The sequence below is a fragment of the Thiohalocapsa sp. ML1 genome (genome assembly GCF_001469165.1).
Taxonomy (GTDB): Bacteria; Pseudomonadota; Gammaproteobacteria; order Chromatiales; family Chromatiaceae; genus Thiohalocapsa.
The window spans coordinates 1-57,671 of sequence record NZ_JABX01000015.1 but is presented as its reverse complement, the minus strand read 5'-3'; the positions used below and the strand labels follow the sequence as shown (position 1 = coordinate 57,671).

At 68.4% G+C, this 57,671-nt stretch carries 45 protein-coding genes (1 of these 45 running past the window's edge); 30 read left to right on the top strand and 15 right to left on the bottom strand.

What is annotated here, in order from left to right:
* Positions 1-2,549, top strand: partial view of an XrtA/PEP-CTERM system TPR-repeat protein PrsT gene (prsT, locus tag ML01_RS11495; RefSeq protein WP_058555540.1) — the 3' portion only. Its footprint begins 322 nt before the window's first position; only the last 2,549 of its 2,871 coding nucleotides appear in the window; its start codon lies off the left edge, out of view; it ends in the stop codon at positions 2,547-2,549.
* A gap of 172 nt (positions 2,550-2,721) precedes the next feature.
* On the opposite strand, the gene ML01_RS11490 is transcribed toward prsT, so the two are convergent.
* Together ML01_RS11490 and ML01_RS11485 are read right to left on the bottom strand one after the other, a co-directional pair.
* A complete protein-coding gene (locus ML01_RS11490) occupies positions 2,722-3,225 on the bottom strand; it encodes a hypothetical protein (protein WP_058555539.1) in 504 nt (167 codons plus the stop codon).
* A gap of 64 nt (positions 3,226-3,289) precedes the next feature.
* Positions 3,290-3,946 (bottom strand): protocatechuate 3,4-dioxygenase, encoded by a 657-nt coding sequence (locus tag ML01_RS11485; RefSeq protein WP_216819161.1) that lies wholly within the window; start codon positions 3,944-3,946, stop codon positions 3,290-3,292.
* 237 nt (positions 3,947-4,183) lie between these two features.
* Here ML01_RS11485 and ML01_RS11480 point away from each other — a divergent pair, with 237 nt between their 5' ends.
* Positions 4,184-4,669: an aminoacyl-tRNA deacylase gene (locus ML01_RS11480; RefSeq protein ID WP_058555538.1), complete on the top strand. Its 486-nt coding sequence runs from the start codon at positions 4,184-4,186 to the stop codon at positions 4,667-4,669.
* 228 nt (positions 4,670-4,897) lie between these two features.
* A complete protein-coding gene (locus ML01_RS28670) occupies positions 4,898-5,062 on the top strand; it encodes a hypothetical protein (RefSeq protein ID WP_156427675.1) in 165 nt (54 codons plus the stop codon).
* 848 nt (positions 5,063-5,910) lie between these two features.
* Here ML01_RS28670 and ML01_RS11475 read toward each other — a convergent pair.
* The 5 genes from ML01_RS11475 to grxC all read right to left on the bottom strand — a co-directional run bounded on the left by ML01_RS11475 (position 5,911) and on the right by grxC (position 13,752).
* A complete protein-coding gene (locus ML01_RS11475; protein ID WP_058555537.1) occupies positions 5,911-7,221 on the bottom strand; it encodes an NAD(P)/FAD-dependent oxidoreductase in 1,311 nt (436 codons plus the stop codon).
* 19 nt (positions 7,222-7,240) lie between these two features.
* Complete coding sequence (locus tag ML01_RS11470; protein ID WP_058555536.1) at positions 7,241-8,575, bottom strand: DUF1552 domain-containing protein; 1,335 nt, start codon at positions 8,573-8,575, stop codon at positions 7,241-7,243.
* Between the two features lie 22 nt (positions 8,576-8,597).
* Positions 8,598-12,710 (bottom strand): cellulose binding domain-containing protein, encoded by a 4,113-nt coding sequence (locus tag ML01_RS27205; protein WP_082674184.1) that lies wholly within the window; start codon positions 12,708-12,710, stop codon positions 8,598-8,600.
* Positions 12,711-13,096: 386 nt separating this feature from the next.
* On the bottom strand, positions 13,097-13,513 hold the full coding sequence (locus tag ML01_RS11460; protein WP_058555535.1) for an RNA-binding S4 domain-containing protein: 417 nt from the start codon (positions 13,511-13,513) through the stop codon (positions 13,097-13,099).
* Positions 13,510-13,752, bottom strand: a complete 243-nt coding sequence (gene grxC / locus ML01_RS11455; RefSeq protein WP_058555593.1) for a glutaredoxin 3 — start codon at positions 13,750-13,752, stop codon at positions 13,510-13,512. Before grxC ends, ML01_RS11460 begins: the two co-directional genes overlap by 4 nt.
* 306 nt (positions 13,753-14,058) lie before the next feature.
* Between grxC and pepN the strand changes: the two genes are divergently transcribed.
* Both pepN and ML01_RS11445 read left to right on the top strand, forming a co-directional pair.
* A complete protein-coding gene (gene pepN, locus ML01_RS11450; RefSeq protein ID WP_058555534.1) occupies positions 14,059-16,725 on the top strand; it encodes an aminopeptidase N in 2,667 nt (888 codons plus the stop codon).
* 389 nt (positions 16,726-17,114) lie between these two features.
* Positions 17,115-18,281, top strand: a complete 1,167-nt coding sequence (locus ML01_RS11445; protein WP_058555533.1) for a Fic family protein — start codon at positions 17,115-17,117, stop codon at positions 18,279-18,281.
* A gap of 35 nt (positions 18,282-18,316) precedes the next feature.
* Here the strand turns inward: ML01_RS11445 and ML01_RS11440 are convergent, their stop codons facing one another.
* Positions 18,317-19,096 carry an IclR family transcriptional regulator gene (locus tag ML01_RS11440; protein WP_058555532.1) on the bottom strand — a complete coding sequence of 260 codons (780 nt, stop codon included), beginning with the start codon at positions 19,094-19,096 and terminating at the stop codon, positions 18,317-18,319.
* Between the two features lie 12 nt (positions 19,097-19,108).
* A complete protein-coding gene (murF, locus tag ML01_RS11435; RefSeq protein WP_058555531.1) occupies positions 19,109-20,449 on the bottom strand; it encodes a UDP-N-acetylmuramoyl-tripeptide--D-alanyl-D-alanine ligase in 1,341 nt (446 codons plus the stop codon).
* 625 nt (positions 20,450-21,074) lie between these two features.
* Between murF and ML01_RS11430 the strand changes: the two genes are divergently transcribed.
* Complete coding sequence (locus ML01_RS11430) at positions 21,075-21,707, top strand: hypothetical protein (RefSeq protein ID WP_058555530.1); 633 nt, start codon at positions 21,075-21,077, stop codon at positions 21,705-21,707.
* Here the strand turns inward: ML01_RS11430 and ML01_RS11425 are convergent.
* Positions 21,700-23,670 (bottom strand): N-6 DNA methylase, encoded by a 1,971-nt coding sequence (locus tag ML01_RS11425; RefSeq protein ID WP_058555529.1) that lies wholly within the window; start codon positions 23,668-23,670, stop codon positions 21,700-21,702. The genes ML01_RS11430 and ML01_RS11425 overlap by 8 nt on opposite strands.
* Positions 23,671-24,238: 568 nt before the next feature.
* Here ML01_RS11425 and ML01_RS11420 point away from each other — a divergent pair.
* The 18 genes from ML01_RS11420 (at position 24,239) to ML01_RS11335 (ending at position 45,232) form a co-directional block, all read left to right on the top strand.
* Positions 24,239-26,482 carry a hypothetical protein gene (locus ML01_RS11420; protein ID WP_058555528.1) on the top strand — a complete coding sequence of 748 codons (2,244 nt, stop codon included), beginning with the start codon at positions 24,239-24,241 and terminating at the stop codon, positions 26,480-26,482.
* Between the two features lie 117 nt (positions 26,483-26,599).
* The gene (locus tag ML01_RS11415; protein WP_058555527.1) at positions 26,600-27,949 is read left to right on the top strand and encodes a four-carbon acid sugar kinase family protein; all 1,350 of its coding nucleotides are present in this window, start codon (positions 26,600-26,602) and stop codon (positions 27,947-27,949) included.
* Positions 27,950-28,465: 516 nt separating this feature from the next.
* A complete protein-coding gene (locus ML01_RS11410; RefSeq protein ID WP_058555526.1) occupies positions 28,466-28,828 on the top strand; it encodes a hypothetical protein in 363 nt (120 codons plus the stop codon).
* Positions 28,825-31,698, top strand: a complete 2,874-nt coding sequence (locus tag ML01_RS11405; protein ID WP_058555525.1) for an NACHT domain-containing NTPase — start codon at positions 28,825-28,827, stop codon at positions 31,696-31,698. The genes ML01_RS11410 and ML01_RS11405 overlap by 4 nt, the downstream gene beginning before the upstream one ends.
* A gap of 352 nt (positions 31,699-32,050) precedes the next feature.
* On the top strand, positions 32,051-32,587 hold the full coding sequence (locus tag ML01_RS11400; RefSeq protein ID WP_058555524.1) for a hypothetical protein: 537 nt from the start codon (positions 32,051-32,053) through the stop codon (positions 32,585-32,587).
* A gap of 218 nt (positions 32,588-32,805) precedes the next feature.
* Complete coding sequence (locus ML01_RS11395; protein WP_058555523.1) at positions 32,806-35,511, top strand: NACHT domain-containing NTPase; 2,706 nt, start codon at positions 32,806-32,808, stop codon at positions 35,509-35,511.
* 455 nt (positions 35,512-35,966) lie between these two features.
* A complete protein-coding gene (locus ML01_RS11390) occupies positions 35,967-36,206 on the top strand; it encodes a hypothetical protein (protein WP_058555522.1) in 240 nt (79 codons plus the stop codon).
* Positions 36,207-36,564: 358 nt separating this feature from the next.
* Complete coding sequence (locus ML01_RS11385; protein WP_058555521.1) at positions 36,565-36,966, top strand: hypothetical protein; 402 nt, start codon at positions 36,565-36,567, stop codon at positions 36,964-36,966.
* Positions 36,966-37,253 carry a helix-turn-helix domain-containing protein gene (locus ML01_RS11380; protein WP_254045223.1) on the top strand — a complete coding sequence of 96 codons (288 nt, stop codon included), beginning with the start codon at positions 36,966-36,968 and terminating at the stop codon, positions 37,251-37,253. Before ML01_RS11385 ends, ML01_RS11380 begins: the two co-directional genes overlap by 1 nt.
* Positions 37,254-37,379: 126 nt before the next feature.
* Positions 37,380-37,586, top strand: coding sequence for a hypothetical protein (locus ML01_RS11375; protein WP_058555520.1), 207 nt, complete (start codon positions 37,380-37,382; stop codon positions 37,584-37,586).
* A gap of 138 nt (positions 37,587-37,724) precedes the next feature.
* Positions 37,725-38,672 (top strand): Rpn family recombination-promoting nuclease/putative transposase, encoded by a 948-nt coding sequence (locus tag ML01_RS11370; protein ID WP_058555519.1) that lies wholly within the window; start codon positions 37,725-37,727, stop codon positions 38,670-38,672.
* A 139-nt stretch (positions 38,673-38,811) separates the two neighbouring features.
* On the top strand, positions 38,812-40,296 hold the full coding sequence (locus ML01_RS11365; RefSeq protein WP_058555518.1) for an FAD-linked oxidase C-terminal domain-containing protein: 1,485 nt from the start codon (positions 38,812-38,814) through the stop codon (positions 40,294-40,296).
* A 119-nt stretch (positions 40,297-40,415) separates the two neighbouring features.
* Positions 40,416-41,042 carry a PIN domain-containing protein gene (locus ML01_RS11360; RefSeq protein WP_058555517.1) on the top strand — a complete coding sequence of 209 codons (627 nt, stop codon included), beginning with the start codon at positions 40,416-40,418 and terminating at the stop codon, positions 41,040-41,042.
* A gap of 80 nt (positions 41,043-41,122) precedes the next feature.
* Positions 41,123-41,359 carry a hypothetical protein gene (locus ML01_RS11355; RefSeq protein WP_058555516.1) on the top strand — a complete coding sequence of 79 codons (237 nt, stop codon included), beginning with the start codon at positions 41,123-41,125 and terminating at the stop codon, positions 41,357-41,359.
* Positions 41,359-41,757, top strand: a complete 399-nt coding sequence (locus ML01_RS11350) for a type II toxin-antitoxin system VapC family toxin (protein ID WP_058555515.1) — start codon at positions 41,359-41,361, stop codon at positions 41,755-41,757. Before ML01_RS11355 ends, ML01_RS11350 begins: the two co-directional genes overlap by 1 nt.
* Positions 41,758-41,828: 71 nt before the next feature.
* On the top strand, positions 41,829-42,950 hold the full coding sequence (gene glcE / locus ML01_RS11345) for a glycolate oxidase subunit GlcE (RefSeq protein WP_058555592.1): 1,122 nt from the start codon (positions 41,829-41,831) through the stop codon (positions 42,948-42,950).
* A 418-nt stretch (positions 42,951-43,368) separates the two neighbouring features.
* Positions 43,369-44,646, top strand: coding sequence for a glycolate oxidase subunit GlcF (gene glcF, locus ML01_RS11340; RefSeq protein ID WP_058555514.1), 1,278 nt, complete (start codon positions 43,369-43,371; stop codon positions 44,644-44,646).
* A gap of 97 nt (positions 44,647-44,743) precedes the next feature.
* Positions 44,744-45,232: a MaoC/PaaZ C-terminal domain-containing protein gene (locus ML01_RS11335; protein ID WP_058555591.1), complete on the top strand. Its 489-nt coding sequence runs from the start codon at positions 44,744-44,746 to the stop codon at positions 45,230-45,232.
* A 556-nt stretch (positions 45,233-45,788) separates the two neighbouring features.
* Here the strand turns inward: ML01_RS11335 and ML01_RS11330 are convergent.
* The 5 genes from ML01_RS11330 to ML01_RS11315 all read right to left on the bottom strand — a co-directional run bounded on the left by ML01_RS11330 (position 45,789) and on the right by ML01_RS11315 (position 49,877).
* Entirely contained in the window at positions 45,789-46,325 is a 537-nt protein-coding gene (locus ML01_RS11330) for a DNA-deoxyinosine glycosylase (RefSeq protein ID WP_371258208.1), read from the bottom strand.
* A 48-nt stretch (positions 46,326-46,373) separates the two neighbouring features.
* Positions 46,374-47,291: an EamA family transporter gene (locus ML01_RS11325; RefSeq protein ID WP_058555512.1), complete on the bottom strand. Its 918-nt coding sequence runs from the start codon at positions 47,289-47,291 to the stop codon at positions 46,374-46,376.
* A 106-nt stretch (positions 47,292-47,397) separates the two neighbouring features.
* Complete coding sequence (locus tag ML01_RS11320; RefSeq protein WP_058555511.1) at positions 47,398-48,066, bottom strand: sulfotransferase family 2 domain-containing protein; 669 nt, start codon at positions 48,064-48,066, stop codon at positions 47,398-47,400.
* 39 nt (positions 48,067-48,105) lie between these two features.
* The gene (locus ML01_RS31335; protein ID WP_082674181.1) at positions 48,106-48,300 is read right to left on the bottom strand and encodes a DUF4573 domain-containing protein; all 195 of its coding nucleotides are present in this window, start codon (positions 48,298-48,300) and stop codon (positions 48,106-48,108) included.
* Between the two features lie 98 nt (positions 48,301-48,398).
* The gene (locus ML01_RS11315) at positions 48,399-49,877 is read right to left on the bottom strand and encodes a sigma-54 dependent transcriptional regulator (protein ID WP_058555510.1); all 1,479 of its coding nucleotides are present in this window, start codon (positions 49,875-49,877) and stop codon (positions 48,399-48,401) included.
* Between the two features lie 814 nt (positions 49,878-50,691).
* On the opposite strand from ML01_RS11315, the gene ML01_RS28665 reads away from it, so the two are divergent.
* The 6 genes from ML01_RS28665 to ML01_RS30185 all read left to right on the top strand — a co-directional run bounded on the left by ML01_RS28665 (position 50,692) and on the right by ML01_RS30185 (position 55,890).
* Positions 50,692-51,702: a type I restriction endonuclease gene (locus ML01_RS28665; RefSeq protein ID WP_162268003.1), complete on the top strand. Its 1,011-nt coding sequence runs from the start codon at positions 50,692-50,694 to the stop codon at positions 51,700-51,702.
* 455 nt (positions 51,703-52,157) lie between these two features.
* Complete coding sequence (locus tag ML01_RS28660; protein ID WP_156427672.1) at positions 52,158-53,039, top strand: hypothetical protein; 882 nt, start codon at positions 52,158-52,160, stop codon at positions 53,037-53,039.
* A 160-nt stretch (positions 53,040-53,199) separates the two neighbouring features.
* Complete coding sequence (locus ML01_RS27195) at positions 53,200-53,592, top strand: SMI1/KNR4 family protein (protein ID WP_162268002.1); 393 nt, start codon at positions 53,200-53,202, stop codon at positions 53,590-53,592.
* A 103-nt stretch (positions 53,593-53,695) separates the two neighbouring features.
* Positions 53,696-54,340, top strand: a complete 645-nt coding sequence (locus ML01_RS11310) for an ISAs1 family transposase (RefSeq protein ID WP_162268001.1) — start codon at positions 53,696-53,698, stop codon at positions 54,338-54,340.
* Between the two features lie 115 nt (positions 54,341-54,455).
* The gene (locus ML01_RS28655; protein WP_156427670.1) at positions 54,456-55,013 is read left to right on the top strand and encodes a hypothetical protein; all 558 of its coding nucleotides are present in this window, start codon (positions 54,456-54,458) and stop codon (positions 55,011-55,013) included.
* A gap of 691 nt (positions 55,014-55,704) precedes the next feature.
* Positions 55,705-55,890 (top strand): DUF4258 domain-containing protein, encoded by a 186-nt coding sequence (locus tag ML01_RS30185; RefSeq protein WP_216819160.1) that lies wholly within the window; start codon positions 55,705-55,707, stop codon positions 55,888-55,890.
* Positions 55,891-57,671: the final 1,781 nt, after the last annotated feature.

The window sequence follows — 57,671 nt, the reverse complement described above, 5'->3', positions numbered from 1 at the left end:
GCTCCCTGATCCAGAACTCCCTGGCCCGGTCCTATCTGATGCAGGGCCGCCCGGAGCAGCTCATCGATGAGCTGTTCCCCGTCGGTACCGCACCTGAGGAAGATGCCGAGCTGCTCGCGCTGCGCGGCGAGGCCCACCTCGCGCTGGAGCAGTACTTCGACGCCCAGCGCTCCTTCACCCAGGCGTGGGAGCTCAATCCGCGCTCGTCCGCCGCCGTCATCGGCCGCGTGCACGTGATGCTGTTGCAGGGGGAGCTGGAGAAGGCCGCTGCGCTTGCGCGCGAGGCCGTGGAGGTGGCGCCGAAATCCGCCCGCGCCTGGTATCTGAAGGGCGTGCTGGCGGAGAGCCTGGGTGACTACAGCGGGGCGCTGTCCGACATGGGCAAGGCGGCGGAGCTCTTGCCGTCGTACCTGCCGACGCAGATCGGGCGCGTGAACCTGATGCTGCGCTTGGGCCGCCTCGACGAGGCCGATGCGGTCGCGAGCAAGGTGCTGGAGATCTACCCTAACGACCCGCGCAGCCACTATCTCAAAGCCGTGGTCAAGACCAAGCTCGGCGACGACCCAGCCGCCGAGGCGGCGCTGCAGGACGGTGCCAATCTCATCGCCCGCTTCCCGCGGGAGCTCATTGAGGGCCACCGCACCACGCTCCTGCTTGCCGGCATCATCGCCTACAGCCTCAAGCAATGGGAACAAGCCGAGGCCTACCTCAGCATCTATCTCGCCGAGGACGGCGCCGCCACTGGACCGCGGGTGCTGCTTGCGCGGATCGCGCTGGAGCAGCGGGGCGAGGCGGAGCAGGCGATCCGGCTACTCGAGCCCGCCGTGCAGCGCACGCCGGAGAATGTCCCGGCGTTGTCGCTCCTTGCCGAGGCCTACATGAAGACGGGCCAGCACCTGCAGGCCGCGCAGCTTCTGCGCAGCGCCACCGAGCAGCGCCGGGACGACATCGTGCTGCGCACCCAGCGCGCCGTGAATGAGTTCGGGCTCGGCCGCCGCGACGATGCCATCGAAGAGCTGTCGCAGGTGTTCAGCGCGCGGCCCGAGCTCAGCAACGCCGGCGCCACCCTCATCGTGATGCTGTTGCAGGAGCGCGACTATGACGCCGCCTTGGAGGGGGCGCGGACGCTGCTGGCGCGGATCCCGGACAACCTCTCGTACGTGAACCTGCTCGGCGCCGCGGCCTTCGCCAACCGCGACATGCAGACCGCGCGCTGGGCCTTTGAGCTCGCGCTGGCCATTGACCCGTCCTTCTATCCGGCGCGCACAAACCTGGCCGAGCTGCTGCTGGACCAGGGGGACTCGGCGCTTGCGCGGGGCCATCTGGAGCGCGTGCTCGACGAGCAGCGCGATGAGGTCGGTGCGCTGATGCTGCTGGCCCGCTCCCACGAGGAAAACGGGGAGCTGGACCAGGCGCTCAGGCTCGCCGAGCGTGCGCTCTCGGCGGACCCCGGTGCCGTCCATGTGGCCATCTACCAAACCGAGCTGCTGCTGCGCATGCGCGAGCCCGACAAGGCGGTGCGCGTCGCCGAGAGCGTCGAGGTGCGGACCAACAATCCGGACGATGCCGACCTCCTCGCCGCGCTGAGCCGGGCCTACATCGCCAGCGGGCGCCGGGCGACGGCGCAGGTGGTGCTGCGGCGCGGCTCCAGCGTCGCCGGCTACGATGCCCGCAGACTGCTCAAGGTCGCTATGCTGCAGCGCGACGCCGGTGACATCGAAGGCGCGCTCTGGTCGCTGCAGAAGGCCACCGAGGGCGATGCGGACTATCTGCCGGCGCGGCTGCGCTTCGGCGAGCTGCTCATTGAGCACGGCCGCCTCGACGATGCGCTGGTGCTGGCGCAGCAGCTCGGGGCCGATTATCCGGAGCAGCCGTACGCCGACCACCTCGCCGGGCTCATCCTCCGCGCCCAGGGACAGCACGCTGCCGCCTTCGCGGCCTTCGAGCGGGCCTTGGCCGACAGCGAGTCGCCGCTGCTCGCGATGCGCGCCTTCGAGTCGAAGCGCGATGCCGAGGGCATGGGCGCGGGCGTCGAGTTCCTGCAGCAGTGGCTCGACGCCCACCCGGGCGACGGCATCGTGTTACAGACCCTGGCCGAGGGCTACTACGCCTTAGGTGACCACGAGCGGGCGCTTGCGCTGTTCGAGCAGGCGCTGGCACGGGCGCCGGACAACCCCATGCTGCTGAACAACCTGGCCGTCATCTACAACGAGATGGACGACCCGCGGGCGCTCGAATACGCTCGCCGCGCGCACGAGCTGTTGCCGAGCGCCGCGGAGACCGCCGACACCCTGGGCTGGGTGCTCGTGCGCCGCGGGGAGCTCGCCGAAGGGCTCAAACATCTGCGCGACGCGCAGACGCGCGCTGCCGGGGACCCCGCCATCGGCTATCACATCGCCGTTGCGCTCAAGGGCCTCGGACGCACCGAAGAGGCCATGACCCAGCTCACGGAGCTGTTGCAGACCGCGGCCCCCGATTTCGCGCAGCGCGAGCAGGCCGCCCGGCTCCTGGAAGAGCTGCGCAACATTCGCTCCGCCCAGAGCGGCTGACCCGCCTGGTATCCCGGGTATCGCGTTTAAGGATCGCCCACGTCGCTTGGTTGGGGCTCCTTGCCGTCTCCATCGAAACCGAAATCGGTATCGGGATCAGGATCGGCTGCTAATCGAGTTCGACTTCGATACCGACAGCGATTTCGACGCCGACATCGTTGCGGCAAGGGCCTCAGGTCGGCAGGTCGTCGTCGCTCCGCGCCTTGCGCGCCCGCCGCCGCTCACGGAAGGACGGACGGCCCCGATAGGCCGCGACCTGCAAGATGATCTGCCCGAAGGGCAGCGCGGCCAAGCCACCAAAGCGCGCCACCGCCGCGCGCAGCAGGCCGTCTACGTCTTCCACCGGGGCGTTTGCGTCTGCGACCTCCGGCTCCTCAAGCGCCGCGCGCACGCCCCGCAGGCCGCCGACTTGGATGCGCATCGCCTTGGCATGGGGCAGCGCGGCGCCGCCGTCGGTGGTGCGGAGCGCGAAGCGCGCCTGCTGGCGCAGCAGATCCAGGAACTCGAGACACCTCGCCTGGCCCGCATTGGTCGCACAGCGCACGCCCTCGCGCTCGGCGATGCAGAAACGCTTCGCGAGGGCGCAGCCGCAGTTGTTGGTCAGGATGGCCTTCTCATACGGGCAACGGCGCTCGTTGACGGCGGCGTAGGTGTCGCGGAAGGCGTCTTGGTCCAAGGCGGGTGCTCCTGAAATGCGGCTGCCGGGGCGGCGTTGGACAGTTTGCGGGTGTTCTGCGGTCTCAGCCCAGCACGATGTCGAAGCGCGCCGCGAGCCGGCCGCTGCCGTCGCCGGCCGGGCCGAACGCCGCCGTCACCGCCGCCTGCTCCGCTGCCGACAGGCGCCGACGCAGAAAGTCGCGGTCGTTCTCCGGCGCGCCCTCGACATAGAGCTGCGTCACGAGCTGGCGGCCTCCGGGGGCGGTCACGGCAACGTGGATATGCGGCGCCCGGCCGGGATAGGGCACGGGCCTGATGGTCCGGAACCGATAGCCGCCGTCCGCGCCGCTCAAGGTCTTGCCGTAGCCCTGGAAGCCCGGATCGCGCGGCGGGCCGCCGCGGTCCGCGCTGTGGATGTAGCGGCCGTTGGCGTCGCACTGCCAGATCTCCACCAGCGCAGCGGGCACCGGCGCGCCGTCGACATCGAGCACGCGGCCGGTGAGGTCGGTGATGTCGCCGGCCGCGGCAGCGTCGCTGTCGTCCGCCGGCATCAGCCGCGTCAGGTCGTTGTCCTGATCGAGCGGCATGCGGTCGGGGTAAAAGGGGCCGCGGCCCTGGCTCGGTGTCGCCATGGCCGCGCGGGCGCTCGCGTGCCCGATGCCGGGCAGCAGCAGCGCGGCGAGGCCGGGCACGGCCAGCAGCAGGCGCCGTCGGGCGGCGAGTCGGGTCTGGATTTGCACGGCGGCCTCCGAACGGGCTCCGGTCTGACACGCCGGGAGATGCGGCGGGACATGTGTGAAGAAATGGGCATGGACGCCCGCGTTTCCAGCCGCGGCGCGCGCATACACGTTTGCGGCGAGCGTCCATCAGGGAACCGCTTGCCCGCGCGTCAGTGTTTCCGAGCTTTGCTTCCGCCGCAGCCTGTACGAACCTTGTAGGAGGAAGAGAAGGCTCACCAAGGCTCGGGAGGCAATACGATGAGCATGTCCGCGCGAATCGAATCCCATCTGCTCGACCGAGAGGTCGTCTACGAGCTGATCCAGCACAAGCCGACGGGCTCCACCCACGAGAGCGCCTCCGCGGCGCATGTGCGGGATCATCAGGTCGCCAAGGCCGTCATGGTGCACGACGGCGCGGCGCAGGCCATGGCGGTGATCCCCGGCGACGCCCGGCTCGATCTCGACACGCTGAGCGTGCACGGCGGCCGCCGGTTCCGCCTCGACGACGAGACCGATCTCGCCCGGCTGTTTCCGGACTGCGCGCCGGGTGCGGTGCCGCCGCTCGGCCCCCTGTACGGCATCGAGACCTACCTGGACGAGGCGCTGACGACGCCGGAGCCGGTTTACTTCGAGGCCGGCGACCACATGTTCCTGGTCCGTGTCAGCGGCGAGGACTTCCAGCGCCTGCTGCCCGATGCCCGACGCGGGCACTACGGGCACCGGGAGTCCGCGCCGCTCTGGTAGGCCCCGGCTGCGCCGACCTCGGTCGGCGCTCCCGCGAGGGGCATGCTGCCGGCGACCGGGAACGGGAGCGTCCCGGCCCCGAGCGAAAGGGCGAGCGACGGGCGGCCCCGCCGCGCGCAAGCTCGATGCCGGCAAGGCCATCTCACCGCAGGTTCCGCGGATGCTGCGGGCGCTGCCGATGCCGATGATGGCCGCCGCCGGGAGCTCCGGCCCAACCCAGAGGTCCGCATGCGTCTCTCCGACCGACTGCTGCTCGCCCTGCTCATCGTCGTCGTCGACACCGCGGCCTTCGCGCTGCCGCTCGCGTCGTTATGGCTCGCGTACGTGCTGCTCGCCCGACCCGCGTGGTTCCGGGACTGGGTGGAACGGCTGTATCGCGAGGTGCCGCGGTAGTTGCCTGGGCGCCCAAGGCGCGGCGGGGATCGGCATCCGGAGGACAGCGGGCGAGCGGGCGCCGCTTGCGTCAGGTGGTGCTGGCGCGCCGGCCTGCGGCGCGCGCATGGGCGTCAGCCGCGCGGCTGCGACGGCCGCGACGTAGGAGCGCCGCTCGCCGGGAAAGGAGAGTGCGACCGCGAAGCGCTTGTTCGCGCCCATGCCTGGCGCCCCTGCTGTGTTGTTCTTGGTGGCGGGGAGTGTACCAAGGGCGGGGCTGGGCGCTGAGATCGGCTGGGTGGGCGCGGCGCGACGATGCAGATGTTTCGATGCCGTCTCCGATCGTTGTCGTTGTCGTTGTCGTTGTCGTAATCGTATTCGTCTGCTGTGGATGCTCGACTGCGACGTGCCGCGGCAGAGCCTCGGCACCGGTCGATCCGGGCCCGACGGCTCGGCCGCCGGTCCCGTGGCTCAGCGCCTCGGGGCGCAGAGCGCCCGCAGACGCGCGACACCGCTGGAGCGGTGTCGCGAGAGGAAATCTTGCCCGGTCTCTGGAGCGGTGTCGCGAGAGGAGGGTGGAGCCGATGCCGCGGCGGGCGACTGAAGTCGCCCGCCACAGGGGCCGGATGAATCCGGCGTAGCCAGGGGAGCCGGATGAATCCGGCGTACCGGGGGGCCGGATGAATCCGGCGTAGCCAGGGGGGCCGGATGAATCCGGCGTAGCCAGGGGGCCGGATGAATCCGGCGTAGCCAGGGGGGCCGGATGAATCCGGCGTAGCCAGGGGGGCCGGATGAATCCGGCGTACCCAGGGAGCCGGATGAATCCGGCGTACCCGGGGAGCCGGATGAATCCGGCGTACCCGGGGGCGTCAGCCGAACACGTCCCGCGTGAAGTTGCGGTACCAGGAGTGGGCGTAGTCCACATCGATGCGGCGGTGGCGCTCGCCGGCATCGGCCGGGGACAGGCCGCCGGCGCCGGGGATGGCCGTGATGCTCTGCCCGTCGTCGGACAGGCGATAGACGGCGAGCACGGAAATGGCCCAGTCGCTGCCGACGACGCTGTAGCAGGCGTTGACGAAGGACGGGCTCGGCACCTCCAAGCCGGCTTGCAGCGCGGCGATGGCGGCGGCGCAGGCCTTGGCCTCGGCGTTGGCGGCGACGCCGGACTTGGGCAGCGCCGGCGCCGTGCAGGCATCGCCGATGACGTGGATGTACGGATGGCGCGTGGACTCGAACGTGAGCGGGTCCACCGGGCACCAGCCGCTCGCGTCCGTGAGGTCCGCGGCAAAGGCGATGGGCCCCGCCTGTTGCGCCGGGATCAGGTTCAAGACATCCGCCTGCACCAGGTCGCCGAATGCGGTGCGCACGGTGCGGCTCGCCGCGTCCACCTCCACGACGCCGGACAGGTCCGCGCCGGAGCGCCATTCGATCATCTGCCCCTCGCCGTAGCCGTACAGCGCGGCCCAGGCCTGCTCGAACAGCGCCTGCTTCGCGAAGCTCGTCTTCGGGTCCAGCATCAGCACCCGCGAGGCCGGCTTGTGGCGCTTGAGGTACTGCGCGATCAGGCTCGCCCGCTCGTAGGGCGCGGGCGGGCAGCGGTAGGGGTTCGGCGGGGCGGCGATGACGACGGTGCCGCCGTCCGGCATGGCCTCCAACTGCGCGCGCAGCGTCAGGGTCTGCGCGCCGGCCTTCCAGGCGTGCGGGATGGTCTCGGCGACGGCGGCGCTGTAGCCGGCGATGCTGTCCCAGCGCAAATCGATGCCGGGGGCGACGATGCAGCGGTCGTAGCCGAGTCGCCGGCCGCCTTGGGTCGCGACCTCGCGCGCCGCCGGGTCGATGCCGGTGACCGTGTCGATGATCACGGTCACGCCCGCGGCGCGCAGCCCGTCGTAGCCCTGGCGCAGTGAGTCGAGCCCGCGCTCGCCGCCGAGCACCTCGTTGCTCATGTAGCAGGTGAGGTGGCTCGGCTCGCGCTCGATGAGCGTCACGCTGAGCCCCGGGTCCGCCCGGCGCAGGTAGCGCGCCGCGGTGGCGCCGCCGGTGCCGCCGCCGACGATGACGATGTGGCCGCTCGCGGCGGCGGCGAGGCGCGGCAGCCCGAGGGCCGCGGCGCCGCCGAGAGCGATGGCGTGCTTCAGGGCGTGCTTGAGAAAGCGCCTGCGGGAGGATGTGGTGCGCATGCTCTGGTGCCTCCGTCGATCAGGCGCCCGCGACGAGCCCGCCGAGCTCGCCGGGGTTGCTGTCGGTGTTGCCGAACTCGCTGATGGGCACGCCGGCGAAGCGGGCCATGCTCACCAGGATCTTGTTGTGCGCGGCGTTGCCGTAGTCCAGCACCCGGTTGCCGGCGATGCCCGCGGCGCCGCCGCCGGCGAGCACGAAGGGCATGTTGCGGTGGTTATGGCCGCTGGAGTCGCCGAGCTCCGAGAACATCCAGATCAGTGTGTTGTCGAGCAGGGAGCCGGCGCCGTCCGGGTAGGCCGCGAGCGCGCCGACGAGGTCCGCGAAGCGCGCCGCGAACCAGGCCTTGATGAGGTCGAAGTTGCCGTCCTGCATGTGCGAGGCCTGATGGCAGGGCATGCTGCTGCCGCTCGACGGGATGATGACCGGCGTCACCGGATAGGCCCACTTCAGCGTCACGACGCGGGTGAGATCGCAGGCAAGCGACAGCACCGCGAGATCGGTCTGCAGCCGGCCGACGGTCGCGAAGTTGGCGTGGCTGAGATGCTCGTTGCGCGTGACGGTAAAGCCCTGCGTGTTGAAGCCGGCGGTGTCGCAACTGCCGGCGACCACATCGCCGAGCGTGCGCTCGACGGCGCGGATGGACTCCAGATGCAGCTCCAGCTTCTGCTGCTCCACGCCGCCCAAGCGGGTCTTGAGCGCATTCACCTCCGCGAGGCTGCGGTCGATGAGGCTGCGCCGCCGGGCGATGAGCGCGTCCTGCGTCGCGTCGGTGCCGAACAGCCGCTCGAACACCGCGAGCGGGTTGTCGTCGGTGTTCATGGCCTTGCCGGCGGCATCGAAGGTGATGGGCTTGGACCACTCGTTGCCGATGACGCCAAGGTTCAGAAAGGGCCGCGGCACGGCGGTCTTGAAGCGCTCGCCCAAATACCAGTCCAGCGTCGGCCCCGGGTCGTGCATGTGCCCGGAGCGCCCGGAGAGCATCTTCACCTGCCCGCCCTCGTGGGTGCCAGCGCTGCCGTACATGTCCACGCCGCGCAGAAACACGCAGTGCTGGCGCACGGGCTGAAGCGGCGCCGTCATCACCGGCAACGTGAAGTCGCTGCCCGCGCCCACCGGATGCCAGGAGCGGTAGGTGACGCCGTTCGGCACGTAGACGAAGATCACGCGCCGCGGCGCGCTCACCTGCGCCACGGCCGGGCGCGCCAGGCCCCAGGTCAGCGGCGACAGCGCGGCGCCCAGGCTCGCGGCGCCGAGCGTGCGCAGAAAGCCCCTGCGCGCGGGCGAGTACGCGGGCGCGCCGCCGGCATCGCCGCGCCGTGCCGCGCGCCGGTGCGGGTTGACTTGCTTGCTCATGTGGTCCGTCTCCGGGGCTGGCTCAGGGCGCGTCGGCCGGCCGCCGATGCGTGAAGGCGCGGGAATTGACGATGCCGAGCAGCAGCGTCTGGATGTCGTAGCCGTTGTCGGCGTAGTGCTGCTGCAAGGCGTCCAGCGCGCAACTGTCGGCCGCGGTCTCCTCATGGCCGGTGGCGAAGCGGTAATACTGCACCGCGAGGCACTGCGCCGCGCGCTCGCTGCCGGCGACCATGGCGTTCATCTGCGCGAGGTCCGCGAAGACGTATTCCTCGGTGGGCTGGAAGGTCTCGAGCCCGCGCAGCACGCCGCTCGCGTCCACGGGCTGGCCGTTGTCGGTGCTGCGCCAGCGCCCGGCGCCGTCGTAGTGCTCGAACGCGAAGCCCGGCCCGTCGAGGTACTGATGGCAGTCGTAGCAGACCTGGTTGGAGCTGCTGTGGATGTCGAAGCGCTCGCGGGTGGTGAGCGTCGGGTCCGGCGGCGGCACCTGCACGCCCATGTTGCCCACCGGCGGCAGCTCCTGGCAGAGCATGCGGTTCAAGAAAAACGCCCCGCGCTTGAACGGGTGCGACGCATCGGCGCTCGCGTAGTTGGCCATGACGGCGCCCAAGGTCATCACGCCGAGCCTGGAGCCGTCCGTTACCGGCACCGGCGCGAAGTCGTCGCCGGGCGGCGCCGGCAGGCCGTAGTAGGCCGCGAGCACCGGGTTCACCAGCGCGTAGTCGGCCGTCAGCAGCTCCTCGAAGCCGCCGCTGGAGTCGAACACGACGTGGTTGAAGAAGTGCATCAGCTCCTCTGCCATGGCCGCGGCCACCTCGGCGGTATAGGCGGGATAGGCCGCCGGGTCCTTGCTCGGGGACTCGTAGGGGTCGCGAGCGAGCAGCCACTGCCCGGCGAATTCCCCGGTGCGCGCGCGCGCCCGCGGGCTGGCCAGCAGCCGCGCGGCCTGGGTGATGAGGCCGGTGGCGGTGTCGAGCTCGCCGCGCCCGGCGGCGGCGAGCAGGGCGTCGTCCGGCAGCGTGCCGTGGAACAGATACGACAGCGCTGCGGCCAGCTCGTAGCCGGTGAGCTTGTAGCTGCCGTCCGGCTCAAGCTCGCCGAGCTCGGAGCGGTACAGGAAGCTCGGCGAGGCCAGCATGGACGTGATGCCAAGCCGCAGCGCATCGTCGAAGCCACGGCCGGTGAAGAGCGCCAGGTACCAGCCGCGCTCGTCGTCCGTCAGCGGGCGGCGGAAGGCGCGGCGGCCGAAGCCGTCCACGAAGGCCGCCGCGCAGGCGGCGTCGGTGCCGGTGCAGGGCACGAGGCCGGCGCGGTTCGCGGCGACGGCGGTGGCGGCGAGCTCCTCGGCGAGGCCCAGATAGGTCTCGAAGTGCACCGGGGTGACGCGGTTGTGCTCGACGTTGTTGTCGAAGCCCAAGATGCGGTTCTCCACCGGCAGCCGGTTGATCAGGTCCAGCTCCAGCCCGAGCAGGTCGTTGACGGTGTTCTGGTACTCGCGCCGGGTCAGCAGCCGCAGGCTCTGCACGCCGGCGGGCTCGGTGCCCGCGCAGGCCACGGCACCGCCACCGCCACTGCCCCCGCCGCCGCCGGTATCCGCGCTCAGCACCTCGATCATGTAGGCCGCGAGCGACTCGGCGCAGAGGCCGTTGCAGCTATCCGGGTCGGATGGCGGCATGGTGGCCTCGGTGATGGCCGCGAGGCTCGCGAAGGCGCCGGCGTCGAACAGGTTCAGCGGCCGGTTCACGAAGCCGCCGGCGCCGTCGTCGCCGTGGCAGGCGCCGCAGTTGAAGTCGGCGTACTGGATGGCGCCGAACTGGGCCAGCGTCGGCAGCTCGATGGCCGCCGCGACGGCGTCGCTGCTGCCGGCCAGGTTCACGGCGCTGACGCGATAGTCGTAGCGGGTGCCGAGCAGCACGCCCGGGTCCTGGTGCACCTGCACGCCGGCGCCGACGTTGAGCAACTGCGTCCAGGGTCCGCCGGCGTCGGCGCGCTCGATGCGGAAGCCCAGCTCGTTGTTGCTCTGATCCGTCCAGCCGAGCTCCACGGCGCCGCTCGCGAGCAGGCGCGCGGTGAGCGACGCGGGTGCCGCGGGGGGCAGGTCCGGGTTGCCGCCGCCGCTAGTGCCGCCACCGCCGCCGGTGCCGCCGTCGCCCGACTCGCCGCCGCCGCCGCCGCCGTCGCCGCCGCCGGGATAGCCGCCGGCGTAGAAGTGCGCGAGCGCGGTCATGGCCTCGGCGCCGTGCAGGCCGTGCAGGTAGGCGACCTCATCGGCCATCTCGGCGGGCTGGGACGGGCTCAGGCCTTCGGCGAAGTCGAGCAGCGTGGTTTCCAGGTAGGTGCGCCATTGGCCCGCCAGGCGCACGCCGGTGAGGCTCGCGTCTTCGCCGTCGACGCCATGGCAGATCCAGCAGACCTGATCGTGCAGCTCGGCGCCGAAGGCCGCGAGCAGCGGGTCCGTGGTCTGCTCCGTGTCTGTAAATGGCAGCGCCGCGAAGTGCTCCGCCAGCGCCAGGGTCTGCGCGTCGGTGTAGCCGGGGGCGATGCGGTCCATGACGGTCGCGAAGCGCGTGCCGTCGCGGTAGGCCTGCATGACGCCGACGAAGTAGTCGACGCCGAGCCCGGCGATACTCGGCACGGCGGCGCCGCCGCTCGCGCCGTCGGTGCCGTGGCAGACGGCGCAGGTGTCGGCCAGCGCCGTCACCGGGATCACGGAGCGGTCGCGCAGCTTGGCGCGGGCGACGTTGCCATAGGCCGAGCTACCGGCGGCGTTCACGGTGCGCAGCCGATAGTCGTACGCCACCTCCAGCGCCATGGCGGTGTCGGTGGTCTCGACGGCGTCGCCGGGCAGGGTCGCGAAGGCCGTCCAAGTGCCGCCGTCCGCGCGGCGCTGCAGCTCCAGCCGCTCCGGGTCGCCGGGGACGGCGGTCCAGGTGAGCACGGCATGGGCGTTGTCCACGACGCTGGCCGCGAGCCCCTGCGGCACCAGCGGCGGGAAGACGATGTCCTCCGGCTGGCCCGCGCAGCGCACGCCGTCGATGGTGAGATCGATGGGCGGCGGGTTGAAGCCGCCGTGGGCCACGTTGAAGCCGAAGTCGAGCTGCCCGGCCGGGGCGATGGTCCCGTTCCAGCCGGCGGGGCGCACGCTGACCGCGCTGCCGTCCTGCTGGTGGACGCCGTTCCAGAGCCCGGTAATGGTCTGGCCCGCCGGCATGGTCCAGGCGATGGTCCAATCGCTAAGCTGCCGGCCGGTGTTGTGGAGCGTCACGTCGATGGTGGCGCCGTGGCCCCAGTCCTCGCGCACGCGGTAGTCGAGCACGCAGGCGATGGGCTCGGGCTCCGGCGGATCGGTCACATCGGGCGGCGGCACCTGGCCGGCGCAGGGCACGCCGTTCAGCGCCACGTCGCCGGGGATGCGGTTGCTGCCGCCGTGGCTCAGGTTGAAGCCGATGCCGATGTCGGCGCCCGCCGCGACGCTCTGGTTCCAGCCGGCCGGCGTCACCTGCACGGCGGCGCCGCTTTGGGTAAAGCTGCCGTTCCAGCCGCCCGTGATCTGCTGGCCGTCCGGCATGGTCCAGGCGAGGGTCCAGCCGGTGAGCGGGTCGCCGTCGTTGCGGACGTCGATGTCGATGGTGGCACCGCTGCCCCAGTCCTCGCGGACCCGATAGTCCACCGTGCAGGCCGTGACCGGCTCCGACGGTGGCGGCGGTGCCGCCTGTCCGGCGCAGGTCTCGCCGTTCACGGCGATGTCCCACGGAATGCCGTTGGCGCCCGTGTGGCTGGCGTTGAAGCCGAAGCTCACGTCGGCACCGGCGGCGACGCCCGCGTTCCAGCCCGCATTGCTGACGCTCAAGGCCGCGCCGTTCTGGCTGTGGCTGCCGTTCCAGAGGCCGGTGACCTGCTGGCCGTCCGGCATGGTCCAGGACGCGCTCCAGCCGGACCAGGCGACCGGGTCTTGGTTGGTGAGGCGCACCTCGGCCGTGAAGCCGTTGCCCCACTGATTGGTGACGCGGTAGTCCACCAGGCAGGCGGCCTGCGCGCCCGGGCCGAGCAGCGTCAGCAGCACGGACAGCAACAGCAGGATCGATGGGCGCCGACGGGCGCGCGGCCGGCGGAGCGGACGGGGTGCGGCAGCCTGCATGATCGGCCTGGCTCCTGGTTCAGGGGGGCTGGGACGCTCGCGGCACGGGTTCTGACGCGCGAGGGTGAGGGCGGAGCCTAGCAGGGCTTCGGGAAGCAACAGCGTGACTGCGCCGCAATTTTGGAATCACTGCCGCAGCGGGTGCGATGTTGCCGACGAGCGGGGCTTTTATGAGCGTGGACGGTTGCGGCTGGGGCCGGTCGGTTGCGTTTTGTCGTTGCGGGCGCGAGTGATGTCGCCGGTTGCCGGGGGGCCGGATAAATCCGGCGTACCCGGGCGCGGCGGCGCCTCCCGGGTACGCCGACTTCAGTCGGCCAACCAGATACGCCGACTTCAGTCGGCAGGAGCGCCGGCATGAGACGCGCGCGCCGCGGCGCCGCCGCACGCTACCGCTCGCGCCCGATGAACTCGCCGATGCGCCGCCGATCGCGCTTCGTCGGCCGGCCGTGCTCGGGCGATGGGGTGGAACCCGCCTCGCGGCGCTCGCGCACCATGTCCTGGCGCCTCAGGCGGCTCGCCTCGTCTTCGGTGTAGAGCAGCATGGCCTCGGCGGCGGGGCGGCGCTGCTTGGCGATGCCCAGCACCTCGATCCGCCATTCCAGCTCGCCCTTGTGGATCGTGAGCCGGGTGCCGGGGCGGATGGCGCGGCCGGGCTTCACGCGCTGGCCGTCCACCTGCACCTTGCCGCCGTTGATGGCCTCCACGGCCAGCGGGCGGGTCTTGAAGAAGCGCGCCGCCCAGAGCCACTTGTCGAGGCGCTGGCTGCCGGCGTCCGCCGCCGCGTCGTCTCTGCCGGCGCTCATGCGTGCGCGAGCAGCGGGTCGAGCTTGCCGGCGCGCTCCAGCGCGGCCATGTCGTCATAGCCGCCGACATGGACCTCGCCGATGAAGATCTGCGGGACCGTGACGCGGTTCGAGCGCCGGGTCATTTCCTGGAAGCGCTCGCGGTCGTTGTCTATGGATATCTCCTCCCAGGTGACGCCCTTCTGCTCCAGCAGGTGCCGGGCGCGCACGCAGTAGGGGCAGAAGGCGGTGGCGTACATGCGGATGTGCGGCTGGGGCGCGTCGGCTTCGCGCTCGTCGTCGGTATCCTGGTTGGCGATGCCTTGGCTGGATGGCATGCTGCTGGGCTGCATCTGGCTCCTCGGAGTAAGGTCGGTTGGCGGTGTCGCGTGCGTCGTCGCCGCCGCGGTGACTTGAAAACCTCACGCGCCGGCCGGACAAGCCGAAAGACTGACACAAGCGCCCCGTTGCCGCCAAGCCAGGCGCGCGGTGCCGGACATCCGCGCTCGATGCACCAGCAACCCAGCCGCGCATCCAAGACCGACCCAGCCGAGACCCAACGCCCCATGTATCGCCCAACGCCCCCGGTCATTCAACTGAAAGACTATCGCCCGCCGGAGTTCCTGATCGATCAGGTGGCGCTCCGTATCGACCTGGGCTTCGATGAGACCGCGGTGCACGCGGAGCTGGATCTGCGCCGCAACCCGGCCTCGACCCGCGGCGACGGCGATCTGCACCTGGACGGCGAGCACCTGGAGCTGCTGGAGATCGCCCTCGACGAGCGCCCGCTGCCGCCGGTGGAGTACGAGCTGCGCGAGAACGCGCTCATCGTGCGCCGGGTGCCGGACCGCTTTCGGCTGCGCACCCGCGTGCTGATCCGCCCGCGCAAGAACACCGCGCTGGAGGGCCTCTACGTCTCCGGCGACATGCTCTGCACCCAGTGCGAGGCGGAGGGCTTTCGGCGCATCACTTTCTTCTTGGACCGCCCGGACGTCATGGCGCGCTTTCGCGTCGCGCTGGCGGCGGACCCGACGCTGTTCCCGGTGCTGCTCTCCAACGGCAACCCGGCGGGCGCGGAGACGCTGCCCGACGGCCGCAAGCTCGCGCGCTGGGATGACCCCTTCCCGAAGCCGAGCTATCTCTTCGCCGTCGTCGCCGGGGACTTGGCCGCCGTGTCGGACAGCTTCACGACCGCCTCCGGCCGCGCCGTGCCGCTGAACATCTATGTCGAGCCCGAGAACATCGACAAGTGCGACCACGCCATGCGCTCGCTCAAGGCCGCCATGCGCTGGGACGAGGAGCGCTACGGGCGCGAATATGACCTGGATGTGTTCAACATCGTCGCCGTCAGCCACTTCAACATGGGCGCGATGGAGAACAAGGGCCTCAACGTCTTCAACGCCAAGTACATCCTGGCCCGCCCGGACACGGCGACCGACGCGGACTTCGCCGGCATCGAGGGCGTCGTCGCCCACGAGTACTTCCACAACTGGACCGGCAACCGCATCACCTGCCGCGACTGGTTCCAGCTCAGCCTGAAGGAGGGCTTCACCGTCTACCGCGACCAGGAGTTCAGCGCCGACATGAGCTCCCGCGGCGTCAAGCGCATCGGCGACGTGCGCATGCTGCGCGCGCGCCAGTTCCCGGAGGACGCGGGCCCCATGGCGCACCCGGTGCGCCCGGACTCCTACATCGAGATCAACAACTTCTACACCGCCACGGTGTACGAGAAAGGCGCCGAGGTGGTCCGCATGCAGGCCAACCTGCTCGGCCCGGAGCGCTTTCGCCGCGGCACGGATCTGTATTTCGAGCGCTTCGACGGCCAGGCCGTGACGACGGAGGATTTTGTCGCCTGCATGGAAGAGGCCGGCGGCATGGACTTAGGCCAGTTCCGCCGTTGGTACGCCCAGGCCGGCACGCCGGTGCTCGAATGCGCCGACGGCTTCGACGCGCGCACCGGCACCTATCGGCTGGAGGTGCGCCAGCACACGCCGGCCACGCCGGGTCAGAGCACCAAGCTGCCGCTGCATATCCCCTTCGCGCTCGGCCTGCTGGACGCGGACGGCAATGACCTGCCGGTACAGCTCGCGGGCGAGACCGAGCCGCCCCCGGCCGGCACCCGCATGCTCGCGCTGCGCGAGCCGGTGACGCGCTTCGAGGTCATCGGCCTTGCGGCGGAGCCGGTGCCGTCGCTGCTGCGCGGCTTCTCGGCGCCGGCCAGCGTGCAGTATCCGTACACCGATGATCAGCTCACCTTCCTGATGGCCCACGACAGCGACGGCTTCAACCGCTGGGATGCGGCGCAGACGCTGGCCGTGAGGCTGTTGCTGGCGCTGGTCGACGAGGCCGACGCCGAGGTGCCGGACGCCTTCATCGATGCCTTTCGCCGCGCGCTCGCCGATGCCGACGGCGATCAGGCCCTGCTCGCCGAGGTGCTGACGCTGCCGTCGGAGAGCTATCTCGGCGACCAGATGAGCGTCGTGGATGTCGATGGCATCCACCAGGCGCGCGAGCGGCTCGCGAGCGTCATCGGCGAGCGGCTGCGGGAGCCGTTGCTGGCGCTGTTCGATGCGAGCCGAGAGCCCGCCGACTACGAGCTGACCCCGGCCGCGACGGGCCGCCGGGCGCTGCGCAACTGCGTGCTCGGCTATGTCATGCGCGCGCCGACGCCGGACATCGTCGCCCGCTGCCAAGCGCAGTTCGACGCCGGCCACAACATGACCGACGTCAGCGCGGCGCTGCGCTGCCTGGTGGAGGCGGACCCGGCCGTCGTCGGCGACGCCGGCGACAACGCGCTGGCCGCGTTCTATCAGCGCTGGTCCGGGGACGCGCTGGTGCTGGACAAGTGGTTCTCCTTGCAGGCGCAGGCGAGCCGGGCGGACACGCTGGCGCGGGTCGAGGGCCTGCTCGCGCACCCGAAGTTCTCCCTCACCAACCCCAACCGCGTGCGCGCGCTCATCGGCGCCTTCGCCGTCGGCAATCCGCTGCGCTTCCATGCCGCGGACGGCGCCGGCTACCGCTTCCTCGCCGACCGCATCCTGGAGCTGGACCCGCTGAACCCGCAGATCGCCTCGCGCCTGCTGTACCCCATGACCCGCTGGCGGCGCTACGACGAGACGCGCCAAGCGCTGATCCGCGCCCAGCTCGAGCGGGTGCTCGAAGTCGAGGGCCTGTCCAGCGATGTCTACGAGGTGGTATCGAAGACGCTGGGTGCGGAGCAGCCGGCGGGGTGAGCCGGGCCGGCGGGCTCCCGGCGTCGGCGCGAGCCCGCTCGCGGCAGACGCGGGATACGCGGGCCGGCTAAAGTGCTCAGCCGTTGGACCATCACCACCGAAGCGCCTAGCCCACCATGGGCTTCGAAATCGTAGGGTTCGATTTCGATCCCGATCCCGACGCGCCGCGCCAGTCCGAAGTCCCGTCGAAACTTGACTCATCTGCACACATTCGGCTTCCTCAAGCAAGCTAGCGTTCCGGGCGACCATCGCCCGCGCGTGCCGCAGCGCACCCCTGCCGCGCCGGCAAGCTCCCGAGGGCGCGGCCGTGCCGCGCGCGGTTCTTGTTAAAGATCCGCCCGTAGAATTTAATAAGCCCAAGGCTTATTAAAGCGGGCGCTATCCACCTCATGCAGCGCGGACCGACCGGAGATTACACAGTCACGGCCCTGGGCGGCGAGCAGGTGCGGGCCTTCGTGCCATGGCCGTTGCCGCCGCAACCGCCGCTGGTGCTGGACGATGCGCTCCAGGCGCAGTTGGAGCGGGCGACGCTGGCCGTCGGGCGCCTGGACAGCATCGGCATGCTGGTGCCGGACCCGGGCCTGTTGTTGTACGCCTATGTGCGTCGCGAGGCCGTGGTGTCTTCGCAGATCGAGGGCACGCAATCGTCGCTGTCGCAGTTGCTGATGTTCGAGGCGGACGAGGCCCCGGGCGTGCCGCTGGACGATGTGCTGGAAGTATCCAACTACGTGGTCGCGCTGGAGCACGGACTGTCGCGCCTGGCAGGCGGCTTTCCGCTGTGCAATCGGCTGCTGCGCGAGGTGCATGAGCGACTCCTGGCGAGCGGGCGCGGAGCGGACAAGGAGCCGGGGGTGTTCCGCCGCTCGCAGAACTGGATCGGTGGCACCCGGCCCGGCAATGCCCGCTGCGTGCCCCCGCCGCCGCAGCAGGTGGAGCCCTGTCTGGCGGCGCTGGAGCGCTACCTCAACGCCGATGTGCGCACGCAGCCGGCGCTGATTCAGGCGGCGCTGGCGCACGTGCAGTTCGAGACCATCCACCCCTTCCTCGACGGCAACGGCCGCGTCGGGCGTTTGCTGATCGTGCTGCTGCTGCACGCCCGCGGGCTGCTGGCGCAACCGCTGCTCTACTTGAGCCTGTTCTTCAAGCAGCACCGGGCGCTGTATTACGAGCGTCTCGGCGCGATCCGCGAGCATGGCGATTGGGAGTCCTGGCTCGCCTTCTTTCTGGAAGGCGTGGAGCTGACCGCGCACGGCGCGGTCGACACCACGCGACGCCTGCTGCGCCTGTTCGAGCAAGACACCGCCCTGATCCGTGCCGGCGGCGCGCGGCGCACGGCGACCCTGCTGGCCGTCTACGACGTGCTGCGGCATCGCCCGGTGATCGCCCTGGGGCCGCTGGCGGAGTCGGCCGGCGTCAGCTTTCCGACGGCAGCCAAGGCCATTGAGCAGCTCATGGCCCTAGGGCTGGTGGAGGAGTTGACAGGCGGGCGCCGGAACCGCCTGTTCGCCTACCGCCGCTATCTGGACATCCTGAACGAGGATATGGAGCCGCTATGAGCCATCCTGAACGAGGTTTGCGCCGCCAGTGTCGGTCACCGCTGCCCCAGTGGTCGCGCACCGAGCTGCGCGGATAGGTCTCGGCCTGCGGCCGTGAGCGGCTCGATCCAGTCCATCTGCCGGCGCTCGATGGGCGCGGATACCGACAGGCCCCCGGCGACGCGCCCGCTGCCCGCCAGCAGCAGCACGCCGATGCAGCCGACGTCGAGCTCCGCCTCCTGGTTGTCCAGCGCATAGCCCTGCGTCAGCGCCGCGTTGCACTCGGCGATGAGCCGCTCGACGTCGGTGATGCTGTTGCGCGTATAGGCGGGCAGGTTGGTGCGCTCGGCGTAGGCGCGGATGGCGGCCTCGCCGCCGGCGGCGAGCATCAGCTTGCCGACGGCGGTGACGTGCAGCGGTGCGCGGGCGCCGATGAGCTGGTGCACGTGGATGCTGCGGCTCGGCGTCGCCTTGTCGATGTAGACGACTTGGTCGCCCTCGCGGATAGTGAGATTGATGGTCTCGCCGAGCCGCTCGCAGAGCGCCGCCATCACCGGCCGCGCCAGCGCGCGCACGTCCACGTCGCCGTGCAGGCGCACGCCGAGCTGCAACAGCCGAAGCCCGAGCCGGTAATGCCCGGCGGCGTCGCGCTCGACGAAGCCGTTGTCCGCCAGCGAGGCGAGGATGCGATGCGCCGTGGACGGATGCAGCCCCGTCTCGGCACCGAGCACCTTGAGGCTCACGGGCTCCGGGTAGCGTGCGATGGCGTCGAGCAGCGCCGCCGCACGGTCGATGACCTGGATGCCGCCAGCCGCGCGCCCGGCGTCAGTGGCCATCACCGCGGCGCGTCAGGCCTTGCCGTAGCGCTTTTCTAGCGCCGGCAGCAGCCGTTCCAGCGCCATGCCGCGGGAGCCCTTCAGCAGCAGTGTTGCGTCTGGTGTCAACTCCGCCGCGATCTCGGCCGCGAGCGCCTCCGACCACGCCGGGTGCGCGCTCACCGCCAGCTCGTCCAACGCGAGCTGCGCGGCGGCGGCGGCGAAGTGCGGGCCGATCAGCACGCAGCACTCGGCCGTGTCCGCGGCCAGCGCGGCGATGTCCCGATGGGCGGACTCGCTGAACTGGCCCAGCTCCAGCATGTCGCCGAGCACCGCCATCCGCGGTGCTGGATATTCGGCGAGCACCGCAAGCGCCGCGCGCATGGAGGTCGGGTTGGCGTTGTAGGCGTCGTTGATGATGGTGGGGCGGTGCGGGTCGTCGGCGCCGCTCACCTCGCCGCGCATCGGCGCATGGCCGGCGGCGGGCCAGGCGGACGCGATGATGTCCTCGGCGACGCCGAAGCAGCGCGCCACGGCGCTGGCCGCGGAGGCGTTGAGCCGGTTGTGCTCGCCTGGCAGCGGCAGGCCGGCGGTAATCGGGTCCACGTCGAAGGCCTGGATCGCGAACGCCGGCTCCGCCGGCAAGGTCAGCGGTACCGGCAGCCGCGCCTCCGCGAGCAGGATGGCCGTGCCGCCGGGCGCGACGTGCTCCAGCACCGTGGATTCTTCCCGAGCGACGCCGTTCAGGTCGCGGAAGAACTCCAGGTGCTCCTCGCCGATGCTGGTGATGATGGCGATGTCCGGGCGCACGATGGCGGCCAGCGCGGCGATCTCGCCGGGGTGATTGGTGCCGACCTCGGCCACCAGAAAATCCTGCTCGGCCCGCGCGCCGAGCAGCGTCAACGGCACGCCGAGGTGATTGTTGAAGCTCTTCGGGCTCTGCGTGCCGGTGAGCCCGGCGTGGCTGAGCACGTGGTGGATCAGATGCCGCGTGGTGGTCTTGCCGTTGCTGCCGCAGACGCTAACGACGCGGCAGCCGCTCGCGCCGAGCAGATCCCGCCAGCGCGCGGCCAGCGCCTGCAGGGCCGCAACGGTGGACTCGACCCGCAGCACGGCGAGCCCGCCGCCGGGCGGCGCCACGTCCTGCTCGACGATGGCGAGGTGCGCACCCGCTGCCTGCGCCTGGTCCAGAAAGCCGTGTCCGTCGAAGCGCTCCCCGGCGATGGCGACGAAGGCCTCGCCCGGCTGCAGGGTGCGGCTATCGATACCGACGCCGGCGAGCGGTGCGCGAGCGTCCGCCGGTGGTGCGAGCCAGCGGCCGGCGGTGATCTCGGCGAAGGCCGCGGGGGTCCAGAAGCGGTTGGGGTCGGTCATGGGCGGGCGCTCGGGTCGCGAGGGGTTGACGTGCGGGCGATGTGGGCATCGGCGCGAGCATAGCAGCAGCTCGCGCGGCGCGGGCAGCATGCGCGAGGGCGGTGACGCCACGCCCGCGGCCGCTAGTCAGGTGCCGAGCAGCGCCGTCAGCCAGCGGCGCATGCGCCGGTGGTGGCTCCCCTCCCAGTGTCGAAGCCGAGCAGCCGCAGCCTGCGCCCGAGCTTGCCATGAGGTGGCTGTCGCACAGGAACCGTAGGCGGGCGGGTGCCGGAGCCCCGGACCTGCCGCCGGGTATGGCCGAGTTCTCGGTCATTGGATCGGGCTCCCGGGTGAATCCGCGGCGCGCGCAAGCGCTCGGTGCCTGCCGGGGGCGAGTCGGGTGGTCAGCTTCCGCAAGCTGAGTCAGGCCCGCCCGGTATCGCGTCAGTGCACCGGCCGGCGTCACTTTGCTGTTAACGACGGCCGCTCCTTGTCGGCCGGCCCCTATGCTGCGGTCCGATCCGAGGCATAATCGCTGCGTCGCCACGGCGCGCGAGCACATTGACGCGCATCGCGCCGTTCCCACGGCGCGTCGCTGCGAGCAATAACAACACTGGCGCGGAAGCCGATTCGAATTTGGCCGCACATGATTCGGGATCCATCGGAAACCTTTCTTCAAACCGCGACGCCACAAGACCTCGCGACGATCGATCAACACCGCCGCGAGGTTAAGAAGGCGCTCCGGGACGCGGGCGCGCCAAATAACCTCTTGTCGGCGATCGAAACGCGGGCGTTGCGGTCTGGGCGTCGCCAAACCGGTCAGTTCAAGAGCAATCGGGAGCCCCGATGGCAGATGAACCACAACGATCCCCAATACGGAACCGAGTGGGACTGCAAGGTCATTCAGCTTCGACTGATGGGTATGTGTCTTCAGTTCGACAACGCGCCGGCCGTACCAGATGAAATCCGCCAGCTGTTGGAGGAGGATTATGTCGGACAGCCGATCATCGCCGGATCGTACCGCGATAGTTTGCTGTTGGAAAGCATGGATTACCTGCTGTTGGTCCGCGAAGTGGAGAATCCGAGGCATGGATCATCGCAGTTTCACATCGGTCACGAAGACCCGACCATTCACCCTAAGCATGTGCCGCACAACATTTCGTGGCGCTCTCACCGCAGTAATTTGATTCAAGGCAACATGACGTTGCGGGAAGCTCGGATCTATATCATCAAGCTGATCGCTCGTTACTTCGAGCTTGGGGAGCTTGACATCAATTGACCGCGCTGCGCAGCTCATTGACTGGCGCCAGCGGGGCTGCTACGTACTGCCGCGCCTTTCGCGCCAGCTCGCGCGCCTGAATTCGATCTGCGATGACCTCTGACACCATGCGGATGGTCTCGTGTTGTTGGTGGGTGTTTATAGGTAGCGGTAACACCAGATCCAGTATGCGTCGGCCAAGGCTGTCGATGATGTCCTGCGTCAACTGCTTTGAGCGAATCTGCCGCTGTACAGGCTCGCTCGACAAGAGTGCGAGCAACAGCATTGGGTGTAGGGCCACGGTGTCCTGGACGCGGATCTTGTAGAGATGGCTCTGAAAGAGAATGCGCGTGTCGTAAGCCGATATTAGCGCGCAAGTGCCGATGAGATAGGTGCCGTCCTTGACCATCAGGATGTCGTTCTCGCGAACATCCAGGCGCGCTGCATACTGATCGTAAATTGCCTCGGATACGCAATGCTTAGGATCCAGCTTGATCTCCCAATTCGACAGGTCGGAGGTACGCACGAAAGGAATGTCGCCGCTGCCATAGGCCAGCTTTCCGACCTCGACGCCGGTGCTGTACGAGATAATTCCGTCTTCGACCAGATCTCCGAACCGCACGAGACGGTGGGTCTGGGATAGGTCGCCGAGCACGCGCTGGCCGGCCGGGTCGTAGTACCGTGGTGCCAGGATGTTGTCTCGCAACGCGGACCTGGTGAGCCAGATGCCTGCCTCCTTGTAGGACGGATCGGCCGCGGCGCCGCGGCGATAGTCATCGAGAATAGCCGGTAAGTCATCGCGGGGTATGGGGTTGCCACGGCTGTCGTGGCCGCACCAGCGTGCCTCGGCGACGTAGATGGGCATCCTCGCGGCGGGTCGCATCGGGACCTTCTTGCGTAGCACCAGTAGGCAAGTCTTCGTATGGGTGCCGCCTTTGCCGGAGGTCTTGAACAGGCTCTCCGGCATGCCGACCACGGCGGTGATATCCGCGTGGATGAGCAGGTAGGCAACGACATAGCCGTACTTGGGGCTGCTGATCAGACTCTCCGGGACCACGATGCCCGCACGTCCGCCAGGCTTCAGCAGCGTCAGAATGCGCTCGAGAAACAGAATTTGCGGTGGTGTTCGCGCGCCGAGTATGTCGGTCTTCTGATAATGCCCAGAGGTTGAGCGCGTCCACTTATACGCGAGATCGAAGCCAGCTCGCACCGTCTCGCTGGAGCTGACGATTTTGGAGCCGAAGGGTGGGTTGGTAATGACAACGTCGAAGGTTCCTCTGCTGCGCGCGTCGAGGGAGCTACCGTCAGCGTCGACCAATGCAAGCGAATCGCCGCAACGGACTGAGGCGGACTTGAGCGTCGTCAGGGCAATATGCTGGGACGCCAAGCGGGCGAGATACCTGTCCTTCTCGATGCCGAACAGGTTGCCCGCGGCGTGGGCATCGGCAACCCCTTGTGCTTGCAAGTAGCGCGCGGCGTAGCTGAGGAATGCACCGCTGCCACAGGCCGGGTCGATGACCCGCTCCGAACGTCGTGGATCGACGGCTTCCACGAGCCAGGCCACCGCGGGGGCAGGCGTGAAGAATTGACCTTCGTTGCCCCGGGACTCATTGCCGATGAACGTCTGATACGCGTCTCCGAGTGGATCGCTGTCCACGGCGAAGAGATCCGCAGCCTGCAGCCGCGCGTTGACGAACGCGATGGATTCCGGATCCAGCAGCAGCTCATCATCCGCGGCAAAGAGGTCGGGGAGCTCCGACTTGATGTGTCCGAAGATCTTGCGAAAGCTGCGTGAGAGTGACACCGGGTCTTGCTCGCGCCAACCGTCGAGATCGCCCTCGCGCTGCGCCCATGCACGGCAAAACAGGCACTTGACGACCTCATCGAGCAGCGCCCTGTCGCGCGTAGCGCCGAGGAAGCGGCCGGCTAAGAAGTTGCGGATGTCCTTGAACGCGATCTTGTGCGTGATGCCGCCAGGCTGCATGGGTGTCGTCCGAAACAGATGATGCTTCGGTCGGACCATAAAACAGATCATGATTTCAGGCAAGACAATTTTACACGAAGAGCATCCGCTTTCGGCGAACCCCATGCTTGAGTGGTTGCCACTGCTGTGCGCTCGGCCACGGATTGGGGCAGCAATGCCTCTGGCACGGCGCATCGCCGAAGCGCTCAGCGGTTGGATGAATTGCACAAGGCGGTGTGTAGATCGCCACTCGCCGAAGCGCTCAGCGGTTGGATGAATTGCACAAGGCGGTGTGTAGATCGCCACGACCGCGCGAACACGGGCGCAAGCGTTTGGCGCCGGCCAAGGCGTGGCGCGTGGTCACGTCACCGGCGACACGAACCCGTCCGGCTTCAGCGCCAGCACGGAGGTCTGCGCGCCCTGGAGCAGATCCTCGGCGGTGCTGCCGATGAATCGGAACTCTGCGCGCATCCCGCATTGTGAAATCGATCCCTCATTGCGAAAAACCACCCTTGGCTTCAGCTTGTCCGCATCCGCGGCAACCCCGCCGCGACCTTCCGACCACCGACATCACCGCTGGAGCCCTGCCATGTCCGCCCCGCTGCCGACCGACGATCTCGCCCCGTCCGCGACCACCGCCGACGCCATCCCCGACTTCTGCGCGGGCATGCTGCACTTCGCGGCGCCCGGCCCGCGCGACGCGGAGCTGGCGGCAGCGCCCGTCATCGCGGCGGGCGACACGGCCATTGCGGCCATCGACGAGGCGGCTGTCTATCAGACCCGGCTCGTCGCCGATGCGCTGCGCTACACCACGCTCCAGCTCTGCGCGTCGAAGCAGTCCGGCCACCCCGGCGGCTTCGCCAGCTCCGCGGACGCCATCGCGGCGCTCTTGCTGCTCGGGCACAAGAACATCCTGACGGAGGTCGGCCACCACGCGCCCGGCTTCTACAGCGCCATGTTCTTAGACGGCTCCCTGTCCGCCATGGGCATCGCGACCATGACGGACCTGCAAGCGCGCTTCCGCGAGCGCGACGGGCTGCTCGGGCACCTGTCCGGCGCCATCCCCGGGCTCTTGGCGCCGGCGGGTCCGCTCGGCCAGGGGCAGCACTTCGCGATGGCCGGTGCCTATCTGAATCGCGACAAGCTCTTCCCCTGCACCATCGGCGACGGCGGGCTCGGCGAGCCCTATGTGCTGAGCGCGATGAAGCACTTCCACACGGCCTATCCGGAGGTGACCAACTTCCTGCCGGTGCTGGTGTGGAACGGCTACAGCCAGGAGCACCACGCAATGGTCTCGCTGATGGACAACGCGGCCATGACGGCGCTGTGGCGCGCGCACGACTTCGAGCGCGTGATCCTGATCGATGCGAAGGACTACGACGACGCCGACCAGCCCGGCGCCTACGTGGACAGCACGCGCTTCGGGGAGGCGGCGCGCGACGCCTTCACGCATGCGGTGCTGACGGCGATGCAGGACGCCGCCGACGCGGCCATGAGCGGCAACCTCACCGTAGTCATCGTCAAGCAGTTGAAGGGCGCCGGCGTGCACGCGCACGGGGCCAAGTCCCACAACCTCTATCCCGGCGACACGGCGGACAAGCCGAGCATCGCCGCGGCGCTGCAACGCCGGGCGCTGTCGCCTGCGCAGTGGGCACTGGTGCGGCAGAACCTGTCGCGCGCCGGCGGCGGGCCGGCCGGCCAGGTGGCCGTGACGGAGCGCGAGCGGGCGCTGACCGACATCGGCGCCCTGCCCACCACGGCCTTCCCGGTGGGCGAGAAGGCGGTCCCCTCCAGCGCGATGGCGGAGATGGTCGCGGCGCTCGGCGAGCGCGATGCGCAGTTCATCGTCAGCAACGCCGACGGCACCGAGGCCAGCGCGATGAAGGTCATCAACGAGCGGCTCGGCATCCGCCACCCGACGGCGGACGACCTCTACCACCAGCGCCCCACGGGCCAGGTCTACGAGCCGCTGTCCGAGGACGCCTGCGCCGGTCTCGCCGCCGGCATCGCGCTGTTCGGCGGGCGCTCGCTCTGGCTCAGCTACGAGAGCTTCGCGATCAACGGCTGGCCCATCGTGCAGACCGTCGGCCAGGCCATGGCGGAGCTGCGCCGGCGCAGCCCGGCGCTGGTGACCATGTTCACCGCGGGCGCGCTGGAGCAGGGGCGCAACGGCTGGACGCACCAGCGCCCGGAGATCGAGAGCTACATCGGCGCGCAGTTGCGCAACGGCAACGTGTATCTGCTCTACCCGAGCGACGCGAACATGATCCAGGCCGCCTACGCCTGGGCCGTCGGCCAGTCCAACAAGTGCATCAGCATCATCGCGAGCAAGTCGGCCTTGCCGGTCTACACCACGCCGGCGCAGGCGGAGCAGGCCATCGCGGACGGCGCGGTCAGCCTGTCCGAATCGCCGACGGGCGACGCGCCGCTCGTGGTCTTCGCGGTGGCCGGCGACATGGTGCTGCTGCCGGTGTTCGAGGCGAAAGACCGGCTCGAAGCCGCGGGCACGCGCGTGCGTATCGTCGCTGTGGCCAACCCGCGGCGGCTGTTCCGTCCCGGCGATGTCGCCTGGGAGCACAGCGCGGAGCCGGACGGCGCCTTCATGGACGACGCGGCCTTCGCGGACCTGTTCGATGGGGACGCGCTCATCGCCGTCAGCGGCGGCGGTAGCGCGGCGCTGGAGCCGGTGCTGCTGCGCACCAAGGCACCGGCCCGCGACCTCATCGCCTGGCAGCGCGGCGAGACCACCGCCAGTCCGGGGGAGATCATGGCTTATAACGGGATGACGGGGCCCGCGTTGGCGGAGCGGGCGGCGGGGTTGCTGTCGCCCTAGCCGCTTTTGCCCGAGGGCCGAGGGCCGAGGAGGCTACCGCGTGCCTTGGCCCTCGGCCCTCGGCCCTTCGCCACGTTGCTTTCCCAAGCAACTGAACCGTTCACAGTTGAACCGAACATGACCACAGCGAAGACCAAGATTGTCGCCATCGACGACGACCCCACCGGCTCCCAGACCGTCCACGGCTGCCTGCTGCTGACGCGCTGGGATGTCGCCACCCTCACCGCGGCGCTGACGGACGCCTCCCCGCTCTGCTTCGTGCTCAGCAACACCCGCGGCATGGATGCCGAGCGCGCGGCGGCGGTGACGGGCGAGATCTGCCGCAACCTCCGGCTCGCACTGGCCGAGCTGACGGCCGAGGGCAAGGCGGTGCAACCGGTCATCGTCAGCCGCTCCGACAGCACGCTGCGCGGCCATTACCCGGTGGAGACGGACGTCATCGCCGCGGAGCTCGGCCCCTTCGATGCGCACTTTCTGGTGCCGGCCTTCTTCGAGGGCGGGCGCATCACCCGCGACGGCACGCATTACCTGATCATCGACGGCGAGCGCGTCCCCGTGCACGAGACCGAGTTCGCGAAGGACTCCGTGTTCGGCTTCAGCACCGCCTTCCTGCCGGACTATGTCGCGGAGAAGACCGGCGGGCGCATCAGCGCCGCGCAGGTGGAGCGCATCGGCCTCACCGATCTGCGCGGCGACCCGCCCGCGCTACAACGCCGGCTCATGCAGCTCGCCGGCAACGCCTGCTGCGCGGTGGACGCCGAGCAGCAGTCGGACCTCGACGCCTTCGCCGCCGCCGTGCTGGCCGCGGCGGCGCAGGGCAGGCGCTTCCTGTTCCGCAGCGCCGCGAGCCTGTTGACCTCGCTGGCCGCGTTGCCGCCCCAGCCGGTGGCGCCCGCGGACATGGGCCGCTTCACCCGCAACGGCGTCGCCGGCGTGGTGCTCATCGGCAGCCACGTCGGCAAGTCCACGCGCCAGTTGGAGCACCTGCTCGCCAACACCGACATCGCCGGGCTGGAGATCGACCTCGACCGGCTGGACGACGCCGATGCGCTGATCGCAGACCTCATCGCCGCCGTCGAGCGCGCCCAAGGCGAAGGCCGCGGCGCCGTGCTCTACACCAGCCGCGGCGAGCGCAGCTTCCCGAGCAAGGCGGAGCGCCTCGCCTTCGGCGAGCGGGTGTCGAGCCTGCTCGTGCGCATCGTGCAAAGCCTGCCGGCGGACATCGGTTTTCCCATCAGCAAGGGCGGCATCACGTCCAACGACACGCTAAGCAAGGGCCTGGCCCTGACCACGGCCCGCGTGCTCGGCCAAGTCCGCGCCGGCTGCTCCGTCGTGCGCTGCCCGGCGGACCACCCGCGCTTTCCGGAGCTGCCGGTGGTGATCTTTCCGGGCAACGTCGGCGGGGATGAGGCGCTGACGGAGGTGTACGAGACGCTGTCCGCCGGGCCGCCCGCTGGATCGGGCTGAGCCTAGATTGCTTGGCGGCACCGAACGTTTGCCAGATGAGTCAAGTTTTCAACTGAACGCCGGACTGGCGAGGCGCGTCGGGATCGGGATCGCTATCGCTATCGAAATCGAACCGAGTGCCAACCGATCCCGATCCCGATCCCGATCCCGATCTCGATTTCGATTTCGATGAGCACGACTCGTCGGCCTGAGGCGCTGCCCCGCTCGTGCTTCGCTGCCGCAATCCCGACACGGGGGTTTCGTTGTCGTAATCGAATGTCCGCGGGACTGGAGTGTTGACCTCCAGGTCAACACGGCGACAGAGCGGGATGCGCCGATGTCGCGAGTGCGGAGCCGACCAAGAGGTCGGCTCTCCGGCGCGGTTCCCGCGCCGAACCCGAGACGTTCTTGGGACTTCCGCGCCACTGCACTAGCCCCTAGTCCCTGTCTTTGCCTTGGCACCCGAGAGGGCTTGATCCCGCCCGCGCCCTGTCGCAGCATCACCCTTGTCCGGATGCGCTGACAAGGGAACCCACCATGCTCGACCTGCAAACCATCGTCTCCACCCTGATGACCCTGCTCCTCTACGGCGGCGCCGATGCCGCGAAGGAGCTGATCAACGGCGTCGTCGTCAACGGCGCCACCGAGGCCAGCAAGACCTGGCGTGCCCTAATGCGCAAGGAGCCCGAGGCCTACCCGCTCGCCGACCGCGTCGCCCAAGACCCTGACAACGACGCCGCCGCGTCCGAGCTGCGCATCCTGCTGGAGCGGGTGCTGACCGAGCACCCGGAGCTGCGGCCCACGGGCGACATCACCGTCACCGCCGGCGACATCAAGGCCGACCACGGCAGCGTTGCGGCCGGCGTGGTGACCGGCAACATCACCATCAACAACAAATGATCGGCAAGCCAAAGGACGGCTCGCCCGCCGGTGCGTCCGGCGCAGGGGCCATCCACGCCGAGCACGGCGCCGTCGCCGCCGGCACCATCCAGCACAGCCTGGTGCAGATCTTCAACGGCACCGCGCCGGTGCCGAGCGGCGCCGACGCGCAGGCGCTGGAGGCCGCCTACCTGCACCGGCTCTGCAGCGACTGCGGCGCGCTGGACTGGCTGCGCAGCTTCGGTTACCAGGACCGGGAGACGCCGGCCGCGACGCTGGGCGCCGTCTACACGCCGCTGCGCAGCAACCGCACCGCCGCCACGGCGCGGCTGCCCGAGCGCGACGGCAGCGCGGCGCTGCTGCCCGTGCTGGCGGTGCTCGACACCGAGCGGCACCTGGTGCTGACGGGCGACCCCGGCAGCGGCAAGAGCGCCTTTGCCGATTTCACCGCGCTGTGCCTGGCGGGCGAGCGGCTGCGCGCCCAAGCCCCCGCGGGCATGGCGCCCTGGGCCGGGCCCGGCCTGCACCAGCTCACCGAGCCCCTGCCCGGAAACGACGGCGCGCCGGAGAAAGACGCCCCGCGCCAGCCCTGGTCGCACGGGGCGCTGCTGCCGCTGCGGGTGCTGCTGCGGGAGTTCGCCGCGTCCACCTGCTTCCCGGCGGACGGGGAGCGCGGCGACGCCGGCGCGCTGCTGCGCTACATCGCCGACGACCTGGCGGCAAAGGGCCAGCAGGCCTTCCTGCCCCTGCTGTGGCGGCACCTGAACGGCCTGGCGCCGCCCGGCGCCGGCGTGCTGCTGGTGCTCGACGGCCTGGACGAGGTGCCCCATGCCGGTGAGCGCCGCGCGCGCCTGGTGCAGTGCATCCGCGGCCTGGCCGCGAGCCTGCCGCGCGCCCGGGTCCTGGTCACCTGCCGGCCCTATGCCTACGCGCGGCCCGAGTGGCGCATCCGCGGCTTCGCGGAGGTCGCGCTGGCGCCCTTCGACGAGGGCCAGATCCGCCACTTCGTCGGCCGCTGGTACGCCACCCGCGACGATTTCGCCGCGCCGCGCCGCCGCGAGCGCGCTGAGGATCTGAGCCGCAACCTGCTCGCGCGCCCGGCGCTGCGCGAGCTGGCCGAGCGCCCGCTGCTGCTGACGCTCACCGCCTACCTGCACGGCACCGGCCAGGACCTGCCGGAGCGTCGCGCCGCCCTCTATGACCGGCTGCTCGCGCTGCTCATCGAGCACTGGGAGCGCGCCCGCTTTCTGGACGTGCAGGACGGCGCCGGCGCGCGCCAGCGGGCGCAGTACAGCCTGGCGGAGTTCCTGGACGTGGGCATGGACGAGTTGCGCCTGGTGCTGGAGCGGCGTGCCTTCGAGGCCCACGCCGCCCAGCAGGGCCGCGACGGCACCGCGGACATCCCCGCCAGCGCCCTCAACAACGACCTGCTGTTCATCAAGCGCCGCGACACCCTGCCGGCCAGTGCCGCGGGGGAGGCGCCGCCGCCCACCGACGCGCGCAAGCTCAACGAATACCTGCGCGAGCGCGTCGGCATCCTGCATCAGCGCGGCGGCAGCGACGAGCGCGACGCCGTCTACAGCTTCCCGCACCGCAGCTTCCAGGAGTTCCTCGCCGCGGAGTACCTGAACCGCGATGAGGCCGCGCTGTACGAGCGCTTCCCGGCAGCGAACAGCGACAATTGGGTGGACCTGGCCGCCTGGCTCGCCCGCACCGACCCGGACCGCTGGCGCGAGGTGGTGCTGCTCGCCGCCGGGCGCCATGCCAACAAGACCCTGGCCTGGGATCTCGCCAAGGCGCTGTACCCCGAGCCCGACGCCGAGCCGGCCGCCAACCTGACCCCGGAGGACGCCTGGGGCCTGCGCCTGGCGGCCGAGGTGCTGGCCGAATGCCTGCCGCAGGAGAATCTCAAGCCCGGCAACCGGCGCACCCGCGAGCGCGTCCGCGCCGACCTGCCGCGCCTGCTGGCGGCCAGCACCCTGCCCGCCGCGGAGCGGGTCACGGCCGGGCTCCACCTGGCGCGGCTCGACGACCCGCGCCCCGGTGCGCTGACGCTGGACGCCATGGATTTCTGCCGGGTGCCGGCGGGGCGGTTCTTCCTCGGCGCACCGGACGATGAGGGTTGGCTCGACGCCAAGACCGGCGCCGGCCCGCATCGGATCGACTACGGCTACTGGCTCGCCCGCTGGCCCCTGACGGTGGCACAGTGGCGGGCCTATCTCGCCGCCGCCGGGCGGGAGGCCGAGGACGCGGACAGCCTGCGCGCCCCGGCGAACACTCCCGTGGTGTGGGTCTCCTGGCACGAGGCCATGGCCTGTGTCGACTGGCTCACCGAGCATTGGCAGAGCCGTGGGCTGCTGCCAGCGGGCTGGCGCGTGACCCTGCCCTCGGAGCCCGAGTGGGAGCAGGCGGCCAAGGGCGGCGAGCGCATCCCGGGGCCCGGCGCCGCGCTGATCCGCCCGCTGGCGGAGATCGCGGCGGACCTCGGGCGCGACCCGGCGCTCATCGACAATCCCGAGCCGCGGCGCCGCTACCCCTGGGGCGACGCGCCCGACGCCGAGCGCATGAACTTCAACATGGACATCGGCCGCGTCTCCCCGGTGGGCTGCTATGCGGCGGGGGCCTCGCCCTACGGCTGCGAGGAGCTGGCCGGCAACGTCTGGGAGTGGACGCGCAGCCGTGTCGAGCCCTATCCGTACCCCGAGGACGCCGCCGGCCGCGCCGCCCGCGAGGATCCCTCCGGGTCTGCTGGGCGCGTGTTGCGCGGCGGTGCATTCAACCCCCACCGCAGGAACGCGCGCTGCTCGGTCCGCCTCGTCCCCGTCCCCGACCTCCGCCCCAGCCACGTCGTCGGGTTGCGCCTGTGTCTGTCCCCATCTATTCGCCGCTGATCTCTGGTCCCTCTGTCCTCTGTCCTCTGATCCGCCGCGTCGCTGCCCGCCGGCACCGCCCATGGACTGGTGCCGAGGCTCCGCCTCGGCACCGCGCTCGCCGGCTCCGCCGGCCGTGCCCGCCCCGGGCGGCAGAGCCGCCGGACGGCGTGCCGACAGAGCCTCGGCACGAGCGCGGAACCCTCTGGTGCCGAGGCTCCGCCTCGGCACCGCGTTCGCCGGCTCTGCCGGCAGTGCACGTCGCGGTCGGCAGAGCCGCGGCACGGGCACGGCAACATGCACACCGCGGCACGCGCAGCGCAGACGGCGAGCCGCCGGACACACAGCACCAGGACCAGCGCGGAGGACGCACATGGGCAAGAGCCGCTACAAGGTCGTCACCGACGGCGGTGAGCCGTACTTTCTCACCTGTTCCGTGGTCAACTGGCTGCCGGTCTTCGGCAACCCCGCCCTGGCCGGCATCGTCCTCGACTCCCTGCGCTTTCTGCAGGCGCACGACCGGCTCCTGCTGCATGGCTACGTGCTGATGGAGAATCACCTGCACCTGGTGGCGTCGTCGCCGGACCTGCCGAAGGAGCTCGGGGACTTCAAGTCGTTCACCGCGCGGCAGTGCATCGACTGGCTGGCCGCACACGACCGGCAATGGGCGCTGAGGCAGTTGCGGTTCCACAAGGCGCCGCACAAGGCCGCGCAGACCCACCAGTTCTGGCAGGAGGGGAGCCATCCGCAGCTCATCCAGGGCGAGGCGATGCTGCACCAGAAGCTCGACTACATCCACTACAACCCAGTCAAGCGCGGCTACGTCGACGACCCCGGGTGCTGGCGCTATTCCAGTTGGCGCAACTACCATGGCGGCGAAGCCGTGCTGCCGATCACCGCGCTGGTCTAGCCGGTGCCGGACGGACGCGGGCGGCAGAGCCGCCGGAGGACGTGCCGAGGCAGAGCCTCGGCACGAGCACAGACCCCTCTGGTGCCGGGGCTCGCACAGCCCTCTGGTGCCGAGGCTCCGCCTCGGCACCGCGCTCGCCGGCTCTGCCGGCAGTGCCCGTGCCGGGCGGCAGCGCCTCGGTACGCGTGGACCGATGAGCCCGGCCTGGAGGCGCCGACATGACGTACAACCACATCGACCGCATTGAGGCCCGCAACGGCGCCGCCGCCGTCGGCGCGCTGCACGGCGCGCTGACCATCAACAACATCGGCGTGCCGGCGGACCTCGCGGCGCGGCTCGCGCGGCCGAGCCCGCTGCCGGAGGACCAAGCGCTGCGGGTCGCGGGCGATCTGCTCCAGTACGTCGAGCGCTATTACCGCTTTTTGCCGTTGAAGGGCATGGGCAACACGCACGGCGTGCCGCCGCGGATGCCGCTCGCCGAGGTCTATGTGCCGCCGCATGCAAGGCTGATCCTGCCGCAGGCGGATACGCTCGACGAGACCTTGCGCGTGGCCGGCCGCGCCATGGGCGCGGAGGAGCGCGCGGCGCTGGGCGGGCGGCCGGACGGGCCGCGCCCGGTGCTGGATCTGGTGCGCGAGCACGCGACCTTGGTCGTGTTGGGGGATCCCGGCTCCGGCAAGTCGACGCTCCTGGGTTATCTGGCGCTTGCGTTCGCGACCGGGCAGGGCGGGAAGCTCGGCCTGGATGCGGGGCAAGCGGAGCTTCTGCCGCTGCGCCTGCCGCTGGCGGAGTATGCGGACCGGCTCCGCCGGCAGGACGCGCAGTTGAGCCTCAAGGGCTTCATCACCGGCTTTTTTGCCGCGCATTTCGACATTCACGGCCTCGATGCGCTCTTGGAGCAACGCCTTCACGAGGGCCGCGTCCTGCTATTGCTCGACGGGCTGGACGAGGTGCGCGAGCTCTCCTGGCGCAGCGTCGTGGTGGATCGGGTGCAGTCCTTTTTGTGCCGTTTCAGCCCCTGCGGCAACCGGGTGGTGCTGACCAGCCGCATCGTCGGCTACGGCAAGGTGCGGTTGACCCAGGTGGAGGGTCTGCGCGAGTGCACGCTGCTCGACTTCGGCGACGCCGAGATCGAGGCCTTCCTGCGCCGCTGGACCGGCGTCGTGGAGCGCTTGTGCCTGGCCGATCCGGGCGGCCCATCCGGCGGGCCGGTGTACAGCGCCGCACGAGAGACCGAGGCGCTGCTGGCGGCGGTGCGCGGCAACCCCGGTGTGCGCAAGCTCGCGTCGAACCCGCTGCTGCTCACCATGCTGGTCATCCAGAAGCGCAATCAGGTAGAGCTGCCCCGCCAGCGGGTGCGCCTTTACGAACAGTACGTGCAGAGCCTGCTGCAGGGATGGCTCTATGGGCGCAGCCCCGGCTTCGTGCCGGCGGCGTTACCGAACGAGATCGCGTTGCGCCGCCTGTTGAAGCCGCTGGCCCTGTGGATGCAGCAGACCGCGCCAGGGCAGGGCCTGGTGGCGGATACCGCGCTGCTGAGCTGGCTGCGGTCCCGATTCCAGGACCGCGGCGAGCCGGACCCGGAGCAGGCGGCGGAGGCATTTCTGCACGACGTACGCGAGCACTCGGGGCTGCTCATCGACCGCGGCGGCAACCGGTTCGGGTTTCTGCATCTGACCTTCATGGAGTACCTCGCCGGATTGGCGCTCGCCGACGGGCTGCAAGAGCCCGATGGGCAGGCGGGCCTGGTGCGCACCCTGGTGACGCATGCCGGCGCAGCGGAGTGGCGCGAGACGCTGTTGCTCGCGCTCGGCTATATCGGCTTGCGTCAGGAGCAGGACATCATCGCCGCGGCCTTGCTCACCGCCTTGCTGGATGCCGCCGAGACCGAGCACGGTGCGCATGCCGAGCTGGTTGCGGCGGCGCTCGCGGACATGGGCAGCGACGGCGTGAGCCCCGAGGCCTGGGTGCGGCTCCGCAATCGGCTCTGGACGGACGGCATGCGCGGGCAGGGCGTGCCGGCCGAGCGGCGGGTACGCATCGGCGAGCACATCGCCGCCGCCGGCGACCCGCGCCCCGGCGCGCTGACGCTGGACGCCATGGAATTCTGCCGGGTGCCGGCGGGGCGGTTCTTCCTCGGCGCCACGGACACGGAGGCTCATGGGGACGAAAAGACGGGCGCCGGGCCGCACCGGATCGACTACGGCTACTGGCTCGCGCGCTGGCCGCTGACGGTGGCGCACTGGCGGGCCTATCTCGCCGCCGCCGGGCGCGAGGCCGAGGACGCGGACAGCCTGCGCGCCCCGGCGAACACTCCCGTGGTGTGGGTCTCCTGGCACGAGGCCATGGCCTGTGTCGACTGGCTCACCGAGCATTGGCAGAGCCGTGGGCTGCTGCCAGCGGGCTGGCGCGTGACCCTGCCCTCGGAGCCCGAGTGGGAGCAGGCGGCCAAGGGCGGCGAGCGCATCCCGGCACCCGGCGGCGCGCTGATCCGCCCGCTGGCGCAGATCGCGGCGGACCTCGGGCGCGACCCGGCGCTCATCGACAATCCCGAGCCGCGGCGCCGCTACCCCTGGGGCGACGCGCCCGACGCCGAGCGCATGAACTTCAACATGGATATCGGCCGCGTCTCCCCGGTGGGCTGCTACGCGGCGGGTGCGTCGCCCTACGGCTGCGAGGAGCTGGCCGGCAACGTCTGGGAGTGGACGCGCAGCCGTGTCGAGCCCTATCCGTACCCCGAGGACGCCGCCGGCCGCGCCGCCCGCGAGGATCCCTCCGGGTCTGCTGGGCGCGTGTTGCGCGGCGGTGCATTCCTCCACTACCGCAGGTCCGCGCGCTGCTCGTCCCGCTACGACCTCGACCCCGACCCCCGCTACCTCAACGTCGGGTTGCGCCTGTGTCTGTCCCCATCTATTCGCCGCTGATCTCTGGTCCCTCTGTCCTCTGTCCTCTGTCCTCTGTCCTCTGATCCGCCGCGTCGCTGTCTGCCGGCACCGTCCATGGGCCAGGTGCCGAGGCTCCGCCTCGGCACCGCGCTCGCCGGCTCCGCCGGCCGTGCGCGTTCCGGGCGGCAGAGCCGCCGCACGGCGTGCCGAGGCAGAGCCTCGGCACGAGCGCGAGCCGCAAAGCCGAGCACCCCGCTGCTTCCTCCGTGTCTTTGTGCCTCCGTGCGAGACCTCTTCTGCGCCCCGCGCGTGCCGAGACGGAGCCTCTGCACTGGTGCCAAGGCCCCTCTGGTGCCGAGGCTCCGCCTCGGCACCGCCGCCCCTGGATCAACCGGTGCCCGCTGGTCCGGTGGCTTGTCGCTTCACCAGCCGACCCTGTACGCTTCCGGCTTGCGTGCATGACCTCCCAGCACGCGACGACGCCCGGGCAAGCAATGGCCAGCATCACCTTCGACACTTTGAAGTTCACCAAGCGCCTGGAATCCGGCGGTTTGCCGCCGGAGCAGGCGGAGGCGATCGCCGAGGCCTTCGCCGAGGCGACCGGTACGGACCTCGTCACCAAAGACTATCTCAAGGCCGAGCTCGAAGCGGCCAAGAACGACCTGATCAAATGGATCGCCGGCTTGCTGCTGGCACAGGCCGGTCTGGTCACCGCGCTGGTCAAGCTCTTGTAAGGTGCGCCGGTGACGCTCGGGCTCGGGCCGCGGCTTCGCCTCGGCACGAGGAAGAAGGGCTCACACGGAGTCACAAAGACACGGAGAAGAGCGCCGTGGCAAGCAGCGCGCGCGGTGGGCGAAGGAGCGGCAGCGGCGCGGAAGACGCGGGGCTCGCACGCCGCTGCCGGGACCCGGCGATCCCGGCGTCCACGCTTTTCCGTCTGGTGCCGAGGCTCCGAGTCGGCACGAGCACAGCCCCCTCTGGTGCCGAGGCTCCGCCTCGGCACCGCGCTCGCCGGCTCTGCCGGCAGTGCACGTGCCGGGCGGCAGCGCCTCGGCACGCGTGGACCGATGAGCCCGGCCTGGAGGCGCCGACATGACGCACAACCACATCGACCGCATTGAGGCGCGCCACGGCGCCGCCGCCGTTGGCGCGCTGCACGGCGCGCTGACCATCAACAACATCGGCGTGCCGGCGGACCTCGCGGCGCGCCTCGCGCGGCCGAGCCCGCTGCCGGAGGCGCAGGCGCTGCGGGTGGTGCAGGACCTGCTCGACTTCACCGCGCGCAATCATCGCTACCTTGCCCAGCGGGGCATGGGGTTGAACGTCGGGCTGCCGCTGCGCCTGCGGCTGGTGGAGGTGTTCGTTGGACTGGTGCCGAGGCTCCGCCTCGGCACCCCGTTCGCCGGCTCTGCCGGCAGTGCGCGTCCCGGGCGGCAGAGCCGCCGGACAGCGCGCCGAGGCAGAGGCTCGGCACGAGCACAAGGAGGTACGTAATGGCTGAGCTGAAATACCACCCCGTTGCCCACGACCACGACGCGTTTCTGGCCAAGGCGAAGCAGCGACCCGGCTTCGAGGACGCCTATGAGAGCCTGGCGCTTGACTATGCCCTTGCGGATGAAATGCTGAAGGCAAGAGCCAAGGCCGGTCTGACGCAGGACGCCGTGGCGCTCCGCATGGGCACGACCAAGAGCGCGGTGTCCAGGTTGGAATCCGGGGGGGAAGCATGCACCCTCGATCGCGACCTTGAAGCGCTATGCCGCTGCGGTCGGATGCGAGCTTGAGATTCGGCTCGTGCCGCACGGCGGCGCTTGACGGCGAAGCCGAGCGGGTCGTCCGGGGTCGATGCGCGCCCGGTGCCGAGGCTCCGAGCCTGGGCGCGAGAGGAACCAACCAACCCAACGCCGCCCATGACGGATAAGCACCTCGGCAACATTCGAGTCCGCTCGGCGCAGTCCCGGAACCTCACCAACGGCCGGCTGGCACGCTCCAAGGCCTTCGAGCTGGCGGAGCGCGACAGTGCCACGGGGGTGGAGTACGAGGCGCTGACCCTGACCCTGTACAAGGTGCGCGACGGCAGCTCGCGGACCTACCCCTTGGACGAGGGCCAGTTTTAGCGAGGCGGAGTCGCAGAACCGAGGGCCAAGGGCCAAGGGCCAAGGGCCAAGGGCCAAGGAGGGCTCCCTTGGCCCTCGGCCCTGCCCCCGCAGGCCGCGCACATTCCCGCGAGCCCCGCGCCGGGCTATGCTCTGTGCATGCGCCACGCCATCGACCCCAAGATCGACTGCGTCTTCAAGGCACTTTTGGGTGCCGAGGCCAATCGAGACCTGCTCGTGCACTTTCTCAACGCCATGCTCGGTGGGGAGCTGCCGGCGCCGATCGTGGATGTGGTCATTCTCAACCCCTACAACGAGCGGGAGTTTCTGGACGACAAGCTCAGCATCGTCGACGTGAAGGCGCGCGACGCGGCCGGCTGCCTGTACCAGATCGAAATTCAGCTCCTGGTGCTGCCGGAGCTGCCCGCGCGCATCCTCTACGGCTGGGCGGATCTTTACAGCTCTCAGCTCGCGAGCGGAGAGGACTATCTTGAGCTCAAGCCCACCTACGCCATTTGGCTGTTGGGCGAGACCCTGCTGCCGGCTGTGCCCGGCTACGCGCACCGCTACCGCTTCTGCGACGCCGCGGGCCGCCCATTGCTGGACCACGGCTGCGTTGCGCTGTTCGAGCTGCCCAAGTTCGCCGCCGAGCATGCGACGGCTGCGCAGCAGGCCGCCGGGCAGGTGGCGGTGGCGAGCGAAGAAGAGCGGTGGCTCAAGCTGTTCGTCGAGGGCGAGTACCTGGACCCCGACAACCTGCCGCCGTGGATGAACACCCCGGAGATGCGACGCGTCATGAGCACCATGCAAGGCTTTTCCGAGAAAGAGCGCGCCTACCATGCCTACCAGGCGCGGCAGAACTACCTGCGCCAGCAGAAGACCATCCAGCGGCGCATCGATCAGCTCACCGCCGACCTTGAGCGCGAGCAGACAGAGAAGGCGCGCGAGCGCGCGGAGAAGGAACGGGCGCAGGCAGACATCACGCGCGAGCGCGCGGAGAAGGAGCGCGCGCAGGCGGAGAAGGAGCGCGCGCAGGCGGAGAAGGAGCACGCGCAGGCGGAGATCGAGCGTCTGAAGGCCCTGCTCAAGGACGCCTCCGCGGATTGAAATCGGCGGGCATCTGAACGACAACGAGCGGATGCTGCAATCCCGGCACCCGGCTTCGGCTTTGCCGGGCCTGCTTAGGCGGCGTTCATTCCCGTGGATGAATACCGCGGAGATGCGACGAGTCACGTACAGGCCAACCATGCCCAGAATCCCCGACGAACGCCCGCTGAACCCCAAGCCCGAAATCATCGACCGGCTGAGGCGCATCCTGCCCGCGGCCTCCGTGCTGGCCACGCCGGCGGAGCTCGGCCCCTACGAGTGCGATGGGTTGACGGCCTTTACACAGCGCCCGCTGGCGGTGGTGCTGCCCGCGACGGTCGAGCAGGTGCAGGCGGTGCTTCGGCTCTGCAGCGCGCAGGGCGTGCCGGTGGTGGCGCGCGGCGCCGGCACGGGGCTGTCCGGCGGTGCGCTGCCGCTCGCCGACGGCGTGCTGCTGTCGCTGGCCAAGTTCAACCGGCTGATCGACATCGACCCGGACAACCGCACGGCGCGCGTGGAGCCCGGCGTGCGCAACCTCGCCATCAGCGAGGCGGCGGCGCCCTTCGGGCTCTACTACGCGCCGGACCCGTCCAGCCAGATCGCCTGCACCATCGGCGGCAACGTCGCGGAGAACTCGGGCGGCGTGCACTGCCTCAAGTACGGGCTCACGGTGCACAACATCGTGGGTCTCAAGCTCGTCACCATCGATGGCGAGCTGTTCGAGGTGGGCAGTGCGGCACTGGACGCGCCGGGGCTTGATCTGCTCGCGCTGATGACGGGCTCCGAGGGCATGCTCGCGGTCATCGTCGAGGTCACGGTGAAGCTCCTGCCGCAGCCGGAGCGCGCGCAGGCGCTGCTGGCCGCCTTCGACAGTGTCGAGAGCGCCGGCGCCGCGGTGGCAGAGCTCATCGGGGCGGGCATCGTGCCGGCGGGGCTGGAGATGATGGACAACCCGGCCATCCGCGCGGCGGAGGACTTCGTGCACGCGGGCTATCCGGTGGACGCCGCGGCCATCCTGATCTGCGAGCTGGACGGCTTCAACGCCGAGGTGTCGGTGGAGGTCATGCGCGTGCGCGAGCTGCTGCTCGCCGCCGGCGCCACGGACGTGCGCACGGCCCGCGACGATGCCGAGCGGCTCGCCTTCTGGAAGGGCCGCAAGGCCGCCTTCCCGGCCGTCGGGCGCCTGTCGCCGGACTATTACTGCATGGACGGCACCATCCCGCGCAAAGCGCTGCCGACGGTGCTGAACCGCATCGCGGAGCTGGCCGACCAGTATGGGCTGCGCGTCGCGAACGTCTTCCACGCCGGCGACGGCAACCTGCACCCGTTGATACTCTACGACGCCAACATCCCGGGCGAGCTCGACCGCGCCGAGGACTTAGGCGGCGACATCCTGGAGCTGTGCGTCGAGGTCGGCGGCACCGTGACCGGCGAGCACGGCGTCGGCGTCGAGAAGCTGAACCAGATGTGCGTGCAGTTCAATACGCAGGAGCTCTCGCAGATGCACGCGGTGAAGGCCGCCTTCGACCCGCATGGCCTGCTGAACCCCGGCAAGGCCGTGCCAACGCTGCACCGCTGCGCGGAATTCGGCGCGATGCATGTGCATCATGGCCAGCTCAAGTTTCCGGACCTGCCGCGGTTCTAGCGCGAGAGCGCCCTTCGCTGACAGGGCCAAGGACCGAGGGCCAAGGTCCGGCGTATGCTCGGCCCTCGGCCCTCGGCCCTCGGCCCCGACCCCCGGAAGATCGCAACGAGACCCGGCAAATGGACCAATACCCGGACGCAAAGCCATTAAAGCTCAACCACGTCCTCATCGACTTCGAGAACGTGCAACCGAAGAACTTGGGCCTGCTGCTCGGCAAGGGCTACCGGGTGTACGTCTTCGTCGGCGAGAACCAGACCCGGCTGCCCTTCGAGCTGGTGGATGCGATGCAGCAGCTCGGCGATCACGGGCGCTACATCAAGATTGCAGGCCAGGGGCGCAATGCGCTCGACTTCCACGTCGCCTTCTACCTGGGCGAGCTGGTGCAGCAGGACCCCCAGGGCTACTTCCACGTCATCAGCCGCGACACCGGCTTCGATCCGCTGATCAAGCACCTGCGTGCGCGCGGGGTCGAGGCCCACCGCGAGCAGGACTTGGCCGAGATCCCGCCGCTGCGCACGCCGGCGACGGCCACGGAGGGCGACAAGGTGGGCGTCATCGTCCGCAACCTCGCCGGCCGCGGCCCGTCGCGCCCGCGCAAGCTCAAGACGCTCACCAACACCATCAACTCGCTGTTTCGGCCCAAGCTCACCGACGCCGAGCTCGACGGTCTGTTGCGTGATTTGCAGGCGCAGGGCTACATCGCGCTCGATGGGGACAAGGTGAGCTACAAGCTGCCGCGGGAGTAGCGCGGTTGTCCGGGCCTGTCGACGCCTATACTGCGCACAGACCACCAGTGCCTTGCCACCGGGCCAGCCGGAGCCGATCCATGTCTATTGCTGAGATGATCTATGCGCACAGCCGTCGCCTGCCGGAACAAGGCGCGCGTGAGGCCTTGAGCTACATCCGGTTTCTGGAGCAGCGCTACGGCGTGCAGGCGCCGAGCGATGTGGATGACACCGAGGCGTTCATTGCCGCCGTCGCCGGCGGCGTGGGCGAGGACTTCCCCGACGACGTCGCCGAGGACGATCTTCCCCGCGATGCGCTCCGCGGCGACCTGGACTGATGCCGTTCTTACTGGACACCAACGCCGCAATCGCGGTGCTGAAGGGCAATCCGACAGTGCTTGGGCATGTCCGGGCCGTGGGTCGCCGGGAGCTGCACATTTGCGCCACGGTCGAGTCGGAGCTCTGGTATGGCGTGGAGAAGAGCCAGCGTCGTGCCGAGAACGCGGCCCGCTTGGTTGAGCTGCTGGGCTGGCTGCCGAGCTTGCCTTTCGCGAGCGACGCGACGCGCAGATTTGCCCAGATCCGCGTGCAATTGGCGCGGGCGGGCACGCCGATCGGTCCTTATGATCTCCAGATTGCTGCGACCGCGCTGGCCCACCAAATGACGCTCGTGACCAACAACACCGACGAGTTTCAGCGGGTAGACGGGCTCCGAATCGAAGATTGGTCGTGCTGACCCCGCGCGCCGCGCAGGCTAACCCGGCCGCGTCCGACTTGGCGCAAACCAGTACCGCGGATGCGATAGTCATGACGCAAGGCACTTCTTCCACCGACGCCGAGCAAGCCCTCGCCGAGCAGGTGCGCGCCGCCGCCGCCGACGGGCGCCGGCTGGCCATCCGCGGCGGCGGCAGCAAGGCCTTCTACGGCAATCCGGTCGCCGCGGATGCGGTGCTCGACTGCACCGCGCACACCGGCGTCGTTGCCTACGAGCCGACGGAGCTGGCCATCACGGTGCGTGGCGGCACGCGGCTCGCCGAGGTCGAGGCGCTACTCGCGGCGCAGGGGCAGCAGTTGCCGTTCGAGCCGCCGCACTTCGGTGGCGGCGATGCCGCGGGGGAATCGACCGCGACCCTGGGCGGCGTCGTCGCCGCCGGGCTCTCCGGCCCGCGCCGGCCCTATGCGGCGAGCGTGCGCGACGCGGTGCTCGGCGTGCGGCTGCTGAACGGGCAGGGCCAGGCGCTGGAATTCGGCGGGCGGGTGATGAAGAACGTGGCGGGCTACGACGTGTCAAGGCTCATGGCGGGCTCACTCGGCGTGCTCGGCGTGCTGCTCACCGTGTCCGTCAAGGTGATTCCGCGGGCGCCGGGCACGCTGACGGTGGTGCGCGACGAGCCGCTGCCGCGGGCGCTGGACCTGCTGCGCCGGCTCGCGCGCAAGGCGCTGCCCATCTCCGGCAGCGCCTGGCTCGACGGGCGGCTGTATCTGCGCATCGACGGCGGCGAGGCGGCGCTTGCGGAGACGCATCGGCTGGTCGAGGGCCTGCCGCTGGACGCTGCCGACGCCTTTTGGCGCGATCTGCGCGAGCAGCGACTGGCGTTCTTTGCGGGCGATGCACCGCTCTGGCGGCTGTCCGTGCCGCCCGCGACACCGGCCGATGCGACGGACCCGCTCGGCGCCGGCGCGCCGCTGCTGGAGTGGGGCGGTGCGCTGCGCTGGCTGCGCGGCGAGCTGCCGGCAGCGCGGGTGCGGCAGCTTGCGAGCGCGGCAGGCGGGCACGCGACGCTGTTCCGCCCCGGCGCCGGCGAGCGGCCCGCGGACGGCGTCTTCACGCCGCTTGCGGCGGTGCCCGCGCGGCTGCACCTGAATCTCAAGCGGGCCTTTGATCCGGCCGGGGTCTTGAACCCAGGCCGCCTCTATCCGGATATGTAGGGGAGAGGGCCGAGGGCCGAGGGCCGAGGGCCGAGGGCCGAGCACCAAGTCCAAGGCCCCCATGCTATTGCTTCGCTGCCAAAACCCCGAGACCGTGGTTTCATCGTTGTCGTTGTCGTTGTCGTTGTCGTTGTCGTAATCGAACCTGCGCCGCGTTGACGGGCGTTGACGGGCGTTGACTGGAGTGTTGACCTCCAGGTCAACACGGCGACAGAGCGGGAAGCATGTTGTCGCGACTGCCGAGCCGACCGGGAGGTCGGCTCTCCGGCCCGGTCCGGCCCGCTCTGGATCGGCTACTCGACCCGCCGGCGACGACCCAAGACGGTCTCAAGACTTCCGCGCCGCTGCACTAGATCCTCGGCCCTTAGCCCTTAGCCCTTGGCCCTTGGCCCTAAACGAAGAGGTCCCCCCCCGGCGCATGCAAACCAGCCTGACTTCCGCGCTGCGAGACACCGACGCCGGCCGCGAGGCCGACCGCATCCTGCGCACCTGCGTCCACTGCGGCTTCTGCACCGCCACCTGCCCGACCTACCAGCTCTTGGGCGACGAGCTAGACGGCCCGCGCGGGCGCATCTACCAGATCAAGTCCCTGCTGGAGGGCGAGGCGCCGACGCGCTCGGTGCAGACGCATCTCGACCGCTGCCTCACCTGCCTCAACTGCATGACCACCTGCCCGTCCGGTGTGCAGTACGACCGGCTGCTGGCCACCGGCCGCGAGCTGGTGGAGGAGCACGTGCCCCGGCCGCTGGGCGAGCGGCTGCTGCGCCGGGCGCTGCGGCTCATCGTGCCGCATCCGGCGCGGTTCGCGCCGCTGGTGAAGCTCGGGCAGGCGCTGCGCCCCGTCCTGCCCGCGGCGCTGCAGGCGAAGCTGCCGGCGCCGGGCAAGATCGGCAAGCTGCCGACGCGGCGCCACGTGCGGCGGGTGCTGATGCTGAAAAACTGCGCCGAGCCGACGCTGACGCCGGCGGCCGTCGGCGCCGCGATCCGCGTGCTCGACGCCGCCGGCATCGAGGTCGTGCACGCCGGCGGCGGCTGCTGCGGCGCCGTCAGCGAGCACTTGGCGGCGGGCGAGGAGGCGCGCGGCTTCATGCGCCGCAACATCGATGCCTGGTGGCCGCACCTCGCGCCGGATGCCGCGGCGCCCGCCGAGGCCATCGTCGTCACCGCGAGCGGCTGCGGCGCCATGGTCAAGGACTACGGTCATCACCTGGCGCACGACCCGGCCTATGCCGAGAAGGCCGCGCGCGTCTCGGCGCTGGCGCGCGACCCGTCCGAGCTGCTCGGGCCTGACGACCTGGCGCGGCTGCCGAGCCCCTTCGACCGCGGCGTGCCGTACCGCATCGCCTTCCACCCGCCCTGCACGCTCCAGCACGGTCAGCGGCTCATGGGGCGGGTCGAGGGGCTGCTGCGCGACGTCGGCTTCGAGCTGACGCCCGTGCGCGACGCGCATAGCTGCTGCGGCTCCGCCGGCACCTACTCCATCCTGCAAGGCGAGCTGTCCGGGCAACTGCGCACGCGCAAGCTCGACGCGCTGCAACAGGGGGCGCCGGTGCTCATCGCCACGGCCAACGTCGGCTGCCAGACGCATCTCGCCGCCGCCGCCGACGTGCCCGTGGTGCACTGGCTGGAGCTGTTCGATCCGGCCCCCGGCGTCGTCCCCTGGCCGGCAACGGCGCCGCCGGCGGGCTCGCCCTAAGCACGCCTTAAGCGCACATCGGACGCAATCGCCCGGTGCACGGGCTATCATGCCGGGCTTGTTTCCGCGGCTCCGCCCGCAGCAGGGAGAATCCGACATGACCCGAACCCGTTGCCTCACGGCATCGATGCTCGAAGAGGGCATGCGCCACGAGGCGCGCCTGATCTTCAGCCGCGAGCAGGTGGACCAGTACTGCGAGCTCGTCGGCGACTACAACGCCATCCACCGGGACCTGGACGCGGCGCGCATGCGCTTCCCGGACATCCACGACATCGTCGTGCCCGGCGGCCTGATCCAGACCACGGTGTCGGCGCTGTTCGGCACCGTCTTCCCGGGCGACGGCACGCTCGGGCTCACCTTCTGCCCGGAGCGCTTTCGCCGCCCCGTCTGCCCGGGCGATGAGGTCACCGTGACGCTGACCATCGCGCGCATGCTGCGCGGCGGCATCCTGGACATGACCATCGACGTGCGCGACGCCGCCGGCGAGCCGCTCAGCACCGCCACCGCGCGCGTTGTCGCGCCGGACGAGCGCTATCAGGAGTGGTGGCGCGAGAACATCGACGCGACCACGGAGTCGGGTTGCTGAGCTGCCGGGTGGGGGTTGGGGCTTCCGCACTAGATTGCTTGACGGCGCCGAATGTGTACAGATGAGTCAAGTTTCACGACGACACGGCGCTTGCAGGCAAAAGGGCCGAGGGCCGAGGGAGCCCGCCTCGGCCCTTGGCCCTTGATTCAATGCGCCGACGAGCGGGCAGCGCAAGACGAGGCGCCGTGCCCTGGTCGGTCTGAGGCTCTGCCTCCCTAGTGCAGGAGTACGCAAATCCCGAGACGGTTTCGGGTCGTTGTTGTTGTCTTTGTCGTCATCGTCTGCCGCGTAGTCTCGATGACGACCACGACAATGACAACGAGGGCAGCCGGTCACGAGATTAGCTCTCGTGCCGAGGCTCTGCCTCGGCACGCCTCTTCGCGGCTCTGCCGCCGCGCGCCGTTCCCGCGCCCGAGCGCACCTGGGCGCAGAGTGCCCGCGGACGCGCGACACCGCTGGAGCGGTGTCGCGAGAGCGACCGCCGGCAATGGCCTGAGACGGCCGCGACTAAAGTCGGCGTACCCGGGAACGTCCTCGCAACTTCCGCAGTGGTGCACTAGCTCGGCGGCGGCGCCGCCGGTGCGCCCAGCCGATCCAGAATCACCTGCCAGGCCGCCAGCTTGTCCGCAAACCGCATCCCCGCGTGCGCCGGGCTCGTGGACGGCAGCCGCAGCCGCTCGATGCCGGCGTGCTCGGGCGGCAGCGTCGGCAGCGCGCGCCGGCAAAACTCCCGCTCCGCGGTGCCGCCGTTGAACGCGATGCAGCGGATCGTGGGGGCAGCGCCGAGCAGCGCCGCGAAGTCGTTGACCCACACCGTCTCCGGACGGATCGCCGTGTCCAGGCTGCCGGCCCGGGCGCAGGCGGCGATGACATCCCAGAGCGCAATGCCATGCTCCCGCAGCGCCGCAACGCGCAGCCCATAGTCCGCCTCCGCGGGCAGCCCGAGCAGCGCATCCATGATGGGCCAGAAGGCGTTGCGGGCATGGCCGTAGTACCGGCCCATGGCAAGCGACGCCTCCCCGGGCATGGAGCCCAGGATCAGGAGCCGGGGCGCTGAACCCAGGATCGGCGGGAAGGCCTGCCTGATGGGCACGGCGTCGGCCGCTGCCGGACCGGCTGTTCGCAACGCCCGCCTTGCCATTCAGCTCGTCACGATCACGATGACGCCCGCCACCATCAGCGCGCCGGCGGCAAGGTGCGATCGCAGCCCCGTCTCGCCGAACACCAAGGCGCCGTAGAGGATGCCGAAGAGCAGGCTGGTGCGCTTCACGGCGATCATGTAGGCCACCTCCACGCGGGCGATGGCGAGGAAATGGGCATAGGCCATGACCCCGTTCAGCGCGGCCACCGTCAGCACCGCCCGCGGCCGGCGGAACAGCTTGCGAATGCTGAGCGTCGGCGCCGAGCCGTCGCTGCCCACCGCCGCCCGCCGCGCCATGGGTAGCGCCCAGATCAGCGGCATCAGCAGCCCCAGCACGGCGAAGTAGAAGGGTCCGAACCACTCGGGCGGCAGGTAGTCGAGCACCGCCTTGCCCATCGTGGCCGTAAAGGCGTAGATCAGCGCCACCAGCAGCATCATGCGCGAGCCCGGCTCCCAGAAGATCGCCGTCAGCGGCGTCGCCCAGCTCTGCACGTCCTTGAGCCGTGCGTGGCGGACGTTGAGCAACCAGGCACCGGCCACCACCAGCACCACGCCGACGGCGCCCTGCGGCGACGGGCGCTCGCCGAGCAGCCAGAATGCGATGCCGAGCACGAACACCGGCGTAAACGCCATGTAAGGCAGCGTCAGGGACAGCGGATGGTCGCGGATCGCGGCCATGTACAAGAGCATGGCCGCGATCTCCAGCGGGACCATGGCCGCGAGCCAACCCCAGAAGGGCGCCGGCAGCGTCCACGGAGACGGCATGCCGATGAGGAGCGGCGCGAGCATCAGCCCGCACACCGAGAAGCGCACGACGCTGATCTCCGCCGCCGAATAGTCGCCGAGCCAGGCCTTGGTGGCCGTATCGGCGGACGCGAGGGCCGCCGCCGAGACCAGCGCGAGCAGGAACCAGTCCATGTCTGATGGGCGGGGAAATCGGTGAGGTGGGATCTGATTAGTGAAGTGGAATCAGCGGCGTGGAATCGGCGACGTGGAATCAGCGGGGCCGGATCAGGCGGCAGTCTCAGCCGGCCGGGTCGTCGAAGCGATAGTCCAACAGCTCGATGTCGCGGGCAAAGTGCCGGGCCACCAGCGCGGCGGTGGCGTCGTCGTAATAGCCGCGATAGTCGCGCGCGCGGTCCTTCGCCTGTCGCCGATGGGGCAGGCTGATGTTGCGCAGGCCGATGCGCCGGCAGGCCTCGTCGAAGTCCTCGTGCAGCCGCTCGTAGCGGCCGATGAAGTTCACCACGATGTCACCGCGCAGATCGATCAGGTAGTCCGTCTGCAGCTCAATGGACGTATCGATGTGGAATTGGTACGGGCGCTCCGGGTCCAGCTTCCAGCGCAGAAAGCCGGCGAAGTCGTCATGCCCGCCCAGAAACTGCGGGCGCTCCCGGCGGATGTGGTGGAAGGAGCTGACCTGCAGGTCCCACGGGTTGCGCACGAAGGCGAACTTGAACAGGGCATCGAACCACTCCTTCGGCAGCAGCTCCTTGGCGGCGACCACCTTCGCGTGCCGCGGCAGCTTGGTGCCGATGCGATGGCCGCTCAAGTGGCTGAACCGGCTGCACAGGAACATGGGCCAGTACCACGGGTCCGCCCAGCGCCGGCCCTGCAACGCAGCGCGCACGCTGGTGCCGCCGGTCTTGGCGATGTGCACGAACAGAAAACGATGTTTCGGCGACAGCAGCATGGGGCGGCATTGTAGCGGCTGCGCCCGGCTACGCCGGAGTTATCCGGCCTCCCCCGGGTACGCCGGATTCATCCGGCCCCCTGGGTACGCCGGATTTATCCGGCTCTTTGGGTACGCCGGATTCATCCGGCCCCCTGGGTACGCCGGATTTATCCGGCTCTTTGGGTACGCCGGATTTATCCGGCCCCCTGGGTACGCCGGATTTATCCGGCTCTTCGGGTACGCCGGATTCATCCGGCTCTTTGGTAGGCGCCGCCACGGCGGACCCTCCGCACAGCAGACACCGCGAAGCCCCTCAGGAGGCCGACTGAAGTCGACGTACCCGGGCGCGCTTACGCGGCGCCGTCGCAGTGCCGCTTCACCGTGCGCCGGTCCAGGCCCGTGACGCGCGCCACGGCCTCGTAGTTGCCGAGCCGCTCATAGAGCCGCTGGCAGTAGCCGCCGAGCAGCGCCGCCGCGTCGAGCCGGCCCGCGGCGACGCCGTCGAGCCAGGCATCGGTACCACCGGCCTCCGGCAGCGCATCCGGCGCATAGCGGCCGGTCAGAATGATCCGCCGCACCGCCTGCTCCAGCTCGCGCACGTTGCCGGGCCAGGCGTAGTCGCGGGGCAGCGCGTCGAGCGCGTCCATGACCCGTTCGCGCAAGGCACTGGCCGCCGCACCGGCGAGCCTGGCCAGCAGCGCGTCCACCAGCTCGCCCAGCTCCGCCGGGCTGGCGGCCAAGCGCTCGCGCAGCGTCGGCAGCACGATGATGTTGGCCGAGAGCCGATAAAACAGGTCCCGACGAAAGCCGTCGCCGCCGAGCAGCTCGGCGAGCGGGCGGTTGGTCGCCGCCACCACGCGCCCGGCGAAGCGCCGCTCCTCGAAGCTGCCGACGGGCGAGAAGCTGCGTTCCTGCAACAGCCGCAGCAGCTTGGTCTGCACGGCCAGCGACAGGTCGCCGATCTCGTCGAGGAACAGCGTGCCCTGGGCGTCGCAGCGCGCGAACAGCCCCTCGTGGTGGTCGATGGCGCCGGTGAAGGCGCCCTTGCGATGGCCGAACAGCTCAGACTCGATCAGCCCCTCCGACAGCGCCGACAGGTTGGTCGCGACGAAGCCCGCATCGATGCCGCGGGCAAAGCCGTCGCCCGCGGCGTTGAGCGGGATGACGCCGGAGCGCCCGATGGCCGCCGCCGCCTGGCCCTTGCCGGTGCCGGTCTCGCCGAGCAAGAGCGTCGGAAAGTCCTGCAACCGCTCCCACAGCAACAGCGCGTAGGCCGCGAGGTCCGCCGTGAAGACGCTGTTCCAGAGCGCCTGGCGCAGCGCGCGCATGGGTGCGCTGCGGCCCACCAGCGCCTCATCGATGAAGAAATAGGCGCGGCGCAGTTGGTAGTAGAGCGCGATCCAGCGCCGGCGCTCGGCCGGCTCGAAGCCGCAGCCCGCCAGCGCATCGGTCAGCTCCCGGCCGAGCTCGCGCCCGAGCCCGCCGCTGCCGCCGCGGGCAATGAGCACATCGAAGCGCTCCGCAAAGCGCTGGTAGCAGTGGAACAGGAACACCCGGCGCATCAGCTCGCGGTCGTCGCCGCTGAATTGCTCCAGCCGCGACAGCCCCCGCGCCGCGAGCGCCTGCACCTTGGCATCCAGCGCCGGCCGCAGCCGGTAGTACAGCGCCGCCTGCGAGACGCCGTTGGCGCCGTCCGGCAGCACGTCGCCATCGCCCAGCAGTCGCGCAAGCCCGCCCCGATCCGCGCCGAAGGGGTTCGCGAACACGATGTTGCAGAGCAGGCCGAAGTAGGCGCGCTCGTCGGCGGAGAGGCGGTGTGGGGCTTTCATCCTAGATCCGGGATTTGGACCACGAAGACCACGAAGACCACGAAGACCACGAAGGGGCTCGGCAGGATACGCAAGCTTGCGCCGCTGGCGAGTGCTGCACCACGCCTGCCGCGCCCACATCAAGCGCGGGTCGGCGCTGGCGGAGCGGTTGGGCTGGCCGGCATAGCCGCCCGGCAGGGGTACGCCGGATTCATCCACCTCCTACCGCAAGGGCGACTTTAGTCACCCGCCACCCGCCACGAGGCGCACAAACCGCGGCGGGCAGGAGAGGTGGCGGACGCCGTGCGACCCAAGTTCATGACCTGCATCAAAAACACACCGCGCGCAGTCGCAACCCGACGATTAAGTCTTGCCGCTGCGGCGTGGATGGCATAGCGTCCGGTGCTTAGATGGGGAAAGGGCTTGGCGGATGTTGGCCGCGCTCACGTTCTGCCGGCGCGTCGGCAGAGTGACTACGGCGTGTCGATTCAAGACGGAAAAAACCGCCGCCTTGACGATGTGCGATGTGAAACCTGAGCCCGCTTCAACCGTCTTCTTCGGGGTTTCCCCCTTGCCGACCTAGGATTTTTGGCTAGACTACGCCCAAGACGATTGCTGAACAACAGGCCCAGCCTAATGCCCCCAAGCACAGGCTGCGGCCCAAGTAACTGTTAGCGCACCAAAAACATCTCCTTGCGCCAGGCAATCGGTCCCCCGACGTATGCATTGATGGCGACTCGATCAAATTCCCCCTGCCGTTACTGATTTATTTCTTATGCCTACGTTAGATGAGACAATCTCCCGCATCAGGGACAAGCTGCGTCGGTGCGGCAGCTTGAACGAAGCGACTACCAAAACGGCTTTTATACAGCCCGTCATTGCTGCTTTAGGGTGGGACTTAACCGACCCTAGTGAAGTCATCCTAGAATTTAAGCTAAGCGCGGGACATAACCCTGTCGATTTCGCCCTTCTGCTACACGGGAAGCCCGTCCTTTTTATTGAGGCCAAAGCGTGGGGAACACCTCTCGACGGCGCAAAGATCGCTCAACAGATTACCAGCTACGCCGTCCAGGCAGGTGTACAATGGATCGTGATAACTGACGGGAATGAATATCGCGTTTATAATACGCATGCGGCTGTTCCGCTCGAAGAGAAACTACTTCGCACAGCACGCATCACCGACGAGGACCAAGGTATCCACACCCTACTTGGATATCTTTCAAAACAATCTATTGCCGACAACGGACTCAGCACGCTTTGGACCGCTGACGATTCAAGCCGGAGGGTGTTGGACGCGCTTCGATCCATCTTTTCCTCACCACCCAACGGCGATCTGGTTGAACTTATAGCACAGGAATCTGGCGTTCCGCATGGAGGGGTCCGCGGAGCTCTAGAAGGCTTGGAGGCGCACTTTTCTTCTACAACAAACTCGCGGCAGGCAAGAACAAATATCGCTGCGGTTTCGCCATCACAGGATAACCGCTCGGTGCCGCTCAGCGCACTAGTCAACGACTGCATCCCTCTTGTTGTTTCCATCCCTGGATTCGCAGACATTCCCATTGACCCTGGTACCGGTACGCCTTTCGGTCAAATGTTCGTTCAAATCGGCGAAGTGTTAGATGGAGACGGACGCCTTCCGCCGGGAGAACTTCGCCCGAACCCTAAGAATGCGCCGCTCGTTACAAATGAACCAAAGTCCGGGGCGACCCGTCCTTTACCTAGTGGGCGGCACATTAACATTCGCCACACCGAGCATCAGTTTATCGCTTGTGCGCGGGAGTTGTTAAAAGTTGCCGGCATTGATCCTCAGACAGTTAAGGTTGTAACTGCAGCGCTGTCCCGATAGCCAAGGGCGTTGACAGCGCTAACAAATGGCTCGGCCCGACCGCCCGTTGCCGCGCCGTCGCTTCGCTCCGGCGCGGCAACGGGCGGCGGGCCAGCCTTAACGTTAGCCAACCCAGACACGGTCATGGAACACGACAGCATTCCGCCAACTTTCATCCAGTTCGCTTGCGACATACTCGCGGACACGAACTCTGGTTTGACCGGCCCCAACATTGTACGGGTGACCTCGGCGTATGCAGTCGAGTACGATATCGAAATACCTCACGCACTTTATCCCTTCGACGCTCCAAATAAGAGGACAATAGGGGACAGACCACGTTTCTTTCGCCGTAACCAATGAATCGCCCAACAAGTGGCTCGGCTGCGACCGTCCGTTGCCGCGCCGTCGCTTCGCTTCCGGCGCGGCAACGGGCGGCGCGCCAGCCTTGACGTTGGGCAGAACGAACGTACATCGACATGCCACGCGAGCAATTGAGTCTTGACGCAACCCTCGGAGGACTAGGAGCGTGCATCGGCGGTGCCTACGGCTATCTTCAATTCAGTACGCCAGAGGCTGCTATCAGTCTTGCAATAGGAGGCGCCACTCTTGGATTCATGCTCGCACGGATATTCAAAGCGGCAGGAGTCCTGATTTTGCTCGTGCTAGGGTTCGGCCTTACCCTGTGCCGATGGTTCCCTGAGACTTGTGACATCGGCAGTTTCGTGGCGCAACAGGAGGAAAGTCGAGCACCCGCGGTGAGCAGTAGCACCGCCGATTCAACGATCCGTTTACTTGCACTCGACGGTAATGTGTTGCCGGCAGAAGCACTAGACCCACCGTTGAAGTATCGGCTCCTTCCGTGCACTCGCGTCACGACATCTGAGAAAGGACAGTTCGATGCGACGAGGCTATATGCCGGAAATCATGGTCTATCTGCGAGAATTTCTTTTGAAGCATTCCGATTCAGCAGCGGTGATGGCAGCCCCGACCCGGCCGTGGCTGAACTCATCGTCTGTCCGTTAGCGATCACAAATGTAGGCGACTCTGTTTACTCCTATGTCTTGGGGCCAACGAACTCGTGGCAATTCATTGATTCTACCGGGAGAGAACACGAGCACTTCCACTTTCTGTTCGACCCAGAACAGTATAGTGTCAATGTTCAGACCATTAGCGGAACTGAACGTCTCGCCTTCAATCTACTCCCGAACAAAACACTACGGATACTCGCTGTATACGAGTCGTTTCATGAAATTCCACAGATGTGGGAATTGCAGATGGCTGTCGCTATCGATCTGACCACTAACGAGCGCGCGCTCGTCAAAATCGCAGGGCCGATATCGTTGGAAAAACCGCAGTAGCTACGTTGGATCACGGATTACCGTGACAGTTTACTAAATGCAGAAAAGACGCCCAACAAGCGCCTCGGCCCGACCGCCCGTTGCCGCGCCGTCGCTGCGCTCCGGCGCGGCAACGGGCGGCGGGCCAGGCTTAACGTTATGCCTAAAAGGATTGAGAGTAATGCCCTTCCCACTGAATAACGATGAATTGGAAAAGACCGAAAATGAAATTGGTGCCAAGCTTCCCGATTTGTACAGAAATGCAATGCTGCGTGATAACGGCGGCTCCGTTAAGATACAAGACGATGACTGGGAGTTGTTTCCTATCCGAAACCAAGGATCTCGGAAACTCGTTTCAATAACTGCTAATCATATATTGAGAGAAACAGCATCGGCTAAAGAATGGCGAGGATACCCTGACAACGCAATAGCTATAGGCAGCAATGGTAGTGGTGATTTGCTGGTATTGATTAAAGAAGATTCAATTTTTAATAACCAAGTATATGTTTGGGATCACGAGGATGCTTCATTAACCACCGTGGCAAATGATTTTTCGGAACTTAAAAGGGCATAACCAGGCAGGGCAATCGCATCAGAGTCTTATCATATACTTTTAGACTGGACTGGAGGAATCTCACATAATCGCCTGATGTTAAGAACCTTGTGAGGGCTTGCCCGTGGAACTAGTCGCTCCGGACCGCTCGCTTGTGGGCCACTTCGAGTCGCTTGAGGACCCCCGCTGTCCGCTCAAGCGGCGGCACATCCTCCACGAGATGATCGTCATCGCCATCGCCGCGATCCTCTGCGGGGCCGACGGCTGGGTCGCGATTGCCCAGTTCGGGCGCTCGAAGCGCACCTGGTTCGAGGGCTTTCTGAGGCTGCCCCACGGCATCCCCTCGCACGATACCTTCGGGCGCGTGTTCGGCCTGCTGGCGCCGGCGGCGTTCGAGGCCTGCTTTCGCGCCTGGGTGGAGTCGATTCGCGCGCTGCTGCCCGGGGAGATCGTGGCGATCGACGGCAAGACGCTGCGCCGCTCGCACAACCGCGGCGCCGGACTGGCGGCGTTGCACATGGTCAGCGCCTGGGCGACGCACAACCGCCTGGCGCTCGGGCAAGTCGCCACCGACGCGAAGTCCAACGAGATCACGGCGATTCCGCGCTTGCTCGAACTGCTGCACATCGAAGGCTGCATCGTGACCATCGACGCCATGGGCTGTCAGACCAAGATTGCCGCGCTGATCGTTGCCCGCGGCGGCGACTATCTGCTGGCGCTCAAGAGAACAATAGGGGACAGACCACGTTTATTGCCCCCAAACCAATGAATCGCCCAACAAGAGCCTCGGCCCGACCGCCCGTTGCCGCGCCGTCGCTTCGCTTCCGGCGCGACATCGGGCGGCGGGCCAGCCTTGACGTTAGCCGCGAAGACACCGAAGCGATATGGAAGACTGGACCGCTGAAATCGCAAAGAATATGTTTGGCGACTCTCTGTACCAACAGAGGGCGCGCGCGGCCCTGCCCGTTCTGGTTCGCCAAGCCACGGCTCGCCAAAAGATTACATATACCGACCTGGCGCAGGAACTCGATATACCAAATCCACGGAACTTGAATTTCGTCCTGGGTAGCGTAGGAACGACTCTTGTAGAGCTGTCCGACCGCTGGAAAGAGGATGTGCCAGCGATTCAATTGATCGTGGTAAATCAACAAACCGGCATGCCTGGATCTGGCGTAGATCCGATGATTGATGCTGCGCATGTTGGGAAGCTCGATCCAAGACAGAAGGAAGCGCTGGTCGACAGTATCCAGGCTAGAGCTTTTGCTTACCCGAGATGGTCCGATGTATTGAGGGAGCTTGGGTGGGAAAACAGGGACGAAAACAGGGACAGACCACGTTTACTGCTAAGCTTTGCCCCACCCCAACGCTTGCTTACATCAAGCTTTGATCGCCACGGCGCGCCGCGTCCGCGCTTCGTGACCAGCACTCCCGTGCCGCGCTAGGAGCAGGCCGCTCTACCGCGCTGCCCGCGTGAAGGGCCGCGGGAGCGGCCGGAGATGCGTTGCGCCGCTGGAGCGGCGCAACGAGACGGGACAGAGGGTTCGCGGAGGCTACCCCCGCGTTTGCTCGATCCACCAATCCGAAAGCGGATCGCGCCCGCCGGGCAGGAAGCGCGCCCGATCCCGGACTGCGATCAGCGCAGCGCGGATCTCGGTGACGGTCGGACTGCGCCGGGCGGCCCATTGCGGAATTCCGGGGACAGTTTACTTAATCGCTCGAACGGCGCAGGATGTTTGCCGAGCAAGACCAACGGGTCAGCCGGGGTTGAGGGTTGAGGCCTCCAGATCAGGGAAAATAGGGACAGACTACGTTTACTGCTAAGCTTTGCCCCACCCCAACGCTTGCTCACATCAGGGACTAATAGGGGATAGACCAAGTTATTCTCCAACAGCGTCCGACTGAATGAAGGAATCGCCTTAATAGCGGTTAAATAGCGGACCCCGCGAACACGAAGTATCTTATTCCAAAATGCCGTGCCAGCGGGGCCGCTTAACCGATTCGTCGGGCCGGAAGAACCTTGAAATCGACAGCCTTAATCCGAACTTAAGCACCTCGTGAACGTCCTCAGCAGAATTCAGCAGCGCATATATAGATCGCGACTATTATTTGTCTTCACATGCTGAATAAGAAATGATGGATGACGGATTCGAGCGTGCAGATATTGAAAACGCCATTCTCAAAGGCGCCCTCGAAAAGAAAATGACTCACGATACACGGGGAACCCGCTATCGCATTGAAGGTCCATCTCTGGCAGGTCGCCGAATGCACGTTGTTCATGAAAACCGGGGACAGACCACGGTTTTCTTATTTCGACGTTAGATTGACAACTTAAGCTGATCGTCGTCAGGTGCCTCTTTCCTGGGTCGTCCGGACTTGCCGGGCCAGGTACGGCGGCCGACCATCGAGGCGATTTGCCGCTGGAAACGCTCGCTGCCGAGCGCGAACCCACCGTTGGTCGCATCCCGACTGGCTGAGCGCCATTCGGAACAGACCACGTATTCTGCGTGTACGCTTTTGGTTGCCCCGATTTTTGCTTGCGAGTCTTGTTCTCGTGAGTTGTGACTGATGAAATGGCCCAACTAGCGCGCAAGCCCGACGCCTTTTAGCAGCCTTCGCTATCGCTCAGGCTGCTCCAAGGCGCGGGCTGCGCTTAACGTTAGGCGCAAGAACAGGAGGCATCGCGCATGGCGAATCGATACTTGCCCATCTTCTGTCTATCCGGAGCTTTCTTACTTGTCAGTTGTGATGACAGCCCATCGCCAAGTGAATCTCGCGGCTTACTCGCATCAGCGCGTAGTTCAAATCCGCCTGCGGCTTGCGATACAACCACGACTATCACGGGTAGACAGTACAATGTTGTCGGCTCGCGAACAGCAATCCGGCACGAACCTTCTGCCAACGCGCCAAAGCTCGTGAACCAAAAGGCGACCCGCATTTTGGAGGGGACTCACTACGTTAACATTGACGATACAGCGGTTGTATTTGAGGAATGCACAAAGGGCGGGTGGTCTTGGATACGAGTGGTTGAGCCCGATTGGCTGCAGGATTCTCATCGCGGGTGGGTTGAGAGCAGTCACCTAGATAAGGGTCAAGATTTGGGGGGTGATGCTTACGCGCGGAAAATTAGTTCTTCGGCCCTGCTTCCCTACACGCGAGATGGATATCCCAAGACAGTTGCAAAGCATGGATCGCGGCTGGAAGAGATAGAATCACTACGTCGGCGGGCCGCTGAGATGGCTGCGGATAGTGGAAAGTGTGATCTCGTTACCACCTCAGATTTGAGCGATGCTAAAAGTACCCTGAGTCATCTGCACTTCTGGGTTGATTGCAGAAATGGGCAACGCATCCGCTTAGACGAGTTCGAGATTCGGCAAGGCGGTGCCGTACTGACCCAAGAGGACAAAGCCTGGACCGAATCCAGCGCACGTGAGGCGTGCATCCAAGCGATAAAGAGCCGAGCCGTCATCCCCAGCAAAGTCGATATCCACAGTATTCTCGGGACTAGCTTCTATAAAGCGCCGACCACTCACAACGTCGTGCTTAAAATGGATTTCGATGCGGTGAACAGTATTGGGAACATGTTACCGTATACGGCGACCTGCTACTTGGCCCCCGGTGAAGTAGGCGAGATAGAGATTGTCCTAAGAGACTGAATCACAACGGGCACCCGAATTGAATTACGGTGACACTTTAGCATTTACCGAATTTTCGTGAGGCTAACGGCCCCCGGTTCTTCTAGGCGCGATTTGCTAATGAATACGCCTAACGAATAAGGTTAGATCGCGCGAGCGAAGCGAGCCGCGATCTGAACCGGTCGTTGGACGAGCCCGGGGTCGGGGAATCACGGGGAGGGCATAGAAAACATCTTCCATGCAGCCGGTGGTGCGCCGGCCGCGGGGACCCGCGGCCGGCCCACCACCGGCTTTCTTCGTCGCCGTTGCGGCGACGGCGGCAGGCCGAAGCGGGGATCGCGCGCCGTTTGGCCCGAATTCGAGCCGAGCGCGGTCCTCGGCCTGCGGCAGCCGAAAACCGAGTGGTCAGATTGTCGGCGGCGGCTACATCAGCGGCGCCTCGGCTGCGGCGAGCGGCTGCGGCGGCGC

Coding starts and splice junctions, on each gene's coding strand:
- ML01_RS11480 (WP_058555538.1), top strand. CDS start 4,184: ATGAGCATGTCCGCGCGAATCGAATCCCATCTGCTCGACCGAGAGGTC.
- ML01_RS28670 (WP_156427675.1), top strand. CDS start 4,898: ATGCGTCTCTCCGACCGACTGCTGCTCGCCCTGCTCATCGTCGTCGTC.
- ML01_RS11475 (WP_058555537.1), bottom strand. CDS start 7,221: ATGCGCACCACATCCTCCCGCAGGCGCTTTCTCAAGCACGCCCTGAAG.
- ML01_RS11470 (WP_058555536.1), bottom strand. CDS start 8,575: ATGAGCAAGCAAGTCAACCCGCACCGGCGCGCGGCACGGCGCGGCGAT.
- ML01_RS27205 (WP_082674184.1), bottom strand. CDS start 12,710: ATGCAGGCTGCCGCACCCCGTCCGCTCCGCCGGCCGCGCGCCCGTCGG.
- ML01_RS11460 (WP_058555535.1), bottom strand. CDS start 13,513: ATGAGCGCCGGCAGAGACGACGCGGCGGCGGACGCCGGCAGCCAGCGC.
- grxC (WP_058555593.1), bottom strand. CDS start 13,752: ATGTACGCCACCGCCTTCTGCCCCTACTGCGTGCGCGCCCGGCACCTG.
- pepN (WP_058555534.1), top strand. CDS start 14,059: ATGTATCGCCCAACGCCCCCGGTCATTCAACTGAAAGACTATCGCCCG.
- ML01_RS11445 (WP_058555533.1), top strand. CDS start 17,115: ATGCAGCGCGGACCGACCGGAGATTACACAGTCACGGCCCTGGGCGGC.
- ML01_RS11440 (WP_058555532.1), bottom strand. CDS start 19,096: ATGGCCACTGACGCCGGGCGCGCGGCTGGCGGCATCCAGGTCATCGAC.
- murF (WP_058555531.1), bottom strand. CDS start 20,449: ATGACCGACCCCAACCGCTTCTGGACCCCCGCGGCCTTCGCCGAGATC.
- ML01_RS11430 (WP_058555530.1), top strand. CDS start 21,075: ATGATTCGGGATCCATCGGAAACCTTTCTTCAAACCGCGACGCCACAA.
- ML01_RS11425 (WP_058555529.1), bottom strand. CDS start 23,670: ATGCAGCCTGGCGGCATCACGCACAAGATCGCGTTCAAGGACATCCGC.
- ML01_RS11420 (WP_058555528.1), top strand. CDS start 24,239: ATGTCCGCCCCGCTGCCGACCGACGATCTCGCCCCGTCCGCGACCACC.
- ML01_RS11415 (WP_058555527.1), top strand. CDS start 26,600: ATGACCACAGCGAAGACCAAGATTGTCGCCATCGACGACGACCCCACC.
- ML01_RS11410 (WP_058555526.1), top strand. CDS start 28,466: ATGCTCGACCTGCAAACCATCGTCTCCACCCTGATGACCCTGCTCCTC.
- ML01_RS11405 (WP_058555525.1), top strand. CDS start 28,825: ATGATCGGCAAGCCAAAGGACGGCTCGCCCGCCGGTGCGTCCGGCGCA.
- ML01_RS11400 (WP_058555524.1), top strand. CDS start 32,051: ATGGGCAAGAGCCGCTACAAGGTCGTCACCGACGGCGGTGAGCCGTAC.
- ML01_RS11395 (WP_058555523.1), top strand. CDS start 32,806: ATGACGTACAACCACATCGACCGCATTGAGGCCCGCAACGGCGCCGCC.
- ML01_RS11390 (WP_058555522.1), top strand. CDS start 35,967: ATGGCCAGCATCACCTTCGACACTTTGAAGTTCACCAAGCGCCTGGAA.
- ML01_RS11385 (WP_058555521.1), top strand. CDS start 36,565: ATGACGCACAACCACATCGACCGCATTGAGGCGCGCCACGGCGCCGCC.
- ML01_RS11380 (WP_254045223.1), top strand. CDS start 36,966: ATGGCTGAGCTGAAATACCACCCCGTTGCCCACGACCACGACGCGTTT.
- ML01_RS11375 (WP_058555520.1), top strand. CDS start 37,380: ATGACGGATAAGCACCTCGGCAACATTCGAGTCCGCTCGGCGCAGTCC.
- ML01_RS11370 (WP_058555519.1), top strand. CDS start 37,725: ATGCGCCACGCCATCGACCCCAAGATCGACTGCGTCTTCAAGGCACTT.
- ML01_RS11365 (WP_058555518.1), top strand. CDS start 38,812: ATGCCCAGAATCCCCGACGAACGCCCGCTGAACCCCAAGCCCGAAATC.
- ML01_RS11360 (WP_058555517.1), top strand. CDS start 40,416: ATGGACCAATACCCGGACGCAAAGCCATTAAAGCTCAACCACGTCCTC.
- ML01_RS11355 (WP_058555516.1), top strand. CDS start 41,123: ATGTCTATTGCTGAGATGATCTATGCGCACAGCCGTCGCCTGCCGGAA.
- ML01_RS11350 (WP_058555515.1), top strand. CDS start 41,359: ATGCCGTTCTTACTGGACACCAACGCCGCAATCGCGGTGCTGAAGGGC.
- glcE (WP_058555592.1), top strand. CDS start 41,829: ATGACGCAAGGCACTTCTTCCACCGACGCCGAGCAAGCCCTCGCCGAG.
- glcF (WP_058555514.1), top strand. CDS start 43,369: ATGCAAACCAGCCTGACTTCCGCGCTGCGAGACACCGACGCCGGCCGC.
- ML01_RS11335 (WP_058555591.1), top strand. CDS start 44,744: ATGACCCGAACCCGTTGCCTCACGGCATCGATGCTCGAAGAGGGCATG.
- ML01_RS11325 (WP_058555512.1), bottom strand. CDS start 47,291: ATGGACTGGTTCCTGCTCGCGCTGGTCTCGGCGGCGGCCCTCGCGTCC.
- ML01_RS11320 (WP_058555511.1), bottom strand. CDS start 48,066: ATGCTGCTGTCGCCGAAACATCGTTTTCTGTTCGTGCACATCGCCAAG.
- ML01_RS31335 (WP_082674181.1), bottom strand. CDS start 48,300: ATGAATCCGGCGTACCCGAAGAGCCGGATAAATCCGGCGTACCCAGGG.
- ML01_RS11315 (WP_058555510.1), bottom strand. CDS start 49,877: ATGAAAGCCCCACACCGCCTCTCCGCCGACGAGCGCGCCTACTTCGGC.
- ML01_RS28660 (WP_156427672.1), top strand. CDS start 52,158: ATGCCACGCGAGCAATTGAGTCTTGACGCAACCCTCGGAGGACTAGGA.
- ML01_RS27195 (WP_162268002.1), top strand. CDS start 53,200: ATGCCCTTCCCACTGAATAACGATGAATTGGAAAAGACCGAAAATGAA.
- ML01_RS28655 (WP_156427670.1), top strand. CDS start 54,456: ATGGAAGACTGGACCGCTGAAATCGCAAAGAATATGTTTGGCGACTCT.
- ML01_RS30185 (WP_216819160.1), top strand. CDS start 55,705: ATGGATGACGGATTCGAGCGTGCAGATATTGAAAACGCCATTCTCAAA.